Source organism: Aeromicrobium sp. Leaf289, from assembly GCF_001423335.1.
Lineage (GTDB): Bacteria > Actinomycetota > Actinomycetes > Propionibacteriales > Nocardioidaceae > Aeromicrobium.
In genome coordinates this window covers 223,465-281,135 of record NZ_LMNK01000002.1, presented here as the reverse complement: position 1 = coordinate 281,135, position 57,671 = coordinate 223,465, and the positions used below count along the sequence as shown (strand labels likewise).

Annotated in this window: 44 protein-coding genes (2 of these 44 only partly in view); 18 read left to right on the top strand and 26 right to left on the bottom strand. The window is 71.9% G+C overall.

Going from position 1 to position 57,671, the window contains the following annotated elements; all coding sequences use genetic code 11:
- Both ASF37_RS05230 and glgX (ASF37_RS05225) read right to left on the bottom strand, forming a co-directional pair.
- Nucleotides 1-261 carry the start of a maltotransferase domain-containing protein gene (locus ASF37_RS05230; protein ID WP_055961763.1) on the bottom strand. Its footprint begins 1,710 nt before the window's first position, so only the first 261 of its 1,971 coding nucleotides appear in the window; the start codon lies at nucleotides 259-261; its stop codon lies off the left edge, out of view.
- A 103-nt stretch (nucleotides 262-364) separates the two neighbouring features.
- Nucleotides 365-2,503 (bottom strand): glycogen debranching protein GlgX, encoded by a 2,139-nt coding sequence (gene glgX, locus ASF37_RS05225; protein WP_056579385.1) that lies wholly within the window; start codon nucleotides 2,501-2,503, stop codon nucleotides 365-367.
- A 59-nt stretch (nucleotides 2,504-2,562) separates the two neighbouring features.
- On the opposite strand from glgX (ASF37_RS05225), the gene glsA reads away from it, so the two are divergent.
- Nucleotides 2,563-3,495: a glutaminase A gene (glsA, locus tag ASF37_RS05220; RefSeq protein ID WP_055961757.1), complete on the top strand. Its 933-nt coding sequence runs from the start codon at nucleotides 2,563-2,565 to the stop codon at nucleotides 3,493-3,495.
- A gap of 6 nt (nucleotides 3,496-3,501) precedes the next feature.
- Here glsA and ASF37_RS05215 read toward each other — a convergent pair whose 3' ends face one another.
- The 7 genes from ASF37_RS05215 to malQ all read right to left on the bottom strand — a co-directional run bounded on the left by ASF37_RS05215 (nucleotide 3,502) and on the right by malQ (nucleotide 13,557).
- The gene (locus ASF37_RS05215) at nucleotides 3,502-4,104 is read right to left on the bottom strand and encodes a hypothetical protein (protein WP_056579382.1); all 603 of its coding nucleotides are present in this window, start codon (nucleotides 4,102-4,104) and stop codon (nucleotides 3,502-3,504) included.
- Nucleotides 4,105-4,116: 12 nt separating this feature from the next.
- Nucleotides 4,117-4,272, bottom strand: coding sequence for a hypothetical protein (locus tag ASF37_RS17085; protein ID WP_156364729.1), 156 nt, complete (start codon nucleotides 4,270-4,272; stop codon nucleotides 4,117-4,119).
- Nucleotides 4,273-4,275: 3 nt separating this feature from the next.
- Nucleotides 4,276-5,970: a malto-oligosyltrehalose trehalohydrolase gene (gene treZ / locus ASF37_RS05210; protein WP_056579380.1), complete on the bottom strand. Its 1,695-nt coding sequence runs from the start codon at nucleotides 5,968-5,970 to the stop codon at nucleotides 4,276-4,278.
- Nucleotides 5,971-5,972: 2 nt separating this feature from the next.
- A complete protein-coding gene (locus tag ASF37_RS05205; protein WP_055961746.1) occupies nucleotides 5,973-6,977 on the bottom strand; it encodes an aldo/keto reductase family protein in 1,005 nt (334 codons plus the stop codon).
- Between the two features lie 177 nt (nucleotides 6,978-7,154).
- A complete protein-coding gene (gene treY, locus ASF37_RS05200) occupies nucleotides 7,155-9,449 on the bottom strand; it encodes a malto-oligosyltrehalose synthase (RefSeq protein WP_056579378.1) in 2,295 nt (764 codons plus the stop codon).
- Nucleotides 9,446-11,557 (bottom strand): glycogen debranching protein GlgX, encoded by a 2,112-nt coding sequence (gene glgX / locus ASF37_RS05195; protein ID WP_056579376.1) that lies wholly within the window; start codon nucleotides 11,555-11,557, stop codon nucleotides 9,446-9,448. The genes treY and glgX (ASF37_RS05195) overlap by 4 nt, the downstream gene beginning before the upstream one ends.
- Nucleotides 11,558-11,595: 38 nt before the next feature.
- Nucleotides 11,596-13,557, bottom strand: a complete 1,962-nt coding sequence (gene malQ / locus ASF37_RS05190; RefSeq protein ID WP_056580424.1) for a 4-alpha-glucanotransferase — start codon at nucleotides 13,555-13,557, stop codon at nucleotides 11,596-11,598.
- A 141-nt stretch (nucleotides 13,558-13,698) separates the two neighbouring features.
- Here malQ and ASF37_RS05185 point away from each other — a divergent pair, with 141 nt between their 5' ends.
- The 4 genes from ASF37_RS05185 to ASF37_RS05170 all read left to right on the top strand — a co-directional run bounded on the left by ASF37_RS05185 (nucleotide 13,699) and on the right by ASF37_RS05170 (nucleotide 18,520).
- Nucleotides 13,699-14,409 (top strand): HAD family phosphatase, encoded by a 711-nt coding sequence (locus ASF37_RS05185; RefSeq protein WP_055961735.1) that lies wholly within the window; start codon nucleotides 13,699-13,701, stop codon nucleotides 14,407-14,409.
- Nucleotides 14,409-16,961: a glycoside hydrolase family 65 protein gene (locus ASF37_RS05180; protein ID WP_082480616.1), complete on the top strand. Its 2,553-nt coding sequence runs from the start codon at nucleotides 14,409-14,411 to the stop codon at nucleotides 16,959-16,961. Before ASF37_RS05185 ends, ASF37_RS05180 begins: the two co-directional genes overlap by 1 nt.
- Before the next feature lie 78 nt (nucleotides 16,962-17,039).
- A complete protein-coding gene (locus ASF37_RS05175) occupies nucleotides 17,040-17,468 on the top strand; it encodes a hypothetical protein (RefSeq protein WP_156368131.1) in 429 nt (142 codons plus the stop codon).
- A complete protein-coding gene (locus ASF37_RS05170) occupies nucleotides 17,465-18,520 on the top strand; it encodes an adenosine deaminase (RefSeq protein WP_055961730.1) in 1,056 nt (351 codons plus the stop codon). Before ASF37_RS05175 ends, ASF37_RS05170 begins: the two co-directional genes overlap by 4 nt.
- Before the next feature lie 2,618 nt (nucleotides 18,521-21,138).
- Here ASF37_RS05170 and ASF37_RS16765 read toward each other — a convergent pair.
- Nucleotides 21,139-22,746 carry a diacylglycerol kinase family protein gene (locus tag ASF37_RS16765; protein ID WP_082495311.1) on the bottom strand — a complete coding sequence of 536 codons (1,608 nt, stop codon included), beginning with the start codon at nucleotides 22,744-22,746 and terminating at the stop codon, nucleotides 21,139-21,141.
- A gap of 141 nt (nucleotides 22,747-22,887) precedes the next feature.
- Here ASF37_RS16765 and ASF37_RS05150 point away from each other — a divergent pair, with 141 nt between their 5' ends.
- The gene (locus tag ASF37_RS05150) at nucleotides 22,888-24,288 is read left to right on the top strand and encodes an LPXTG cell wall anchor domain-containing protein (protein ID WP_056553587.1); all 1,401 of its coding nucleotides are present in this window, start codon (nucleotides 22,888-22,890) and stop codon (nucleotides 24,286-24,288) included.
- Nucleotides 24,289-24,362: 74 nt separating this feature from the next.
- Here ASF37_RS05150 and ASF37_RS05145 read toward each other — a convergent pair whose 3' ends face one another.
- Nucleotides 24,363-25,469 carry an inositol-3-phosphate synthase gene (locus tag ASF37_RS05145; RefSeq protein WP_055961716.1) on the bottom strand — a complete coding sequence of 369 codons (1,107 nt, stop codon included), beginning with the start codon at nucleotides 25,467-25,469 and terminating at the stop codon, nucleotides 24,363-24,365.
- A gap of 58 nt (nucleotides 25,470-25,527) precedes the next feature.
- Nucleotides 25,528-26,097: a PadR family transcriptional regulator gene (locus ASF37_RS05140; protein WP_055961713.1), complete on the bottom strand. Its 570-nt coding sequence runs from the start codon at nucleotides 26,095-26,097 to the stop codon at nucleotides 25,528-25,530.
- A 273-nt stretch (nucleotides 26,098-26,370) separates the two neighbouring features.
- Here ASF37_RS05140 and ASF37_RS05135 point away from each other — a divergent pair, with 273 nt between their 5' ends.
- On the top strand, nucleotides 26,371-28,530 hold the full coding sequence (locus tag ASF37_RS05135) for a transglycosylase domain-containing protein (protein WP_056553592.1): 2,160 nt from the start codon (nucleotides 26,371-26,373) through the stop codon (nucleotides 28,528-28,530).
- A gap of 548 nt (nucleotides 28,531-29,078) precedes the next feature.
- Here ASF37_RS05135 and ASF37_RS05130 read toward each other — a convergent pair.
- Together ASF37_RS05130 and ASF37_RS05125 are read right to left on the bottom strand one after the other, a co-directional pair.
- Nucleotides 29,079-30,125 carry an alanine racemase gene (locus ASF37_RS05130; protein WP_056579368.1) on the bottom strand — a complete coding sequence of 349 codons (1,047 nt, stop codon included), beginning with the start codon at nucleotides 30,123-30,125 and terminating at the stop codon, nucleotides 29,079-29,081.
- A gap of 115 nt (nucleotides 30,126-30,240) precedes the next feature.
- A complete protein-coding gene (locus ASF37_RS05125) occupies nucleotides 30,241-31,389 on the bottom strand; it encodes a peptidoglycan bridge formation glycyltransferase FemA/FemB family protein (RefSeq protein ID WP_056579366.1) in 1,149 nt (382 codons plus the stop codon).
- A gap of 124 nt (nucleotides 31,390-31,513) precedes the next feature.
- On the opposite strand from ASF37_RS05125, the gene ASF37_RS05120 reads away from it, so the two are divergent.
- Entirely contained in the window at nucleotides 31,514-32,437 is a 924-nt protein-coding gene (locus ASF37_RS05120; RefSeq protein WP_056579364.1) for a siderophore-interacting protein, read from the top strand.
- Between the two features lie 49 nt (nucleotides 32,438-32,486).
- Here ASF37_RS05120 and murJ read toward each other — a convergent pair whose 3' ends face one another.
- Both murJ and ASF37_RS05110 read right to left on the bottom strand, forming a co-directional pair.
- Nucleotides 32,487-34,250, bottom strand: coding sequence for a murein biosynthesis integral membrane protein MurJ (murJ, locus tag ASF37_RS05115; protein ID WP_082506406.1), 1,764 nt, complete (start codon nucleotides 34,248-34,250; stop codon nucleotides 32,487-32,489).
- A complete protein-coding gene (locus ASF37_RS05110) occupies nucleotides 34,243-36,333 on the bottom strand; it encodes a DUF6049 family protein (protein ID WP_055961698.1) in 2,091 nt (696 codons plus the stop codon). The genes murJ and ASF37_RS05110 overlap by 8 nt, the downstream gene beginning before the upstream one ends.
- A gap of 110 nt (nucleotides 36,334-36,443) precedes the next feature.
- Here ASF37_RS05110 and ASF37_RS05105 point away from each other — a divergent pair, with 110 nt between their 5' ends.
- From ASF37_RS05105 to ASF37_RS05095, 3 genes are all read left to right on the top strand, one after another.
- Nucleotides 36,444-37,886, top strand: coding sequence for a CCA tRNA nucleotidyltransferase (locus ASF37_RS05105; protein ID WP_055961697.1), 1,443 nt, complete (start codon nucleotides 36,444-36,446; stop codon nucleotides 37,884-37,886).
- A gap of 824 nt (nucleotides 37,887-38,710) precedes the next feature.
- A complete protein-coding gene (locus tag ASF37_RS05100; protein WP_056553607.1) occupies nucleotides 38,711-39,655 on the top strand; it encodes a DUF808 domain-containing protein in 945 nt (314 codons plus the stop codon).
- 99 nt (nucleotides 39,656-39,754) lie between these two features.
- A complete protein-coding gene (locus ASF37_RS05095; RefSeq protein ID WP_055961691.1) occupies nucleotides 39,755-40,432 on the top strand; it encodes a hypothetical protein in 678 nt (225 codons plus the stop codon).
- 168 nt (nucleotides 40,433-40,600) lie between these two features.
- Here the strand turns inward: ASF37_RS05095 and ASF37_RS05090 are convergent, their stop codons facing one another.
- The 6 genes from ASF37_RS05090 to ASF37_RS17070 form a co-directional block, all read right to left on the bottom strand.
- Nucleotides 40,601-41,887, bottom strand: coding sequence for an ABC transporter substrate-binding protein (locus ASF37_RS05090; protein WP_055961688.1), 1,287 nt, complete (start codon nucleotides 41,885-41,887; stop codon nucleotides 40,601-40,603).
- A 76-nt stretch (nucleotides 41,888-41,963) separates the two neighbouring features.
- Nucleotides 41,964-43,112, bottom strand: a complete 1,149-nt coding sequence (locus ASF37_RS05085) for a branched-chain amino acid ABC transporter permease (protein WP_055961685.1) — start codon at nucleotides 43,110-43,112, stop codon at nucleotides 41,964-41,966.
- Nucleotides 43,109-44,005 carry a branched-chain amino acid ABC transporter permease gene (locus ASF37_RS05080; RefSeq protein WP_055961682.1) on the bottom strand — a complete coding sequence of 299 codons (897 nt, stop codon included), beginning with the start codon at nucleotides 44,003-44,005 and terminating at the stop codon, nucleotides 43,109-43,111. The genes ASF37_RS05085 and ASF37_RS05080 overlap by 4 nt, the downstream gene beginning before the upstream one ends.
- On the bottom strand, nucleotides 44,002-45,843 hold the full coding sequence (locus tag ASF37_RS05075; protein ID WP_056579362.1) for a long-chain fatty acid--CoA ligase: 1,842 nt from the start codon (nucleotides 45,841-45,843) through the stop codon (nucleotides 44,002-44,004). Before ASF37_RS05075 ends, ASF37_RS05080 begins: the two co-directional genes overlap by 4 nt.
- Nucleotides 45,840-46,724 (bottom strand): ABC transporter ATP-binding protein, encoded by an 885-nt coding sequence (locus ASF37_RS17075; RefSeq protein ID WP_056579360.1) that lies wholly within the window; start codon nucleotides 46,722-46,724, stop codon nucleotides 45,840-45,842. The genes ASF37_RS05075 and ASF37_RS17075 overlap by 4 nt, the downstream gene beginning before the upstream one ends.
- Nucleotides 46,721-47,500 (bottom strand): ABC transporter ATP-binding protein, encoded by a 780-nt coding sequence (locus tag ASF37_RS17070; RefSeq protein ID WP_055961676.1) that lies wholly within the window; start codon nucleotides 47,498-47,500, stop codon nucleotides 46,721-46,723. The genes ASF37_RS17075 and ASF37_RS17070 overlap by 4 nt, the downstream gene beginning before the upstream one ends.
- Before the next feature lie 107 nt (nucleotides 47,501-47,607).
- On the opposite strand from ASF37_RS17070, the gene ASF37_RS05060 reads away from it, so the two are divergent.
- Nucleotides 47,608-48,222, top strand: coding sequence for a TetR/AcrR family transcriptional regulator (locus tag ASF37_RS05060; protein WP_056575100.1), 615 nt, complete (start codon nucleotides 47,608-47,610; stop codon nucleotides 48,220-48,222).
- A gap of 128 nt (nucleotides 48,223-48,350) precedes the next feature.
- Here the strand turns inward: ASF37_RS05060 and ASF37_RS05055 are convergent, their stop codons facing one another.
- Complete coding sequence (locus ASF37_RS05055) at nucleotides 48,351-49,328, bottom strand: hypothetical protein (RefSeq protein WP_056579358.1); 978 nt, start codon at nucleotides 49,326-49,328, stop codon at nucleotides 48,351-48,353.
- Between the two features lie 240 nt (nucleotides 49,329-49,568).
- On the opposite strand from ASF37_RS05055, the gene serS reads away from it, so the two are divergent.
- Nucleotides 49,569-50,840: a serine--tRNA ligase gene (gene serS / locus ASF37_RS05050; RefSeq protein ID WP_056579356.1), complete on the top strand. Its 1,272-nt coding sequence runs from the start codon at nucleotides 49,569-49,571 to the stop codon at nucleotides 50,838-50,840.
- Nucleotides 50,837-51,619: an HAD family hydrolase gene (locus ASF37_RS05045; RefSeq protein WP_055961666.1), complete on the top strand. Its 783-nt coding sequence runs from the start codon at nucleotides 50,837-50,839 to the stop codon at nucleotides 51,617-51,619. Before serS ends, ASF37_RS05045 begins: the two co-directional genes overlap by 4 nt.
- Before the next feature lie 145 nt (nucleotides 51,620-51,764).
- Here ASF37_RS05045 and ASF37_RS05040 read toward each other — a convergent pair whose 3' ends face one another.
- Together ASF37_RS05040 and ASF37_RS05035 are read right to left on the bottom strand one after the other, a co-directional pair.
- Complete coding sequence (locus ASF37_RS05040) at nucleotides 51,765-52,328, bottom strand: HTH domain-containing protein (RefSeq protein WP_055961664.1); 564 nt, start codon at nucleotides 52,326-52,328, stop codon at nucleotides 51,765-51,767.
- Between the two features lie 35 nt (nucleotides 52,329-52,363).
- Nucleotides 52,364-52,930 (bottom strand): bacterial proteasome activator family protein, encoded by a 567-nt coding sequence (locus ASF37_RS05035; protein WP_055961663.1) that lies wholly within the window; start codon nucleotides 52,928-52,930, stop codon nucleotides 52,364-52,366.
- Between the two features lie 79 nt (nucleotides 52,931-53,009).
- Between ASF37_RS05035 and ASF37_RS05030 the strand changes: the two genes are divergently transcribed.
- Complete coding sequence (locus tag ASF37_RS05030) at nucleotides 53,010-54,167, top strand: acyltransferase family protein (RefSeq protein ID WP_056579354.1); 1,158 nt, start codon at nucleotides 53,010-53,012, stop codon at nucleotides 54,165-54,167.
- Between the two features lie 4 nt (nucleotides 54,168-54,171).
- Here the strand turns inward: ASF37_RS05030 and ASF37_RS05025 are convergent, their stop codons facing one another.
- Nucleotides 54,172-55,143: an NAD(P)H-quinone oxidoreductase gene (locus tag ASF37_RS05025; RefSeq protein ID WP_056553633.1), complete on the bottom strand. Its 972-nt coding sequence runs from the start codon at nucleotides 55,141-55,143 to the stop codon at nucleotides 54,172-54,174.
- Nucleotides 55,144-55,254: 111 nt separating this feature from the next.
- On the opposite strand from ASF37_RS05025, the gene ASF37_RS05020 reads away from it, so the two are divergent.
- The 3 genes from ASF37_RS05020 to ASF37_RS05010 form a co-directional block, all read left to right on the top strand.
- Entirely contained in the window at nucleotides 55,255-56,724 is a 1,470-nt protein-coding gene (locus ASF37_RS05020; protein WP_056579353.1) for a cryptochrome/photolyase family protein, read from the top strand.
- A 76-nt stretch (nucleotides 56,725-56,800) separates the two neighbouring features.
- The gene (locus ASF37_RS05015) at nucleotides 56,801-57,595 is read left to right on the top strand and encodes a carbon-nitrogen hydrolase family protein (RefSeq protein ID WP_056553639.1); all 795 of its coding nucleotides are present in this window, start codon (nucleotides 56,801-56,803) and stop codon (nucleotides 57,593-57,595) included.
- Nucleotides 57,592-57,671, top strand: the 5' portion of a protein-coding gene (locus ASF37_RS05010) for a hypothetical protein (protein WP_056579351.1). Its footprint extends 1,000 nt past the window's final position; the window shows 80 of its 1,080 coding nt (coding positions 1-80); it begins with the start codon at nucleotides 57,592-57,594; the stop codon falls past the right edge of the window. The genes ASF37_RS05015 and ASF37_RS05010 overlap by 4 nt, the downstream gene beginning before the upstream one ends.

The window sequence follows — 57,671 nt, the reverse complement described above, 5'->3', positions numbered from 1 at the left end:
GCGGAACGTCCACAGCCCCTCGGAGTCGGGGACGATCGTGGCGGCGAAGAGGTCCAGGCCGGTGCCCTGCTCCTGCATGCGCACGGTGCGCTCGGCGCGGTCGCCAGGGCCGCGCCACGCGACGGTGGCTCCCACGGCGTCGTGGCCCTCGCGCCAGACCGTGGCCTGCACGGGCACGTGCTCGCCCACCACCGCCTTGGAGGGGTAGGTGCCGTCGCCCGAGAGGGGCCGCACGTCATCGATGCCGAGCCGGTCCGTCATGCGAGTCACTCCCGTCGATCGCTGCGTTCGGTGTCCCTTCGAACGTAGCGGTGAACGTGGACGGGCGCGATTCCCGCGGGACCGGTCCCCGGTCGCGGGCCCGTCAGTCGTGCCGGGGAGCCTTGAGCAGCAGCAGGGAACGCGCCGCCAGCGTGGTGCGGCTGCCGGCCGCGAAGGCCTCGGTCGAGGCCGGGCTGCCGTCGGCCGACGTGGTGTCGAGCGTCGGCTCGAACGTGGCACCGAACTCCTGCCCCGGGAGCACGACCTCGAGCGGCTCGGCGCCGGCGTGCAGCAGCAGGAGCCACGAGTGGTCGGTGAGCAGCTCGCCCTCGCGGGTGCGGGACTGGCTGTTCGACCCGTCGATCCACATGCCGAGCGTCCGGCGCTCCGGGTCCTGCCAGTCCGGCTCGGTCATCTCCTGGCCGTCGGGCCGCAGCCAGATCAGGTCGGGCCGGCCGGTGGGCGTGGTGCGGCCGTCGAAGAACTCGGCCTGGCGCAGGGCAGGACTCTTCGCGCGCAGGTGCACGACCCGACGGGCGAACGTCAGCATCGCGTCGCTCTCGGGGGTCACGGTCCAGTCGACCCACGACGTCGGGTCGTCGAGGCAGTAGGCGTTGTTGTTGCCGCCCTGGGTGCGCCAGCGCTCGTCGCCGGCCACGAACATGGGCGTACCGGTCGAGAGCAGCAGCGTCGCCAGCAGGTTGCGGGCCTGGCGGGCACGCAGCGACGTGATCTCCGGGTCGTCGGTCGCGCCCTCCACGCCGTGGTTCCAGGAGCGGTTGTCGTCGGTGCCGTCGCGGTTGTCCTCGCCGTTGTCCTCGTTGTGCTTGTGGTCGTAGGAGACCAGGTCACGCAGCGTGAAGCCGTCGTGCGCGGTGACGAAGTTGATCGACTGCCAGGGTCGGCGCAGCGTGTGGTCGTAGAGGTCCGACGAGCCGGACAGCCGGTAGGCCAGGTCGTCGACGCCGCCGGCGGCGCCGCGCCAGAAGTCGCGGACCGTGTCGCGGTAGATGCCGTTCCACTCCGCCCACTGGGCGCCGAACGCGCCCACGCGGTAGCCCTCGCCGGTGGCGTCCCACGGCTCGGCGACCAGCTTGCAGCGCGACAGCACGGGATCGGTGGTGATCGCGGTCAGGAGCGTGCTGTCGCGGTCGAAGGCGCCGCCACCGGGACGGCCCATCGTGGAGGCGAGGTCGAAGCGGAACCCGTCGACGCCGAGCTCGGTCGTCCAGTAGCGCAGCGAGTCCGTCACGAGGCGCACGACCTCGGGGGATCCGGCGTCCAGCGTGTTGCCGCAGCCGGTGATGTCGGCCATGTTCCCGTCGTCGCCGTGCAGGTAGTACGCCGGTGCCTCCAGCCCGCGGAGGCTGAGGGTCGGTCCGTCGGGGCCGCCCTCGCAGGTGTGGTTGTAGACGACGTCGACGATGACCTCGATGCCGGCGGCGTGCAGGGCCGCGACCATCGTGCGGAACTCCTCGACCTCACGGCCGGGCTCGCTCGCGTACCCGGGATGCGGTGCGAAGTAGCCGAGGGGTGAGTACCCCCAGTAGTTGTGCCGGCCGGCGGCCACGAGCGAGGGCTCGTCGGTGAAGGCCTGCACGGGCAGCAGCTCGACGGCGGTGATCCCGAGCCGCAGGAGGTGCTCGACGACGGCCGGGTGCGCCAGGCCCAGGTAGGTGCCGCGCAGGGGCTCGGGCACGTCGGGGTGCTGCTGCGTGAACCCCTTGACGTGCAGCTCGAGCACCACGGTCTCCTCGAACGGCACCTCCGGCTTCGTGCCGGTGTCGGGCCCGCCGGGGCTCGTGACGACGGCCAGCGGCACGTGGCCCAGGGAGTCGACGGTGGACGGCTCGGGACCGTCCGGACCGTCGGGGCCGTCGGCGTAGCCGAGCGCGGCCGCCATGTCGGTGAGCGAGCCGCGGATGCGGCGGGCGTAGGGGTCGAGCAGGATCTTGTGCGGGTTGCAGCGCATCCCGGTCTTCGGCTCGTAGGGGCCGTGCACGCGGTAGCCGTAGGTCTGGCCGGGCAGCACGCCCGGCACGAGCCCGTGCCAGACGCCGAACGTCCGCTCGGTCAGCTCGATGCGCCGCTCGGTGCCGTCGTCGTCGACGAGGCACAGCTCGACCCGCTCGGCCACGCTGCTGGCGATCGCGAACCTGACGCCGCCGGCCTCGGGGTGGGCGCCCAGCGGGAACGGTCGTCCGGCGAGCACGTGCAGGCCCTGCGGAGGGTGCGTCGTCATGGCGCCCAGTGTGTCAGGCGTCTCGGGGTCGCCCGGCCGTTCCCGGGTACCCACGGGGGGTGGACATCGACGAGCGGATCCGGACCTTCGACCTCGACCAGCTGCACGCCTCCGTCGCGGAGTCGCACGACGGCGAGGTCGACCGGAGCGTGCCCGAGCACGCCGACGCCGACAGCGGCCTGTTCGGGCTGGCCGTGTGCGACCGGTCGGGCGACGTGCGCCAGGTCGGCGACACGGACGTGACCTTCCCGATCCAGTCCGCGGTCAAGCCGTTCGTCTACGCCTTGGCGCTGGTCGACGCAGGGGCGACCCACCTCGAGGAGATCGGGGTGGAGCCCACGGGCGAGGCCTTCGACGCCGTGCGCCTCGAGAGCGACACCGGTCGGCCGCCGAACCCGATGGTGAACGCGGGTGCCCTGCTGACGGCGAGCCTGGTGGCGGGTGACGGGCCGCAGGACCGCGCGGGACGGATCCTCGCGGGGCTCTCCGCACTGGCGGGCCGGCCGCTCGTGGTCGACGAGCAGGTGAGCCGCTCGGAACACCTGAGCGGCGACCGGAACCGTGCCCTCGGGTACCTCATGCACTCCGCCGGGACGCTGCACGTGGACGTCGAGGACGCGATCGAGGTCTACGCCCGCGTGTGTGCGGTGTCGGTGAGCGCCGAGACCCTCGCCGTCATGGGAGCGACGCTCGCCTTCGGCGGTCGGAACCCGGTGACGGGTGACCGGGTGCTCCCGGTGGAGGTGGTCCGCAGCACGCTGAGCGTCATGGCCACGTGCGGCATGTACGACGGGTCGGGCCGGTGGATGCACCGCGTGGGCATGCCGGCCAAGTCCGGAGTCGCGGGCGGTGTGGTGGCGGCCGCTCCGCGGCACCTCGGCATCGGTGTCTACAGCCCGCCGCTCAACGAGCGCGGCAACAGCGTGCGCGGCGTGCTGGCCTGCGAGCGGCTTGCCGACGATCTCGGTCTGCACGCCTTCACGGTGGCGTGAGCGCGGTCAGAGGAGCAGCAGCAGGACCGCGGCCAGGAACAGGACACCGGCCACGCCCAGGAGGGCCAGGAGCGCGGCGCGCCCGGCTCGGCCGTGCCCGCTGCTCCCGAGCACCTCGGCGCGCGGATCACCGAGCACGAGGCGCTGCTGCTCGGCGAGGAACGTCTGGAACACCCCACCCCACGTGATGTTCCCCCGGTGGGCGGCGTGCCGGCCCGTGTCGGGCTCGACGAGCATCGGCAGCGCGACGACGGCCCACCGTCGGCGGGGTGGTGCCGACGCCTCGTCGCGTGCCTGCTCGTCGGCGGCGCCGCACACGAGGACGGGGAGCACCGCGATCCCGTTGCCGGACCGTCGGCGGGCCCGGCCCGAGAGCGACCCGGCCCGGCCGGCCGTGGTCTCGGTCAGACGGTCGACGTGGCCGGTCGTCGCGTGGTCCACGGGGAGGAGGACCACGACGGTGTGCAGACGGGACAGGAACCAGCCGACCCTGCGGTCGCGACGGCGCAGGACGCGCGTCCCGACCGGCCAGTCGTCACCGGCGTCCAGCGCCTCGTACCCCGCGGCGAGGAGCCGGGAGGTGGCCGCGTCGGACCACGTTTGGTGCACCTCGGCGGTCCCTCAGGAGTAGGGGCCCGAGAACGGGGCGGGGGCGTCGGGGTCGTCGACGTCGCCCTCGGTTTCGTGGTCCTGCTTCTGGTGCTTCGGGTCGTCCGTGGGCTCCGCGGAGTCGCGCGGGTCCTCGCTGGGGATGTCGCTCTTGCCGTTGTCGCTCATGCCTCAGTGTGCGTCGGACGCCGTGGTTCCGCCCGTCGACGCCCAGACGACGTCGCCGTCGCGCAGCACCACGGCGCGCGCGGCGTCCAGGTCGACCTCGACGCGGAACGGGCCACGGTGCATGACGACGTGACGGTCGTCGTCGGAGACCTCGACGACGAGGTCGGCCAGGGACGGGTCGCGCAGCTCGGGGTGCTCCCGCCGCAGGGCGACGAGGGAGCGGTAGGTCTCGAGGACCGCGCGGTGGGCGGGGTCGTCGAGCTCGTCCCAGCGCAGCGTCGAGCGCTCGACGGTGGCGTGGTCCATCGGGTCGGGCACCTCGGACTCGCCCCAGCCGTGCCGGCCGAACTCGCGCCGACGTCCGGTGCGCACGGCGTCGGCGAGCTCGGGGTCGGGGAACGAGGCGAAGAACTGCCACGGGGTGCTCGCCGCCCACTCCTCGCCCATGAAGAGCATCGGGGTGAACGGGCCCAGCAGCACGAGGGCGGCGCCGCACGCCACCAGGTCGGGCGGGACGGTGGCCGAGATCCGGTCGCCCTGTGCGCGGTTGCCGATCTGGTCGTGGTCCTGCAGGTAGGTCACGAACGCCGAGCCGGGCACCGCGTCGACGTCGACGGGCCGCCCGTGGCTGCGCCCGCGGAACGACGACCAGGTGCCGTCGTGGAAGAAGGCGCCGCGCAGCACCTTCGCGAGCGCGCCGGGCGTCGCGAAGTCGGCGTAGTAGCCGTCGGTCTCGCCGGTGAGGGCCACGTGCAGCGCGTGGTGCACGTCGTCGCACCACTGCGCGTCCATGCCGAGGCCTCCGTGGGCGCGGGGCGTGACCATGCGGGGGTCGTTGAGGTCGGACTCGGCGATCAGCGACAGCGGTCGACCGAGCGCCACGGACATCCGCTCGGTCTCGGCGGACAGCTCCTCCAGGATCGGCAGCGCGCGGGTGTCCGCCAGCGCGTGCACGGCGTCGAGGCGCAGGCCGTCGACGTGGAAGTGCTCGAACCACGCCATCGCGTTGTCGAGCACGTAGCGGCGCACCTCGTCGGAGCCCTCGGCGTCGAGGTTCAGGCCGGGTCCCCAGTCGTTCTGGCCGGCGAAGTAGGGGCCGAAGCGGTCGAGGTAGGCGCCGGACGGGCCCAGGTGGTTGTAGACGACGTCGAGCACCACGCCGAGGCCGCGCGCGTGGCACGCGTCGACGAACCGCTTGAAGCCGTCGGGGCCGCCGTAGGGCTCGTGCACCGCGCCCCAGAGCACGCCGTCGTAGCCCCAGCCGTGCGGGCCGTCGAAGCTGTTGACCGGCAGCACCTCCACGAGGTCCACGCCGAGGTCGACGAGGTGGTCGAGCCGCTCGACCGCCGCGTCGAAGGTGCGCTCGGGCGTGAACGTGCCGACGTGGAGCTCGTAGACGACCGACCCCTCAAGCGCCCGGCCCGACCAGGCGCCGTCGCTCCAGTCGAAGGCGGCGTGGTCGTAGACACGTGAGGCCGCGTGCACGCCCTGGGGCTGCCACGACGACCGCGGGTCGGGCAGCGGGGTCTCGTCGTCACCGAGCAGGAACGCGTAGTCCGACCCGGGGGCCAGCTCGGTGTCGAGCCACCACCAGCCCGAGCGCAGCTCGCCGGGCTCCCACGCCTCCATCGGGTGGTCGACGCCGTCGATGCGGACCCGGACGCGCTCGCGGTCGGGCGCCCAGACGGTGACGGTCACGCTCAGACCACCCGGGTGGGCGGGGACTTCGTCTGGCCGGGGTCGGTGGTCGGGATGCCGCCGAGCGCCTCGTCGACCTTCGCGAGGACGTCGGCGTCCAGGGTGACGCCGCTGGCGGCCGCGTTGGACTCCACCTGCTCTGGGCGGGAGGCACCGACGATGGCGCCGGCGACGTTGTCGTTGGCCAGCACCCAGGCGATGGCCAGCTGGGCCATGGTGATGCCGAGGTCGTCGGCGACGGGCCGCAGCTTCTGGACGGCCGTGAGCGTCTCGTCGGTCAGGAAGCGCTTGATCATGTCGGCGCCGCCCTTCTCGTCGGTGGCGCGGCTGCCCTCGGGCAGGTCGGCGCCGGGCTCGTACTTGCCGCTGAGCACGCCCTGCGCGATGGGCGACCACACGATCTGCGAGACGCCGAGCTCACGGCTGGCGGGCACGACCTCGCCCTCGATGACGCGCCACAGCATCGAGTACTGGGGCTGGCTCGAGATCAGCTGGATGCCGAGGTCCTGCGCCAGGGCGTGCCCGGCGCGGAGCTGGTCGGCGGTCCACTCGCTGACGCCGATGTAGTGCGCCTTGCCGGCGCGCACGACGTCGGCGAAGGCCTGCATCGTCTCCTCGAGCGGCGTCTCGTGGTCGTAGCGGTGCGCCTGGTAGAGGTCGACGTAGTCGGTCTGCAGCCGCTGCAGCGAGCCGTCGATGGACTCCATGATGTGCTTGCGCGACAGGCCGGTGTCGTTCGGTCCGCCGGGGCCGGTGGGCCAGTAGACCTTCGTGAGGATCTCCAGCGATGCGCGACGCTCGCCCTTCAGCGCCTCGCCGAGCACCGACTCGGCCTTGCCGTTGGCGTAGACGTCGGCGGTGTCGAACGTCGTGATGCCGGCGTCGAGCGCCGCGCGGACGCATGCCGTCGCCGCGTCGTTCTCGACCTGGGACCCGTGGGTCAGCCAGTTGCCGTAGATGATCTCGCTGACCTTGAGGCCGCTGTTCCCGAGGTACCTGAACTCCATGCCCCGAGCCTAGTTCCGGTGCCCCACTGCGCGACTCGGACGGACGCGCCGGCCCCGTCCCGGGCGTCTCGACGACGTGAGGTCGATTCCTGGGCGCGGAATCGTCGTCACGTCGTCAGGACGCGGGGCCGGGGCCGAGGGCCCGGGTGCGGCGCTGGTGCTGCTCGCCAGTGGCCGTCAGGTCTGTCGGGTGAGCAGGGCGACGGGGTAGGTCCGCAGCAGGTCGGCCAGCGCGACGTCGCCACCCTCGAGCACGGCACCGGTGAGCGCGTCGGTCCACGTCCCCTCGGCCAGCGAGAGGGTCGTGTCGGCCCAGCCGCCGCGCGCCTCGAGGCCCACGGGCAGGCGGGTGACCACGGCGACCAGGTCGTCGCTGCGACCGAAGGCGAGTGCGTGGTCGGCGGCAGGACCCCGGGCGGCCACCGCGACGTAGCCGCGGAACAGCTCCGGCCGGTCGCGGCGGAGCGTCAGCACCCGACGCACGAGCGACGTCTTCACCGCCCCCGACGCGTCGACCTCCGGCAACCAGCCGTCGTCGAGCCGGCGGAGCACCGCGCGGAAGGCCTCGTGGTCGACCGGGCGACGGTTGTCGGGGTCGACGAGGGAGAGGTCCCAGCCCTCGGTGCCCTGGTAGACGTCAGGGACACCCGGACCCGCCAGCTGCAGCAGCTTCTGGCTCAGCGAGACCGTCCGGCCTGGGGCCTCGATGCGGTCGACGAGCGCCTGCACCTCGTCGCCGACCTCGGCCCGCACGCGGGCGGGCCAGGCACGGATCGACTCCTCGAAGGCCTCGTCCGTCTCGGTCCAGGTGGTGCGGATCTTGGACTCCCGCGCCGCCTTGAGCAGGTAGTCGGTCAGTCGCTCGTCGCTGATCGGCCAGGCCCCGAGCAGGGTCTGCCAGGCCAGCAGGTCGAGCGCCGGCTCGTCGAGCCCGCAGCGGGCCGACCAGCCCTCGATCGCCGACGTCGCCTCGTCGCCGAGCTCGGCCAGCACCAGCATCCTGGCGCGGGTGTCCTCCGAGCGCTTCGTGTCGTGGGTGGTGAGCGCTGTCATGGCGGACGGGTGGTCGGCCTCCCTGGCAGCGGCGAGCGCGTGGAAGCCCTCGACGTCGACACCCCACACGTCGGGGGAGCCGCCCACCTCGTTGAGCGCGGCGAAGCGCGTGAACCGGTAGAAGGTCGTGTCCTCGGTGCCCTTGGCCACGACCATGCCGGACGTCTGCTGGATGCGGGTGGCGAGCTCGCCCTGCGGGTCCGCGCGGACCTGCGCGTCGAGCGCGGACAGGGCCTCGTCGACGTCGGGCCGACGGCTGCGCGCCGTGTCGATCGCCTGGGCCCAGTCGTCCTCGCCCTCGGGCAGGTAGGACCGGTAGACGCCGAAGGCCACCATCGTCTCCGCGACGGCCGTGCGCGCGGCGTCCTCGGGCACGTCGCGCAGCAGGCCGGCGATGCGACGGACCTCGGCCACGAGCACCTTCTGCGTCACCATGCGCCGTGCGTCCTCCTCGACGGCGGCGTAGTCCGACGGCGCTCCGAGCCGCTCCGACAGCGCCTGCCAGGGAGCCTCGCCTGCGGGGTCGAGCAGCACGCCCTCGACCTCGCGCATGGCGTCGTACCCGGTGGTCCCGTCGGCGGGCCAGCTCGCGGGCAGGTCCTCGCCGGGGTGCAGGATCTTCTCGACGACGAGCCACGCGTCGGGCGCGGCCTCGTGCAGGCGCCGCAGGTAGCCACCGGGGTCGGACAGCCCGTCCGGGTGGTCGATGCGCAGCCCGGTGACCCGGCCGTCGGTCACCCAGCGCAGCACCTCGCGGTGTGCGTCGTCGAAGACGGTCGGGTCCTCGACCCGCACGGCGGCCAGCGTCGTGATGTCGAAGAACCGGCGGTAGTTCAGCTCGGACGCCCCGCGGCGCCATCCGACGAGCTCGTAGTGCTGCCGGTCGTGCACCTGCTGCGGCGTCAGCGACGCGAACCCCGGGTCGGCCAGCGTCGCGGCGTCGATGGGGAACCGGTGGTCGTAGTACGTGAGCTCCTCGCCGTCCACCGCCAGCTCCGCGACCTCGGCGTCGTCGCCGAGGACGGGCACCAGCACCCGGCCGCGCGACCAGTCGACGTCGAAGTGCCCGGCCCACGGCGAGCGCTCTCCCTCGGCGAGCACCGACCACCACCACGGGTTCGCCCGCGGCACCTCGACCGACATGTGGTTCGGCACCACGTCGATCACGAGCCCCATCCCGGCGTCGCGCACGGCGTCCGTGAGGGAGTCCCAGCCGTCGGGCCCACCCAGCTCGGGTCGTGCCCGCGTGGGGTCGGTGACGTCGTAGCCGTGCGTCGACCCGGGTGTCGCGTCGAGCACCGGCGACACGTACACCGCGCCGACGCCGAGGTCGCGCAGGTACGGCACGAGCGCCTCGGCCTCCGCGAACCCGAAGCCCGGCCGCAGCTGCAGCCGGTACGTCGACGTGGGCGTGCTCACGACTCGACCCGCTGCAGCACCACCAGCGAGCGGCCCTCGAGCTCGACCGTCGCGCCGCCCTCGACCAGCTCGTCGCCCGGCTCGGTGACCGTGCCGCTCGCGGTGTCGACCACGACCGCCCACGTGCTGGCGTACTCGCCGTCCGGCACGGTGAACTCGATTCCCTCGTGGTGGGCGTTGAACGCCATCAGGAAGGAGTCGTCGACGACGCGCTCGCCCCGCTCGTCGCGGTCGGCGATCGCCCGGCCGTTGAGGAACACCGCGATCGAGCGGCCGAAGCCGTCGTCCCAGTTCTGCTCGGTCATCTCCTCGCCGGCCGGCGTGAACCAGGCGATGTCGCGCAGCTCGTCGCCCTTGCGGATCGGCTTGCCCTGGAAGAACCGGCGGCGCCGGAACACCGGGTGGGCCGTGCGGAAGGCGGCGAGGGCCGACGTGAACCCGAGCAGCGAGTGCTCGTGCTCGTCGAGGTCCCAGTCGACCCACGCGACCTCATTGTCCTGGCAGTAGACGTTGTTGTTGCCGCCCTGGCTGCGGCCAAGCTCGTCGCCGTGCAGCACCATCGGCACACCCTGCGAGAGCAGCATGGTGGCCAGGAAGTTGCGACGCTGCCGGCGGCGCAGCTCGAGGATCTCCGGGTCGTCGGTCGGACCCTCCACGCCGCAGTTCCACGACCGGTTGTCGTCGGCGCCGTCGCGACCGTCCTCGCCGTTGGCCTCGTTGTGCTTCTGCTCGTACGACACCAGGTCGTTCAGCGTGTAGCCGTCGTGGGCCGTCACGAAGTTGATCGACGCGTACGGGCGCCGGCCGTTGTCCTGGTAGAGGTCGGACGAGCCGCTGATCCGCGACGCGAACTCGCCCAGCGTCGACGGCTCGCCGCGCCAGAAGTCGCGCACCGTGTCGCGGTACAGGCCGTTCCACTCCGTCCACAGCGGCGGGAAGTTGCCCACCTGGTAGCCGCCGGGGCCCACGTCCCACGGCTCGGCGATCAGCTTCACCTGGCTGACCACCGGGTCCTGCTGCACCAGCTCGAAGAAGGTGGCCAGCTTGTCGACGTCGTAGAACTCGCGCGCCAGCGTGGCCGCCAGGTCGAAGCGGAACCCGTCGACGTGCATCTCGGTGACCCAGTAGCGCAGCGAGTCCATGATGAGCTGCAGCGGCGTGGGGTGGCGCACGTTCAGCGAGTTCCCGGTGCCGGTGTAGTCCATGTAGTGCTGCTCGTCGTCCTCGACGAGGCGGTAGTAGGCCTGGTTGTCGATGCCGCGCATCGACAGCGTCGGCCCGAGGTGGTTGCCCTCCGCGGTGTGGTTGTAGACGACGTCGAGGATGACCTCGATGCCCGCGGCGTGGAGCGCGCGGACCATGCCCTTGAACTCCTGCACCTGGCGACCGGGCTGGGAGGTGTAGGCGTCGTGCGGGGCGAAGAAGCCGATCGTGTTGTAGCCCCAGTAGTTCGTCAGGTCCTTCTCGACGAGGTAGTGGTCCGTGACGAACTGGTGCACGGGGAGCAGCTCGATGGCGGTCACGCCGAGGCCGGTCAGGTGCTCGATCACGGCGGGGTGCGCGAGCGCCGCATAGGTGCCGCGCAGCTCCTCGGGGACGTCGGGGTGGGTCATCGTGAGCCCCCGGACGTGCGCCTCGTAGATGATCGACTCGTTGTAGGGCCGGCGCGGCGGGCGGTCGTCGGCCCAGTCGAAGAACGTGTCGACCACGAGCGAGAACGGCACGTGGCCGGCGGAGTCGTCGTCGTTCGGCTCGTCGGGCGAGCCCATCTCGTAGGCGAAGAGCGACGGGTCCCAGTCGGGCTGGCCCTGCACGGCCTTCGCGTACGGGTCGATGAGCAGCTTCTGCGGGTTGCAGCGCAGGCCGTTCTCGGGGTCCCACGGACCGTGCACGCGGTAGCCGTAGCGCTGGCCGGGGCCGATGCCGGGCAGGAAGCCGTGGTGGACGAAGCCGTCGACCTCCTCGAGGCGGACGCGGGTCTCGGTGCCCCACTCGTCGAAGAGGCACAGCTCCACGAGGTCGGCGACCTCCGAGAACAGGGCGAAGTTGGTGCCGGTGCCGTCGTACGTGGCACCGAGCGGGTAGGGCGATCCGGGCCAGGGGCGCACGGGGGTTCTCCTCGGATGGGGTCGTGCCGGTTGGGTGGTCAGGTGGGGCGGGCGGCGCGCAGCGGGGCGACGGCGGCCTGCACCCGGGGGTGGTCGAAGAAGGCGTCGAGGTCCACGGGAAGGCGGACCTTCCAGTTGGGGTACTCGTCCACGGTGCCCGGCAGGTTCGGCTGACGCACCTGGCCGACGGCGTCGGAGGGTGAGCTCAGCACCAGGCGCGACGCGGCCGGGGCGATGACGGCGTGCAGCGCGACGAGCAGGTCGTCGGTGTCGACGCCCTCGGCGCGCAGCAGGTCGAGCAGCGCCTCCTTGTCGGCGGCCGCGGTGGCGAGCGCGTCGTCCACCGGCTCGCCCAGCAGGTCGAGCCGGTCCTGGACGTGGATGCGTTCGTCGCGCAGCCAGCCCTCGACCGTCGGCAGGTCGTGGGTGCTGATGCTCGCCATGGTCTCGGGCTCCCAGGCGCGGGGCGGTACGTGCGGCTGCCCCGGGGCGTCCCAGTCGCGCTCGAACCACAGCACGGCCGAGCTGAGGATGCCGCGCGCGTGCATGGTCTCGGTGACCACGTCCTCGACGGTGCCGAGGTCCTCGCCGACGACGATGGCGCCGGCGCGGGTGGCCTCGAGCAGCAGGACGGCGAGCATCACGTCGGCGTCGTAGTGCACGTAGGTGCCGCGGTGCGCGGGCTCGCCCGGCGGGATCCACCACAGCCGCCACAGACCCGCCACGTGGTCCACGCGGATGCCGTCACCGTGGCGCAGCACGCTGCGGACGACGTCGCGAAAGGGTGCGTAGCCGGTCTCGAGCAGGCGGTCGGGCCGCCACGGCGGGAGGTCCCAGTCCTGGCCGAGCGGGTTGAAGGCGTCGGCCGGGCAGCCGACGCGCACGTCGGAGGCGAACACGCTCTGCAGGGCCCAGGCGTCGGCGCCACCGGGGTGCACGCCGACCGGCAGGTCGTGCACGAGTCCGACGGCCATGCCGGCGTCGTGGGCCGCGTCGCGGGCGGCGTCGAGCTGCTGACGGCACAGGTGCTGGAGCCAGGCGTGGAAGGCGACGCGGTCGGCCAGGTCGGCGCGGGCCCGGACGACGGCGTCGGAGGTCGGGTCGCGCAGCGGCTCCGGCCAGGTGCGCCAGTCGGCGCCGTGCTGCTCGGCCAGGGCCGAGAACGTGGCGAAGGCGGCCAGGTCGGGCTCGGCGTCGAGGTCGACGTCCTCGTCGGCGGGGGCGAAGGGTCGCAGCAGCTCCAGGGCCGCGCGCTTCGCCTCCCACACGGCGTCGTGGTCGAGCAGGTCGTCCGCAGGATCGGGTTCCGGTGCTAGCCGTAGCACCTGGTCGCGGACCGACGGGTCGGCCGCGGCGAAAGCGTCGACGTCGGTCACGCGCAGGTAGAGCGGGCTCGCGAACCGTCGGCTCGACGGGGAGTAGGGGGAGCGGACGAGCGGCGTCGACGGCACGAACGCCTGCACCGGGTTGACCAGCAGCACGCCGGCACCCTGCTCGGTGGCGGCGCGGCGGGCCAGGTCGGCGAGGTCGACCAGGTCGCCCATCTGCCACGACCCGGCCGAGTGCAACGCGTACAGCTGGAGCATCCAGCCCCACGTGCGCGGCACCTCCGGCAGTCGGGCCGGGGCGACGACGAGCGTCACGTCCTGGGCGTCGGTGACGAACCGGTGCCAGCCGAGCGGCAGGTCCGCGGGCAGCGTCCCCTGCACGTCGAGGTGGCCGCCGTCCTCCAGCAGCACCCGACCCGCCACGCCGACCTCGCGGGCCACGCCCTGCGTCGCGGCGATGGTCGACTCGAGCGGTCGGGTGTCGGCCGCGGCGCGCTCGAGTGCGTGGTCGACCGCCTCCGGGGTCGTGGCGTCGACGCCCAGCTGACCGAGCACGGCCACGACGATCTCGCGGTCCACCTCGACGGGGCGCCGGTCCGAGCCCTCGTACGCGACCGCGACGCCGTGGGCCGCGGCGAGGCGCGCGAGGTCGTCAGCGTCGGAGGGGGGCATGACGTCCAGCATGGTCGCGGACGGCCCGGCCCACCACTTCGGGGCACGAGGGAGGGGTCACACCCGGGGAGTACCCGCCGGCCCGACCCGCAATCGGACGCCGTTCACATCGGCGACACGAGGCGGGCCTACGCTTCTCGGGTGGACTGGAGCGACTACGACGCGGCCCTCTTCGACCTCGACGGTGTCATCACCCCGACGGCCGAGGTGCACATGCGCGCCTGGAACCAGATGTTCAACGACTTCCTGACGGCGCGGGGGGTCGAGGAGCCGTACACCGACGACGACTACTACCGGTACGTCGACGGCAAGCCGCGCTACGACGGCGTGCGCTCGTTCCTGGCCTCGCGCGACATCGAGCTGCCCGAGGGCACGCCCGACGACGCCCCCGAGGAGGAGACCGTCGGCGGGCTCGGCAACCGCAAGAACGTGGCCTTCGAGGAGGTCCTCGACCGCGACGGCGTGGTCGCGTACCCGGGCTCCGTGGCGCTCGTGGAGCAGCTGGCCGCCGCCGGCACGCAGATGGCGATCGTCTCCAGCTCACGCAACGCCCCCAAGGTGCTGCGCGCCGCCGGGCTCATCGACCACTTCCCGGTGATCGTCGACGGCGTCGTGGCGGGGGACCGCCAGCTCGCCGGCAAGCCCGCGCCCGACACCTTCCTCTTCGCCGCGCAGCAGCTCGACGTCGAGCCGTCGCGAGCCGTGGTGCTCGAGGACGCCACCTCGGGCGTCGCTGCCGGCCACGCCGGACGCTTCGGCCTGGTCGTGGGCGTCGACCGCGGCGCCGGAGCCGACGCGCTGCGCGAGCACGGAGCCGACGAGGTCGTGAGCGACCTGCGAGACCTGCTCTGATGTCGCCGCTCGACCAGCCCGCGCCCGGCACCGACGAGGACCGCGGCTTCGGCCCCTCGCACGAGGCGCCGCCGGTGCGCGACTTCCTCGACCGCTCGCGCTTCCCCGTGGACCCGTGGAAGCTCACCGAGGTCCGCTACGACAGCAGCGACCTGGGCCTCACCGAGACCGTGTTCGCCGTCGGCAACGGCTACCTCGGCCTGCGCGGCAACGTGGAGGAGGGTCGCGACTCCCACACGCACGGCACGTTCGTGAACGGCTTCCACGAGACGTGGCCGATCCAGCACGCCGAGGAGGCCTTCGGGTTCGCCCGGGTCGGCCAGACGATCGTCAACGCCCCCGACGCCAAGATCATCCGGCTCTACGTCGACGACGAGCCGCTGCTGCTCTCGGTGGCCGACCTGCTCGGCTACGAGCGCAGCCTCGACCTGCGCGAGGGCGTGCTCCGGCGGAGCCTGCTGTGGCGGACCCCGTCGGGCAAGCGGGTCCGGATCGAGTCCACCCGCATGGTCAGCCTGGCGCAGAAGCACCTCGCGATCATGACCTTCGAGGTCACGCTGCTCGACGACTCCGCGCCGGTGGCCATCTCGTCGCAGATCCTCAACCGCCAGGACGGCGAGGACGAGTACCACGTGCGCGCCAGCGCGATGGGCGAGGGCAAGGTCGGCGAGGGCAACGACCCCCGCAAGGCCGAGCGGCTCCAGCGCCGTGTGCTCGAGCCCCAGGAGCAGCTCGGCGAGCCCGACACCGGACGCGTGGCGCTGGGGTACCGGTGCGCCGAGAGCGGCATGACGCTCGCCGTGATGGCCGACCACGACCTGCAGACCGAGAACATGGTCACGAGCCGCGTGGTCACCGGCGACGACCTCGCGAAGACGACGTTCCGGATCGCCGCCGAGCCCGGCGTGCCCATCCGGCTCACCAAGACGGTGGCGTACCACACGTCGCGCGGGGTGCCCTCGCGCGAGTTGCTCGACCGCTGCCGACGCACTCTCGACCGGGTGCGCGAGCAGGGCGTGGAGCAGCAGACGAGCGACCAGCGCGACTGGCTGACCGCGTTCTGGCAGCGCGCCGACGTGGAGGTCCCGGGCCAGCCGGAGATCCAGCAGGCCATCCGCTGGAACCTGTTCTCGATCGTGCAGGCGTCGGCGCGGGCCGAGGGCCAGGGCATCCCCGCGAAGGGGGTCACCGGCTCGGGCTACGGCGGCCACTACTTCTGGGACACCGAGGTCTACGTCATGCCGTTCCTGACGTACACGACCCCGAGCGCGGCCCGCAACGCGCTGCGGTTCCGCTACTCGCTGCTCGACGCGGCCCGCCGTCGCGCCGACCAGCTCGCCCAGAAGGGCGCCCTGTTCCCGTGGCGGACCATCAACGGTGAGGAGGCGTCGGCGTACTACGCGGCCGGCACCGCGCAGTACCACATCGACGCCGACATCGCGTACGCGCTGAGCCAGTACATCGGCGCCACGGGCGACACCGAGTTCCTCGACCGCCAGGGCATCGACATCTTCGTCGAGACGGCCCGACTGTGGGCCGACCTCGGCTTCTGGCGCAGCGAGGAGGGCGGGACCTTCCACATCCACAGCGTCACCGGTCCCGACGAGTACACGACGGTCGTGAACGACAACCTGTACACGAACGTCATGGCGCGCTTCAACCTGCGCCGGGCGGCCGAGGCGGTCCGCACCCTCCAGCACGCCAACCCCGCCGCCTACGAGGCCGCGGCCGAGCGGCTCTCGCTCACCGAGGAGGAGGTCGAGGAGTGGGGACGTGCCGCGCGTGGCATGAGCATCCCGTTCGACGAGCACCTCGGCATCCACCCGCAGGACTCGCACTTCCTCGAGCGCGAGATGTGGGACCTCGACCACACGCCGCTCGACAGCCGCCCCCTGCTGCTGCACTACCACCCGCTGGTCATCTACCGGTTCCAGGTGCTCAAGCAGGCCGACGTCGTGCTGGCGCTGTTCCTGCAGGGCGAGGACTTCACGCCCGAGCAGAAGCGCGCCGACTTCGAGTACTACGACCCGATCACCACGGGCGACTCGACGTTGTCGGCCGTCGTGCAGTCGATCATCGCGGCCGAGGTCGGGTACCACGACCTGGCGTACCGCTACTTCCTGTCGGCGCTCTTCGTCGACCTGGCCGACCGGCACGGCAACACGTCCGACGGCGTCCACGTGGCGTCGACCGGTGGCGTGTGGAGCGCCGTGGCCGCCGGGTTCGGCGGGTTCCGCGACCTCGGCGCCGGCCAGTGGTGCATCGATCCGCGCCTGCCCGACGACTGGGAGTCGCTCACCTACCGGGTCACGCTGCGCGGCACCCGGGTGCGGGTGACGGTGCGCCCCGACGAGCTCGACCTCACGGTGGAGGACGGCGACGGCCACCTCGCGTTCGACGTGCGCGGCACCGAGGTCGTCGTGGGCCCGGGCGAGCCGGTCACGGTCGCCCTCGCGGGCCAGGGGCCGCGGCTCGAGGGTGAGCCGCCGAACCCGGCCGGCACGCGCCGCTCCGACGGCACCGTCATCACGGCGATCGTCCCCGGCGCCTGAGGCGGTGCCGGACGGGTCGCGCGCCGGGCGGGTGCACCGTCCGGTCGCGCCTGCGGGCACCTGCCTAGACTGACGGACGTGTTGATCGTGAGGTACGAGGTCAGTGACGGCAGGTCGGGCGAGGACGTCGTGCTCGTCGACCAGAAGTGGTCGTTCGGGCGTTTCGGTGGTGAGGAGACCCCCACCGTCGAGACCGACGACCGGCGGGTCAGCCGCGGCGCCCTGGTGATCCGCGACAGCGGCCCCGGCCCGGTCGTCTTCCGGGGGCAGCGCGGCGAGCAGGCCCGGGTGGGCCTGGTCTCCGACGACGGCAGCACCGAGTGGCTCGAGGAGGGCAAGGCCGGCAACCTCACGGCCACGGCCCGTCGGGTCACGTTCGACCTCGACGACGAGAACGTGCTCACGCTCGAGGTCGACTTCGCCGACCGCGGCAGCGTGGTCGAGCGGCAGCAGCATGCGGCCCAGCCCCACCTCTCGGTGGTGCCCGAAGCGACCGACGTCCCATGAGCGGGCGGAGCGCCGACGACGCCGGAGCCGCCCACACCGGTTCGGTCGACATCGCGTTCCTCCAGCAGCTCCCGAAGGCCGAGCTGCACGTGCACCACGTCGGGTCGGCATCGATCGAGGCGGTCTCCACGCTGGCCCAGCGCCACGAGGGCAGCACGCCCGTGCCGACCAACCCCACCGCGCTCGCCGACTACTTCCGGTTCACCGACTTCGCGCACTTCATCGAGGTCTACCTGTCGGTCGTGGACCTGCTGCGCACGCCCGACGACCTCTGGACCCTCACCCACCAGGTGGGCACCGATCTCGCGGCGCAGAACGTGCGGTACGCCGAGCTGACGCTCACGCCGTACACGTCCATCGTGCGCGGCATCCCCGCCGAGGCCTACCTCGAGGCCGTCGAGGACGCCCGCCGTCGGGTGGAGGCCGAGACCGGCCTGGTGCTGCGCTGGATCTTCGACGTCCCCGGCGAGTCCGGGGTGGAGGCGGCCGACGTGACGCTCGACGTCGCGCTGCGGCTGCGGCCCGACGCGCTGGTGGGCTTCGGCCTGGGCGGCCCCGAGGTCGGCGTCCCGCGGCCGCAGTTCGCGCGGCACTTCGACGCCGCCCGCGCCGCGGGGCTGCGCAGCGTCCCGCACGCGGGTGAGTCCACCGGCCCGCAGACGATCCGCGACGCGATCGAGCACCTCGGGGCCGAGCGCATCGGCCACGGCATCGCCGCGGCGCAGGACCCCGAGCTCATGGCGCTGCTCGCCGAGCGCGGGATCGTGCTCGAGGTGTGCCCCACGTCGAACGTGTGCACCCGTTCCGTCCCGTCGCTCGCCGAGCACCCGCTGCCCACGTTGGTGGCCGCCGGGGTCCCGGTGACGATCAACAGCGACGACCCGCCCATGTTCGGCACCACCTTGTCGCGCGAGTACGCGGTGGCCGCCGACCTGCTCGGCCTCGACCGCGCGGGCGTCGTCGACCTGGCGCGAGCGGCCGTCGACGCCTCCTTCGCCCCGGACGCGCTCAAGACCTCGCTGAACGCCGAGCTCGGACGCGTCGTCCCCTGACGAACGAGGACCGCCCGGCACCCCAGGGTGCCGGGCGGTCCTCGTTCACGGGTCAGGCGCGCTGGCGCCGGACTCCGATGCCCAGGGCGATCGCCACCGCCGCACCCAGCCAGGCCAGGTCACGTCGGCGCAGCACCCGGCGGGGCGCCGCACGGCTCGTGAGGGAAGCCGGGGCCACCAGTGCCGGAAGCGCTGCCGAAGGAGGCGGTCCGGCCATCGCGACGTGGCCCACCGCGACCGAGGTCGGCGCAGCGTCGTCGGAGCGGCTGCCCCGGCGCAGGACCGTCATGCCGGCGAGTGTGAGCATCGCGCCGGCCGCGAGCAGCCAGAGCGAGGTGCCGCCGGCGTTCGGCAGGGTGCCACCGGCGTCGGAGATCCCGGCAGTGCCGGTCTCGTCATCGCCGGAGGTACCGGTCTCCTCGGTCGGCTCGTCGGGGTCGGGGTCCCCTCCGGGGTCGACCACCACGATCTCGTCGCAGTCGGCAGCGACGCCGGCGTCGCCCGAGACGACGTACGGCACGCCGAGCGGATCGCCCTCGCCGTCCACCAGCTCGAAGCCCTCGACCGGGGTGAACTCGAGGGTCCACGGACCGGTGAGACCGTCGCCCTGCGTGAACTGCGCCACCACGCCCGCCGTGGGCACGACGGACACGCGATTGAGCCCGTCGATCGCGACCAGCGCCGAGACCGCGTCGTCCACGGCACAGGTCGGCTCGGTCGTGAAGGCCGGGGTGACACCCGTCGGCTCGGGGTCCACGACCACGATCTCGTCGCAGTCGGCGGCGACGCCGGCGTTGCCCGAGACCACGTACGGGCTCTCGAGCGGGTCGCCCTCGTCGTCGACGAGCGTGTAGCCGTCGGCCGGCGTGAACGTGAGCTCCCACGGACCCGTGATGCCGTCACCCTCGGTGAAGGTGGCGATGACGCCGACCGTCGGGGTGATGACGGCGGTGAACAGGCCGTCGAGCACGAACAGCGCGCGCGGCATGCCGCCGTCGGTCGGGCACGTGGGAGCCGTCGCGAACTGGGGAGTCGCGGCCAGCGGCTCGGGATCGGTCACGTCGGGGGTGCAGTCCTCGATGGTGAGGACGGGCAGGCCGTCGCCGACGTAGCCGATGGCCACCGAGCGGCCCTGGGCGTCGGTGAAGGACCAGGGGAAGGTCCCGGGGAAGCCGTCGTCGAGGGCGTTGACGGAGACCTCGATGGGGTTCTGGCCGGTCTGGAGCTCCTCGTCGACGCCGGGGGTGCCGACGTACTTGCAGACGTAGACCTTCTTGGGCACCTCGACCGGATCGACCGGATCGACCGGGNTGGCCGGTCTGGAGCTCCTCGTCGACGCCGGGGGTGCCGACGTACTTGCAGACGTAGACCTTCTTGGGCACCTCGACCGGATCGACCGGATCGACCGGGTCGGTGGGGTCGCCGCCGTCGGCCGCCGGGCAGTCGTCGACGTCGAGGACGGGGAGGTCGTCACCGACGTAGCCGATGGCCACGGAGCTGCCCTGGCCGTCGGTGAAGGACCAGGGGAAGGTCCCGGGGAAGCCGTCGTCGAGGGCGTTGACGGAGACCTCGATGGGGTTCTGGCCGGTCTGGAGCTCCTCGTCGNCCGTCGGTGAAGGACCAGGGGAAGGTCCCGGGGAAGCCGTCGTCGAGGGCGTTGACGGAGACCTCGATGGGGTTCTGGCCGGTCTGGAGCTCCTCGTCGACGCCGGGGGTGCCGACGTACTTGCAGACGTAGACCTTCTTGGGCACCTCGACCGGATCGACCGGATCGACCGGATCGACCGGATCGGTGGGGTCGCCGCCGTCGGCAGCGGGGCAGGCGTCGAGGCCGAGCACGGGCTCGTCGCCGCCGGCGTAGCCGATGGCAATGGAACGTCCCTGTGCGTCGGGGAAGGTCGAGGGGAAGCTGCCGGTGAAGTCCTTCAGCGTGTTGACGGAGACCTCGATGACGTTCTGGAGGGTCTCGCCGTCGCCGGGGGTGCCGACGTACTTGCAGACGTACACCTTCTTCGGCGTGTCCTTCGGCGGCGCCGGGGGGCCGGTCGGCTTGTCGGGCTTCGCGCTCGCGGCGCGGGCGACGGGTGCCGAGGCGTCGGCGGCCTTCGCTGCCGGCTCCGGGGCGGGGGCTGCCGCCTCCTCGACGGGCGGGGGCGCGGGCGCGGGGTCGGGCGCCGGAGCAGGAGCGGGGTCGGGCGCCGGCGCGGCGGCCGGGGCCTGTTCGACGCTGGTCGGTGGTGCCTCGCCCTCGGCGGCGAGGGCCGGCGCGGGCATCATGGCCGTGCCCGCGACGAGCGCGAGCACGGGGAGGAGTCTGGTGAGCATGAGAGGAGTCCGTTCGGGTGCGCGGCACGACGTGCCGGTGCAGAGGGGGGATGAGCGACCGGACGTCGTCGCTCGTGCTGCTCAACGAGCAACCCCGAGGCGGCGTCACGGTGGGTCGAACCGAATTTTCCTTGGAATTGCAGCCAATTCGGGACCTTCAGGGCAGGATTGACTCCTCTCCTACCCTCGTGGCTCCACGGTAGGCTCGCCCGCCCCGCGCCACCATCACCGGGCAGGGCCATTTCCCCCCACCCGAAAGGACCATGGTCCTTTCCGGTGGGACCGGCCGGAGGCTAGTGCTTGAGCGTCGCGGGCAGCACCGGCACCCGCACGAGGAGCACGCCGGGGCGGACCTCCGCGGTGATCTCGGTGCCTTCCTCGACGGGGTCGCCGTCGAGCTGCATGGGGGTGGGGCCCGAGGCCTTCACGTGCACGCGTCGGCCGGTGAAGCGGTCGAGGCGGTCGTTGGTGCGCTTGCGGCGGGCGATCACGCGCAGGGCGATCGAGACCCAGCCGAACAGCCGACGCGGTGCGATGACCACGACGTCGAGCTCACCGTCGTCGACCTGGGCGTCCGGCAGCAGGGGCAGACCGGCCTGCAGGAAGCCGACGTTGCCGATGACCACGGTGCGGGCGCGGAAGGTCCGGGGCTCGCCGTCGTCGACGGTGATGGTGACCTTCATGCCCGGGAAGCGCAGTGCCTTGATGCCGGACACGAAGTACGCGGCCCAGCCGACCTTCTTCTTCAGCTCGTCGTTGACGCCGGTCATGATCATGGCGTCCATGCCGAGGCCGGCCATGACCAGGAAGCTGGTGTCGACCCCGCCGTCGGTCGTGAACCGGGCCAGGTCGATCGCCTTGTCCTGGCCGCCGAAGGCGACCTCGAGCGCGTCGCGCGGGTTGAGCGGGACGCCGAGGTTGCGGGCCAGCAGGTTGCCGGTGCCGTGCGGGATGATCGCGACCGCCACGCCGGTGCGGGCCGCCTCCTCGCACACCGCGCGGACGGTCCCGTCGCCACCGGCGGCGACGATCAGGTCCACGTCGGCCTCGAGGGCGGCCTGCGCCTGCCCGTAGCCGGGATCCTCCACGGTGGTCTCGAACCACAGCGGCTCGTTCCACTCGTTCTGGTCCGCCACGAGTCGCACGCGCGTCTTGAACTCCTCGACGTCGGCGACCTTCGACGGGTTCAGCACGACGGCGGCACGCTTGCGTCCGGTCCCGGTGAGCACGGCGAGCTCCGAGGGCAGGCGGCTGGCGTCGGTGGCGACGACCAGCCAGAGGGCCACGGCCACCAGGGCGCCGAAGGCGAGACCCGCCGTGACGTCGGTGAGGTAGTGCACCCCGAGCAGCACCCGGTCGGCCGCGGTGACAAGTGCGAGCAGGGTCCAGAGGGAGAGCAGGATGCGACGCTTCCAGCCGCGGCCGGTGGCCACGATGGTCAGCATCGCCAGCACGGTGAACAGCACCCCGGCGCCGGCGGCATGGCCGCTCGGGAACGAGTACCCGCCGATCTCGTGGACCGGGTCCTCCCAGGCCGGACGGGGTCGCGCGAAGACGAGCTTGACGAGTGCGTTGCCGCCGATGGCCACCACACCGCTCAGCACGACCCAGATCCCGATGCGCCACTCGCGGCGCCCGAACGCGATCGCGGCGACGACGGCGAGCGCGATGCCCACACCGACGTTCGACAGCACGAGCGCGATCACCTCGAGCACGTCGACCAGCCACGGACGCGAGTAGCTGATGTCGAAGGCGGCCTGCGCGACCTCGCCGTCGAGGTCCTGCGAGGCGTCGGTGACCACGAGCGTGGCCAGTGCCGCGAGGAGCACCACGAGCGCGACGAGGACGGCGGCGTACACGCCACCACGCACGGACTCGGCGCGGCGCAGGTCGATCGACACGGTCGAACCTTATCGACAGCTCGGTGCTTCCTCGCGTCGAGACCGATCCAGGGTGGTGCGGGACCATGCCGAAGGACCCCGGAGCTGGACGAAGAGTTCAAAACACGTATGGGGGCGGAGCGATCGACCTAGTCTGCGCTCATGACCCACCTCCCCCGCGCATCTGCGCGTGCTGCCGCCCTCCTGGCCGGCGCCATGCTCTGCGTCGTCGTGACCCCCGGCGCAGCCCTGGCGGACGAGTCCGCCGAGCCCATCACCACGACCGAGTCGGCCCCGGCGCCCGAACCCGCCAGCGAGTCGGCCCCCGAACCCGCTACCGCCTCCGCGCCCGAGGCGGCACCCGCCTCCGCCTCGGCACCCGAGGCGGCACCCGCCTCCGCCTCGGCACCCGCGGCGGCACCTGCGCCGGCCTCGGTCGGCCGGAGCGCCGAGGGGCCCGTGACCGCCCTGGCCGCACCCGATCCCACCGACGCCTGCTTCCCCGGCGCGTGCATCAGCAACGGCACCGTCCATCTGGGCGTGAACGACGAGGGCTCGCTGATCGTGTACGACGGCGAGGCCGGGGAGCTCGTCGGCCTGCAGCAGGAGTCGACCGGCAACGACGGCCTGCGAGCCGGCGGACCGTACGAGGGATGGGGCGTGGGTGACGCCGGGACCGGTGTCAGCGGTCAGAGCCTGAAGGCCCTGGGTGGCAGCAGCAACCTCACCGTGGAGTCCTTCGACGTCACGCCGACGACCGCCACCTCCGTCGTCACCGTGGGTGACCCGCAGGCGCCCACCTTCCGGGTGACCCATGCCTTCACCCCCTCGCTGCTCGACCCGAACGTGTACGTCATCCGCGTGCGCATCGAGAACCTGACCGACGGCACGCTCGACGACGTCCGCTACCGCCGCGTCATGGACTGGGACGCCGAGCCGACGGCCTTCTCCGAGCTCGTCAGCGTGGTGGACCGTGACGTGGCGGTCGTCGGTGCCGGCACGGACTTCGTCGACGCCAACGTGCTCGGGAGCGACTTCGGCACGGAGCAGGGCGACGTCGACGACCGGGGTCCCGACGACCTGGTCGCCCACTTCGACCTGGGCTTCGGCTCGCTGGCTGCGGGCGACTTCGTCGAGTTCTTCCTCTTCTACGGCGTGGCACCGACGGAGGCCGAGGCGCTGGACTCGCTGGCCACCGTCGGCGCCGACTCCTACTCGACCGCGCGTCCGTCCAGCAGCGACGACGGCGCCCCCGGGACCTACTTCTTCGGGTACAACCCGTTCCCCGAGGGCCTCGAGGAGGCGCCTGTCGACCCGACCGACCCGACGGACCCGACCGACCCGGTCGATCCGACGGACCCGAGCGACCCGGCCGTGTCCGACGGGGGCGACACCTCGAACCGCGTCACGCCGGCCGCGGCGACCGTGCCCGTGTCGGCCGCGGCGCAGCTGCCGGCCACGGGTGCCGACTCGATGGCACCGTTCGTGGTCGCCGGCGTGGCGCTGCTCGCCGGCGGCGTCGCGATGGTCGGTCTCGGCCGTCGCCGCGTCGAGCAGGCGTGACGCACCACCCGTAGACGCGACGGGGCCCGGACACCGTCAGGTGTCCGGGCCCCGTCGTCGTCAGGGGGGAGCGCTCAGCGCTCCTCCTCCCCGCGGATGAACGCCTCGAGCTTCGAGCGGCCGAGGTCGTCGGGGCGCTGCTCCGGCGGGCTCTTCATCAGGTACGACGAAGCGCTCAGCAGGGCGCCGCCGATGCCACGGTCCTTGGCGATCTTCGCCGCACGGATGGCGTCGATGATGATGCCGGCCGAGTTGGGCGAGTCCCACACCTCGAGCTTGTACTCCAGGTTCAGGGGCACGTCGCCGAACGCACGACCCTCGAGGCGCACGTAGGCCCACTTGCGGTCGTCGAGCCACGCCACGTAGTCCGACGGGCCGATGTGCACGTTGCGGTCGTTGGCGCCCACACCGGCGAGCGAGCCGGTGAGGTTCGACGTGACGGCCTGGGTCTTCGAGACCTTCTTGGACTCCAGGCGCTCACGCTCGAGCATGTTCTTGAAGTCCATGTTGCCGCCGACGTTCAGCTGGTAGGTGCGGTCGAGCGAGACGCCGCGGTCCTCGAACAGCTTGGCCATGACACGGTGCGTGATGGTGGCACCGACCTGGCTCTTGATGTCGTCGCCGATGATCGGGACGCCGGCGTCCTCGAACTTCTTGGCCCACTCGGGGTCGGAGGCGATGAAGACGGGCAGGGCGTTGACGAACGCGACCTTGGCGTCGATGGCGCACTGCGCGTAGAACTTGTCGGCCTCCTCCGAGCCCACCGGGAGGTAGGACACGAGCACGTCGGCCTGCGTGTCCTTGAGCACCTGGACGACGTCGACGGCGGGGGCGTCGGACTCCTCGATGGTCTGCAGGTAGTACTTGCCGAGGCCGTCGAGCGTGTGGCCGCGCTGGACCGTGACGCCGGTGGGCGGCACGTCGGCGATCTTGATGGTGTTGTTCTCGCTGGCGGTGGTGGCGTCGGCCAGGTCGAAGCCGACCTTCTTGGCGTCGACGTCGAACGCGGCGACGAACTCGATGTCGTTGACGTGGTAGTCGCCGAACTGGACGTGCATGAGCCCGGGGACGGTGCCCGCCGGATCGGCGTCCTTGTAGTACTCGACGCCCTGGATGAGCGACGTGGCGCAGTTGCCGACGCCGACGATCGCGACGCGGATCTGGTTGGTGGCCGAACCCATGGGTTCTCCTTCGTGACGGGTGATGACGGGTGGATGGATGGTCGTGCGGATGAGGGGGTCAGGTGGGAGGAGGTGGCGGCTCGTCCTGCGGCTCGCGCTCGCGCTCGATGAGCTCGGTGAGCCAGCGGACCTCGCGCTCGACGGACTCCAGGCCGTGGCGCTGCAGCTCGCGGGTGTAGGCGTCGGCGCGGTCGCGGCCGCGCTGGGTGGCCTCGCGCACGTTCTCGAGCCGCTCCTGCAGTCGGCTGCGCCGGCCCTCGAGGATCCTCATGCGCGTGGCACGCTCGGTGCGGGCGAAGAAGGCGAACCGGACGCTGAAGGTCTCGTCGTCCCACGTGGCGGGCCCGGAGTCCTCCATGGCATGGGCGAAGTGCTCCTTGCCGGCGGCGGTGAGGTGGTAGACGATCCGGTTGCGGCGGCCGCGGACCTCGACGGCCGGGTCGTCGTCGGCCTCGATGAGACCGGCCCGCACCAGCGACTTCAGACAGGGGTAGAGCGTGCCGTAGGACAGCACGCGGCCCCAGCCGAGCAGGCTGATGAGCTCCTTGCGCAGCTCGTAGCCGTGCATGGGCGTGTCGTGCAGCAGACCGATGGTGGCGAGCTCGAGGGTCGCTCCGCGACGGGGCATCGCGATCCTCCTGGCCGGCTCGAGAGACGTCGTCGTGACGACTCGGTATATCGGGACGATACATCAGCGCGGCATGACATGAAAGACCGTATGTCAGGTCGGGTGGGTAGGGCGAGACCGTCTGGACGAGACACGTGCCACAGAGCAGGGGGACCGTGCATCATGGCCTTCTCAGGTTGGTCAGGCACACTGGCCTGATGCCGCGCCGTGTCCCGGGCGCACGCACAGCACCACGCCCTGCCAGGAGCAGGGCCGAGACGGAGGAAGTGGTCCGTGGCCACCAGCACGCATCGAACCAAGGCGAAGAGCACCCCGAGCAAGCCGGGCCTGTTCCGTCGCATCAGTGGCGACGGCCCGCGCTGGAAGCAGGTGCTGCGCTGGTTCGCGGTGCTCGTCGTGCTCGGGATCCTGGGCGGCGCGCTGCTGTTCTTCGTGCTCTACCGGGTCATCGAGATCCCCGACGCGAACGCCGACTTCCAGACCCAGACCACCAAGGTCTACTACTCCGACGGCAAGTCCGAGCTGGGCGACTTCGCCATGCAGGACCGTGAGAGCGTCCCGCTCGACGAGATCCCGGCCGTCATGCAGGCCGCCGTGATCGCGGCCGAGGACCGCACCTTCTACGAGAACCGCGGCCTCGACTTCAAGGGCATCGTCCGCGCCGCGCGCGACAACGCCACGAGCGGCCAGATCACCGGCGGCGGCTCCACCATCACGCAGCAGTACGTGAAGGTGCTCTACCTGAACCAGGACCGCTCCTACAAGCGCAAGGTGCGCGAGGCGATCCTGTCGATCAAGATCCACAACCAGCTGAGCAAGTCCGAGATCCTCGAGGGCTACCTCAACACCATCTACTTCGGCAACGGCGCGTACGGCGTCGAGGTCGCGGCCGAGACCTACTTCGACAAGCCGGCGTCCGAGCTGAACTACCCGCAGGCCGCGATGCTCGCGACGGTCATCAACAACCCGACCTACTACGACCCCTACACCGAGGGGGCGGAGGAGCGGATCCTGCCGCGCTACCGCTACGTGCTCGACGGGATGGCCAAGTCCGGTGCGATCACGGCCGAGGAGGCCGCGGAGTTCCAGGAGCGGCTGCCGAAGTTCGCCGAGAAGAAGAACGCCAACCGCTTCAAGGGCACCAAGGGCTACCTGCTCGCCCTCGTGCAGAAGCAGCTGCAGGACGCCGGCTTCAGCGACAACCAGATCCTGGGCGGCGGCCTGCGCGTCGTCACGACCTTCGACAAGCGTCTGCAGGCCGACGCCGTCGACGCGGTGGAGAACACCGTCCCGCAGGACCTCGACGAGCTCAACGTCGGCCTGGTGTCGGTCGAGCCGGGCACCGGTGACGTCAAGGCGATGTACGGCGGCAAGGACTACCTGGAGAGCCAGCTGAACTGGGCCACCTCCAGCGTGCAGCCGGGCTCGACGTTCAAGGTGTTCGCGCTCGTGGCGGCGCTGGAGGACGGCTACAGCCTGCGCACGACCCTCAACGGCAACTCACCGGTGCGCATCGGTGGTGCCGAGGTCGGCAACCAGGGCGACAGCGGTGGTCAGTCCTTCGGCCGGGTCACGCTCGAGTTCGCCACGCAGAAGTCCATCAACACCGCCTTCGTCGACATCACCCAGCAGATGAGCGGCGGCGCCGACGCCGACATCTCGGTCGGCGCCCGCAAGGTGCTGGAGGCCGCCAACGACGCCGGCATCCCGGCCACGGTGACCGACCAGATCGACCCGGTCGCCGTCACGTCGCTCGGCTATGCCGGCGTGCCCGCGGTCGACATGGCGAACGCCTACGCGACCCTCGCTGCCGAGGGCGAGCGCGCGGAGTGGCACGTGCTGTCGAAGGTGACCAGCGCCCAGGGCGACGAGCTCGAGCTGCCGGCGCGGGAGACCAAGCGCACGATCCCCGAGGACGTCGCCGCCGACACCCTCGCGGCACTGCAGAAGGTCACGCAGGCGGGTACCGGCACGAGCGGGCGCACGATCTGCCCGACGGCCGGCAAGACGGGCACCGCGACGGCCGGCGCCGACGACGACCAGCGCGTCTCGTCGTCGTGGTTCGTCGGGGCCACGCCCAAGCTGGCCACGGCCGTGACGCTCAGCCGCGGCGTGGGCAACGAGGACCTCGAGGGGTACCTCGTGCCCTTCTTCGGTGGCACCTACCCGGCGCAGACCTTCAAGGCGTTCATGGACCCGGCGCTCGAGGGCACCGAGTGCGGCAGCTTCCCGGCCCCGGCCAACATCCGGGCCGACAAGGGCAACACCTACGTCCCGCCCGCGCCCAGGCCGAAGAAGACCGAGAAGCCGAAGCCGAAGCCCGAGCCGACGACCCCGAAGCCGACCACGCCGGCCCCGACCGAGCCCGAGCCCTCCGAGCCCGAGCCGACGCCCACCTTGCCCGGCGGTGGCGGCGGGGGCGGCAACGACTGACTCGTCAGAGGTAGGTCTCGCACCGAATCGGGCAGTCGGAGGTAGGTCTCGCACCTCATGCCTCCGCCATCCGGTGCGAGACCTACCTCCGACGGACCCATCGGGCGAGCGGTAGGTGAGCCGCGGAGTGCCCGTCAGAGGTAGGTAGGCCGCGGAATGCTGACGCCGGAGGTAGCCGAGCCGCGGAATGAGACCCGGTATCCGCGCGCCACCTACCTCGGCCCTGCTGATTGCGCGCGCCACCTACCTCTGACGGCTCCCCACGGCGCCGAAGGAGGGCGCGAGGACGACCTAGGCTCCCGCGCGCCCCCGAAGCCGGGGTGCTCGGCGAGCCTCGGGCCCGGTCGGCCGGTCGAGGCCTCTCGGGGAGCAGGTCGACCCGGAGCCGCAGCGGCGCAGCCGCAGGGCAGGACCCGACCGGGCCGACGCAGCCGCAGGGCAGAACCCGACCGGGCCGACGCACCCTCAGGGCAGGACCCGACCGGGCCGACGCACCCGCAGGGCAGGACCCGACCACGCCGACGCAGCCGGCCGATCGGGGCGGACCGTCAGTCCAGCACGACGCGGTCGAACGTGGCCGTCGTGTACCGCACCGCGCACGACACGGCGTCGCCCACGGCGGGTGCCGCGGCCGAGGCGGGCAGCAGCACCTGCGAGGCGTGCATGTGCGGCGGCTCGGCGAACCAGCGCTGCCGGCCGTCGACGGTGAAGGGGCTCAGCGCCAGCCCGGCCGCCTCGAGGCTGCCCTTGGCGAACGTCTTGCCCCGCTGGACCACGCCCACGCCCGCGCGGGGCGCCTCGAGGCCGACGCCGTGGCTCGTGCCGCCGGAGATCACCAGCAGGTAGCCGTCGCGCGGCATGGGGCGCTGGCGGTACCCGACGCGCTCGCCGCGCGAGACGCGGTGGACGTCGAGCACCCGGGCACGCACGTCGAGCGCTCCGAGGTCGCCGAGCCACAGCGACGTGCCCACGCGGGGCCGCACCGTGAGGCCGGGGCGCCGCTCGCGCAGCTGGTCGAGCTCGCTCGGACCGAGGTGCGACACGAAGAACGTCGAGGTCTCGAGCTGCGAGGCCTCCAGAGCGGCGGCCCACGACTCGGCCTCCGCGAGGTTGCTGCCGGTCATCGGCAGGTGGGCAGCGAAGCCCTCGACCTGCAGATCGTCGAGGGCGGCGACCGCCGCGGCCAGCTCGTGCCGGTCGAGCCCGTGGCGGGCCATGGAGGTCTCGCCCTCCACGACGACCCGGGCCCCCGGGCGCACCCGTGCCAGGGCGGTCACGTCCTCGACGCGACCGACCGTGTGCACGACGCGTGGGTCGGCGAGCGCCTGCTCCACGGCCGAGCCGTCCAGGAACGGACGCCACGGGCCGAGCACCATCACGTCGCCGCCGAAGGTCGCCAGCGCCTCGGGCACCTCGGCGTACACGCCGACCGCCACGGTGTCGGCACCCAGCGCGGTGCTCTCCGCCGCCAGTCGTTCGCGACCGAACCCGTACCCGTTGCCCTTGATCACCGGGACCAGCCCGGGCAGCCGCGCGGCGGTGGCCGTCAGGTGCCGACGCCACCGCTCGGTGTCCACGTGCAGCTCGAACGTCATCCTCGTCTCCTCATGTCGACGACTGCGTCGCCGTATTCGTCGCTCGGACGAAGCGCGATCACGCGCGCAGTGGGTGCGTGCGTCGAGAGGGCGTGGACGGCGCGTGCGTCGCGCTTCATCCTCGTCTCCTCATGTAGGCCGTGAAGGCGGCGTAGAGGGGGCGGTTGAGGGGGAGGTCCCACTCGCCGAGGTACTCCACCGCCTGGCCGCCCGTGCCGACCTTGAACTGGATGAGGCCGACGTGCGGGTCCTCGGGGTCGAGGGTGTCGGTGATGCCGCGCAGGTCGTAGACGGTGGCGCCGGCGGCCAGGGAGTCGCGCATCATCTGCCACTGCACGGCGTTCGAGCCGCGCACCTCGCGCTTGGCCGACGTGGACGCGCCGTAGGAGTACCAGGCGTGCGTGCCGACGCGGACGAGCGTCGTGGCCGCCACCAGGTCGCCCTCGTGGTGCGCCAGGTACAGCCGCATCCGGTCGGGGTCCTCGGCGTTCAGCGCGTCCCACATCGTCAGGAAGTAGCCGAGGGGGCGAGGCGTGAAGTGGTCGCGCTCGGCCGTCTCGGTGTAGATGCGGTGGAACGCCTCCACGTCGTCGCGCGAGCCGAGCGTGACCTCCACGCCGGCCTTCGCCGCCTTGCGGATGTTCCGGCGCCACAGCTGGTTCATCCCCGCCAGCACCTGGTCCTCGGTGAGTGCGGTGCCGTCGACGTCGGCGAGCGGGAGCCAGAAGTTGTACTGCGGCTGGCCCGCGCTGAACCCGCCCTCCGTGGCGAGCCGTCGCCAGCCGAGGTCGCTCAGCCGGTCGGCGACGGCCAGCGCGTCGGCGTCGTTGACGTCGGCCGGGACCTCGCCGAGCGTGCCGAGGGCGGAGTCGGCCACCGCGGCCTTGACGGTGGCGGCGTGCCAGCGTCGGGTGACGACGGGCGGGCCCATCCGGATGCCGAACGCCTTCTTGGCCTTGAGGTGCGCCGCGAGCGGTGCGAGCCAGGCGCCCAGGTCGTCACCGGCCTCGAGCCACGGCAGCACGGGCCCCTCGGGCAGGTAGGCGAGGAAGCGCTTGACCTTCGGGACCTGGCGGTAGAGCACGAGCGCGGCGCCGACGACGGCACCGGACGCGTCGACCCAGCCGACGGACTCCGCACCCCACTCGGCCTTGACCTGCGCCCACGCGGGGGTCTGCAGGAAGGAGACGGAGGGGCGGCTCGCGACGAAGTCGAGGTGCTCCTCGCGGGTGATCGTGCGGACGGTCACGGATGCGGGGCTCACCCGGCCGAAACTACCAGCGTCGAGCACGGCCGCAGAATCAGTTAGGCTAGCCTAAGCAAGTCCGTCGGGCGCCCCGTGCGCGGCGCTCGCGGCCACGCACCGCTCCCCAGCTCTCGGAGGAACCATGCCCACCGCCGCACCGGCGATCTGCACCGCCACCGTCGTCCGGAAGGTGCGGCTGTCGGCGCACCTGGTCACCGTGACGCTGCGACCGGACACCTTCGTCTCGACGGGCGTCCCGGACGAGTACGTACGGCTGCTGATCGCCCCCGCGGGCGCCGAGCTCGCGATCCCGGAGTACGACGAGAACTGGGTCATGACGCTGCCCGAGGGCGGTGTCGAGCCGGCCGCGCGGGTCTACACCATCTCCGACCACCGGGTGGTCGACGGAGCACCGGAGATCGACATCGACATCGCCGTGCACGAGCGCGGCGTCGGCTCGGACTGGGCGCGCAGCTGCGTCACCGGCGACCGGGTGGGCCTCATGGAGCCGCACGGCCTGTACGCCGCCCCCGACGACACGGCCTGGCAGCTGCTCGTCGCCGACATCACCGGTCTTCCGGCGCTGGCCCGCATCCTGCGTGGGCTGCGGCCGGGGCAGCAGGTCGAGGCCGTCGTGGTGATCACCGACGACCGCGACCGCATCGCCCTGCCCAGCCCGGCCGACGTCGACGTCCGCTGGGTGGTCGTGGACCGAGAGACCGACATCTGCGGCGCCCTCGAGGCGGCCGTCACCGAGCGGGACCTGCCCCGCGGGGGCGAGGTGAGCGCCGACGTCCCGGCCAGCCGGTACGTGTGGCTCGCCGGCGAGGCCAGGGCCAGCCGCGGCGCGCGACGTCGGCTCCGGCGCGACCTCGGCTGGCCACAGGCGGACTTCTACACCTGCGGGTACTGGCAGATCGAGGCCGAGCAGTGGAACGCCCGCTACGAGCAGGTGGCCGAGGAGGTGGACGCGCAGGCCCGGCAGGCGTACGTCGAGCTGGCCGACACCGACCAGGGCGCCTACCTCGACGCCATCGAGGAGATCTACGAGAAGGCCGGCCTCTGACGGGCCACGGTCGACCGGACCGCCGCGGTCACGGGTCCGGGGGTCGCACCTAGCGACGCAGGAGCGACCCGACGAGGTGCGACAGCTCACGCATCCTCACCACGCGGGCGGCGGCGAGGTAGCCGAGGCCACCCAGCGCACCGCCCACCGCGAGCACGAGGAGTCCGCCCTCAGGGGTGTCCCGCGGCACGCCGACGGAGTCGAGCGCGGCGGTGGCGCCGAGCATGAGCGCGGCGGCGACCCCGCACGCGACCACGAGCTTGAGCAGGAAGCGGCGGGTCTCGGCATCGACCAGACCGCCACCCAGCCGACGCGACAGCAGCGTCGTCGACAGCACGGCCCCCACGGCGTAGGCGACGCCGAACGCGAGGGCGAGCCGGGGCGCGAACTCGTCGGGCTCGGCCCCCCGCGTGAAGCCGATGGCCGCGGCGACGTTGACGGCGGCGATCACGACCTGGACGAGGAACGGGGTACGCGTGTCCTCGTCGGCGTAGAAGCCGCGCAGCACCATGTAGTGGATCGTGAAGAACAGCAGCGCGAGGGCGAACGCGGCCATGGTGGCGCCGATGGCCGGTGCGCTGACCCGCAGCGTGGGCGCGAAGCCGAGCACGGCCGCGGCGGGGACGCCCAGGCACGCCAGGGCGGCGGCCAGCGGGGCGATCACGGCCAAGGTGATGCGCGCGGTGCGCTGCAGCTCGAGCACCATCCGGTCGTACCGGTGGTCCTGGGCCAGGGCGGAGATCGTGGGGATGATCGCGGTCACGAGCGAGACGGTGATGACGCCGTGCGGCATCTGGCTCACGAGGTAGCCGAGGGCGTACACGTTGGCCCCGGCGCCCTCTGCGCCCTGGCTGGCTCCGGTCAAGGTGCCCTTCGAGCCGAGGCGCTGGACGACGATGTAGGCCACCTGGTTGGCGGCGATGAAGCCGAGCGTCCACAGCCCGAGCCGCAGGGTGTGGCCCAGTCCGACGCCGCGGAAGTCGAACCGCGGCGAGAACCGGAACCCGGCGGCACGCAGCGAGGGCAGCAGTGCAAGGAACTGCGCGACGATGCCGGCCGTGGCGCCCAGGCCCAGCAGGACCGCCTCGTTCGTCGTGAAGCCGCCGCTGCCCGCGGCGTGGCCGTGGACGACCAGGAACACGCCGAGCGACAGCATGGCCACGACGTTGTTGACGATGGGCGCCCACATCATCGGCCCGAACCGGCGGCGAGCATTGAGGATCTGGCCCACCAGCACGAACGCGCCGTAGAAGAAGACCTGCGGCATGCACAGGTACATGAGCAGCTGCGCCGACTCCCGCTGCGCGGCCAGCTCGGGCTCGAACAGCTCGGCGTCGAACACGACCCGCATGATGAGCGGGACGAGCGCGACGAGGGCGAGGGTCGCGACCCCGAGCACGAGCATCCCGAGGGTGAGGATGCGGTTGGCGTAGGCGTCGCCGCCGTCGGCGTCGGCGCGCATGGCGCGCACGAGCTGGGGGACGAGCACGACGTTGAACACGCCGCCGGCCAGCAGGATGTAGAGGGCGTTCGGGACGGTGTTGGCGATCTCGAAGAGGTCGCCGTTCAGCGCCGCACCGATCGTGAAGGCCAGCAGGAAGCTGCGACCCAGGCCGGTGAAGCGCGAGACGATCGTCCCGAGCGCCATCCAGGCGCTCGCCCGCGCGACGTCCGACTGGGCGGGTGAGTCCTCGCCGGAGGGATGCTCGGGAGGCAACGGTGCCTCGGGGGCTGCGGCCTCGTGGGCCAGGGCGTCGGCCGACTCGGTCTCGCCGGCATCGCCGCCGTCGTGGGGGCGGGGAGTCTCACTCATCGGGCTCGCCCCGTTCGAGCGCGTCGCCCCGGCCGCGACCGCGCAGGAACCGGCGGCCCAGCGCGAACAGCACGAACAGGCCCGCCGCCCCCATCAGGGCCCACAGCGCCATGCCGACCCGGCTGGAGCGCACGTTGAACGAGTCGGCCTGGCCGACCGGGGTGCCGCCGCTGGTGATGAGCTGCGCGGTGAAGGTCGACGACGTCTGCTCGCCGACGTCGACGGTGACGGTGAGCGTGCGCCGCTCACCGGCCTCGACCTCGACGGGCTCGACGTCGGGCACCGTGAGCGCCGGGTTGCTCGTGCTGATCCGCACCCCGACACGGACGGGGTCGTCGGTGTCGTTGCTCACGGTGAGCGGGAAGGTGCCCTGCGAGCTCGACAGCGTGATCGCCGGCGGCCCCTCGACCTGCAGCCCGTCGAGCGCGGCACGGGTGCGCCGCAGCTGGTCGACGGCGGCCTCCGCGCCCGTGTCGCGGTCGCGGCGCCACGCCACCGAGAGCAGCTCGGCGACGGTGCGGTCGGTGCGCGCCGTGACGTCGTCGGCGTCGACCACCAGGTCGGAGACGACCGATGCAGCACGCACGAGGTCCTCGACGGCACGCAGCTGTCGCCCACGCAGCGGCGTGGCGTCGGAGGTGCGCGGGACGGACCCCGTGTACGACGCGCGGCCGGTCGAGAGCAGGTCCTCCAGGTCGCTCGGCGTGACGAAGTCGGGCGTGAAGGCACCCGAGAACGACCCGGCCTCGGCGTCGCCGGGATTCCAGGTGGGGTCGAGGAGGACGAAGGCGTCGGCCTTGGACTGCCGGTCGCCTCGACGTTCGAGCGAGGCGAACGCGGCCTCGCTCACCAGCCGCTGGCGCAGGGTCGCCACGGTCTTGGAACCGGGCACGCCGACGTCGAGCCCGGCGTTGACGAACAGCGGGACCGGGCCCTCGTCGGTCCGGCGGGTGACGATGGAGCCCAGGCGCGGCTCCCAGTCGGGCACGGCGTCGCGGGTGACCACCACCGGCCGTTCGCCGCCGTCACGCACCTCGCTGAGCAGGCGCGACGTGACACCGGTGCGGGTGGGCCAGGTGACACGTCGCCCGGTGAGCTGGAACCGGGCCAGCGTGCCGGACGTGGCGCGGTCGACGGTGGCGGCGAGCTGGGCGGCGTCGTCGGACGTGCTGATGGCCAGCACGTCGGGTCGGGCGTAGTCCAGGGACCAGGTGGTGACCCGGCGGGAGAGCTCGGTCAGGTCCGTCAGGAAAGTGCGGGCAGCCGCACGCTGGACGGCGGTGACCTGCACGCCTTCCGGCAGTCGGCGGCCCTCGGCGAGGTCGTCGAGCCCGACGAGCAGGGCCGGGTCGAGCACGATGGTGGTGCCCGGGCCCGGGGCCTGCCGAGCCCGGTCGAGCAGGTTGCGCAGCTGGCCCCCGGGCGAGACGCGCTCGGCCAGGTCGGGTGCGTCGAGGTAGGTGCCGTCGGGGCCGATCCGGTCCGGCATGACGAACGGCCACACGAGACCACCCGGCACGCGGGGCGAGGTGTCGTCGATGCGCGGCAGGAACGTGGTGGCCCGCGCGATGGCGTTGGTGTCGCGGGTGCCGTCCTCACCGGTCGCGAGCACCTGCACGCCGACCGGGTAGACGCCCTCGGCGCCGTTGATCCTCAGGTCCTCGTAGGGCACCTGGACGCGGAACGGCCGGGTCGAGCCCGGCTCGAGGGTGCCCACCTCGTCGATCGCGTCGAGCTCCACGACGCGCTGGCCGGTGTAGGTGGCCTCGCTCTCCACGGCGTCGGTGACCTGCTGCCGGGTCGTGAACGGGGCGGGCGCGATCACCAGGTAGGCCTGCGCCTTCGTCCAGCGCTCGTCACCGGAGTTCGTGACGAGTCCGCTCAGGGTCACCGTGGCGCCGTCGCGCAGCTCAGTGGGGCTCACGCCGGTGATGCGGATCGAGACGTCGGGGTCGATGGCGGCCTGGGCGGCCGGCGCGCCGACGAGGACCGCACCCCAGCCGACCACGGCCGCGAGGACGGCGGCGACCCGGCGGTGGAGGGAGCGCGGGCCCGGACGCAGACGTCGGCCCGGGTTCGTCACCCGGCCCATCGTAGTGGCCGCACCTGTGCGCCCCGGGGACGCGGCACGTCGGCAGCGCCGCGCCCACCACGCACCCCGGCACCGGTGCCCGGACACTAGACTCTCCCCCCGTGCCCGACCCTCAGCCGACGACCGACGCCACCGCCGTGCGCGCGGCCGTGGCCGCGGTGCTGGACGAGCACCCCGTGCTCGCCGACCTGGGTGCCCTGTTCGAGGCCGCCGGGCACGAGCTGGCCCTCGTCGGCGGCCCCGTCCGCGACGCCCTGCTCGGCCGCGCGGTCAACGACCTGGACCTGACCACCTCGGCGCGCCCCGACGACGTGGAGCGCATCGTGGCCGGCTGGGCCGACGCCGTGTGGGACGTCGGCCGCGAGTTCGGGACGCTCGGCCTGCGCAAGGGTGGCGACCAGATCGAGATCACGACGTACCGGGCCGACGCCTACGACGTGTCGTCGCGCAAGCCGCAGGTGGCCTTCGGGGACCGGCTCGAGGGCGACCTGTCGCGCCGCGACTTCACGGTCAACGCGCTCGCCGTGCGGCTCCCGTCGGCGGAGTTCGTCGACGAGTTCGGGGGCCTCGCCGACCTCGCGGCCGGGCTGCTGCGCACGCCCGTGACCCCGGAGCAGTCCTTCAGCGACGACCCGCTGCGGATGATGCGCGCGGCCAGGTTCGCCTCGCAGCTGGGCTTCGGGGCCGACGACGCGACGGTGTCGGCCATGACCGCGATGGCCGACCGGATCGAGATCGTGTCGGCCGAGCGGGTGCGTGACGAGCTCGTGAAGCTGGTGTGCGGAGGCGACCCGGTGGCCGGGCTCCGCCTCCTCGTCGACACCGGTCTGGCCGAGCACGTGCTGCCCGAGCTGCCGGCGTTGCGGCTGACCGCCGACGAGCACCACCGTCACAAGGACGTCTACGAGCACTCGCTCACCGTGCTGGAGCAGGCGATCGAGCTGGAGCACCGGCTCGACCACCGTCCCGACTTCGTGGTCCGGTTCGCCGCGCTCGTGCACGACATCGGCAAGCCCCGCACCCGACGCTTCGTCGACGACGGCACGGTGACGTTCCACCACCACGACGTGGTGGGCGCCAAGATGACGCGCAAGCGGATGAAGGCGCTCCGCTTCAGCAACGACCAGATCGACCAGGTCAGCCTGCTCGTGGAGCTGCACCTGCGCTTCCACGGCTACGGCTCGGGGGAGTGGACCGACGCGGCCGTCCGTCGCTACGTGCGCGACGCGGGCGACCAGCTGGAGCGGCTGCACATCCTCACCCGCGCCGACTGCACCACCCGCAACCGGCGCAAGGCGCAGCGTCTGCAGCGCACCTACGACGACCTGGAGCGCCGCATCGAGGTCCTGGCCGCCCAGGAGGAGCTCGACGCGATCCGCCCCGACCTCGACGGCAACCAGATCATGGAGATCCTCGGCATCGGTCCCGGTCGCGAGATCGGCGAGGCGTACCGATTCCTGCTCGACCTGCGGATGGACCGCGGACCGCTCGGTGAGGACCTGGCTGCCGAGGCGCTGCGCGCGTGGTGGTCGGCGCGCGGCTGAGAGGCCTGCTCGTCCCCTCCTCGCGTCTCGCCGGCGGCTGACGTCGCACGGACCTGCGGCTACGTCGACGCGGCTCGACGTGGGGGCGTTCCCCGAAAGGCCTCGAGGGGGCGGTGGCGCCCGGGGCGGCCGAGCCCTCCGGCTGCCCCCATCGGTGGATCGTCAACATCTGGCGGGGTCCTGCGGTTGCTGAGCCACCGATCCAACGGCGGGGCCGCCCTCAACGGTGGATCGTCAACCTTTGGAGTGGTGCTGTGGTTGCTGAGCCACCGATGCCCCCCGAGCGGTGACTTCTCCACCCTTTGCCCCACCGAGCGGTGACTTCTCCACCTTCTCGGTGCTGAGAAGGTGGAGAACGCACCGCCCGGGTGGACAGGCGCACTGATTCGGTGGAGAACGCACCGCCCGGGTGGGCAGGCATACCGATTTGGTGGAGAACCCACCGCTCGTGGTGGAGGAAGCCCTCCTCACATCCCGCAGGCCCGGTCGCGACGCTGGGCCCCGCCTGGTCGAGGCCTTTCGGAGGCCGACCCGGCCAGGAGCCGCGGCAGCGCAGCCCCACCCCGGCGAGGAGCCGCGCCGGCGGCAGCCCCACCGAACCGAGGAGCCGCGCCGGCGCAGCCCCACCCCGGCGAGGAGCCGCGCCGGCGCAGCCCCACCCCGGCGAGGAGCCGCGCCGGCGCAGCCCCACCCCACCGAGGAGCCACACCGCCGCCCCACCCCCGCGGCAGCGGACCCCCACCCGGACGCGGAACCACCGCAGCACGGCCCGTACCCCCGCCGACCACCTACCCTTTCCCCATGACTGCAGTGAGAGCTCTCTGATGGCCGGCGGACTCGTCGCGCTCCTCGACGACGTGGCGGCCCTGGCGCGGCTGGCTGCCGCGTCCATCGACGACGTCGGTGCTGCGGCGGGACGCGCCAGCGCGAAGGCGGCCGGCGTGGTCGTCGACGACACCGCCGTCACCCCGCGCTACGTGCACGGGCTCGACCCGAAGCGCGAGCTGGCGGTCATCGGCCGCATCGCGAAGGGGTCGCTGCGCAACAAGCTGCTCGTCATCCTCCCCGCCGCCCTGCTGCTCAGCCAGTTCGCGCCGTGGCTGCTCACGCCGATCCTCATGCTGGGCGGCACGTACCTGTGCTTCGAGGGCGCCGAGAAGCTCTGGGAGAAGGTCTCGGGCCACCACCCGCCCGAGGAGCCGTCGTCGTCGCAGGGCGAGGACCAGGAGGCCACGGTGGTCTCCAACGCCGTGCGCACCGACTTCATCCTGTCGGCGGAGATCATGGTGATCGCGCTCAACGAGGTCGCCGAGGAGGCGTTCGTCTCCCGCGCCGTCATCCTGGTCGTGGTGGCCATCGGCATCACGGCGCTCGTCTACGGCGTGGTCGCGCTCATCGTGAAGATGGACGACGTCGGCCTCGCCCTCACCGAGCGCACGTCGAGCGTGGCGCAGAAGGTCGGCCGCGGTCTGGTCAAGGCCATGCCCAAGGTCCTCGCCACGCTCGCCACGGTGGGCGTCGTCGCCATGCTCTGGGTCGGCGGGCACATCCTGCTCGTCGGCACCGACGACCTCGGTTGGCACGCCCTCTACGACCTCGTGCACCACGCCGAGGAGGCCGTGCACGACGCCGTCTCCGGCGGCCTCGGTTCCGTGCTGGCGTGGCTCACCAACACCTTCTTCTCCGCAGTCATCGGGCTCGTCGTCGGTGCCGTGGTCGTGGCGGTGCTGCACCTCGTCGCGCGTCGGCGCGGCGCGGCCGCCCACTGACACGAGCGTCACGTCCCGGCCCGACGGCCGTGGTCACGTGCGGCGTTCCCGACCGCTAGGGTCCTGAGTGGGAAGAACACTCAACAATCGGGAGACACCATGACCATCCGTCGCGCGGGCATCGCCGCCGTCGCCACCATCGCGCTGCTGGGCCTGAGCGCCTGCGGCTCCGACGAGCCCGAGAGCGAGCCGACGTCGGCCGCCTCCGAACCGAGCGAGGAGGCCACGGAGGACGCCCCGGCGGCCACCGAGGGCTCACCGGCCTGGGCCAAGCCGTTCACGACCCCGGGCGAGAAGATCGCCACCGTCGAGGCGGGCGACGTGACCGTCGACGTCTACCAGGTGGGCACCGCCAAGGCCACCAAGACCGGCAACTTCGTCGACCCGGAGAAGAACGAGCCGATCATCGACGAGGGCGACGAGATCGTCTTCGTCAACTACGTGGTGACGAACAACGGCGATCCGATCGACCTGGGCTCCTCGCTGGTCGACGTCGAGTCGCGCTACGTCGACTGGCCGTACCTGCAGGGCATGGACGGCATCACCGACAGCGCGCTCTACGAGGAGCAGGACGTGCAGACGCTGGGCGTCTCCGAGATCGCCGATCCCGCCGTGTACACGCTCGGCAAGGGCGAGACCTTCGCCTACGGCGAGAACTTCCGGTACGAGAAGGGAACCGAGCTCGAGGTCGAGGTGCGCTACACGCCCGTCGACGCCCAGGGCGAGCTGCTGCACGACGACCGCGTCGAGGGTGAGGGCAAGGGCACCATCTCCTGATCCCTCCACCCACCATCGGAATCCCCCGCTCACCTCGGAGGGCCTCCGAGGGTGAGTGGGAGAGAACCGTGGTGAGCTCGCGATTCCCATCAGGTGATGGGAATCGCGAGGCCGCTGGGAACGACGAAGGGGCCCGGACCGCCATGGTCCGGGCCCCTTCGCGTCAGGTCACTGCAGGCTGAAGCACGGCTTGGAGAAGTCGTACGCCTCCGCCGTGGGGCCCGTGGTGAGGTCCTGCTCGAGCGACACTCCCGTGGGGGCGTCCTTGTCGACCTTGCTGATGACGCTCGATCGGAACGCCGACTCCGCGGGCTCGCCCGTGTTCTTGCCGGCCTCGTTGGGCAGCATGCCCTCGTAGTCGACCTCCTCGAGCGACTTCGCGGCCTCGACGAGGCTCTCGCGGGTGATGCCGCCGTCCTCGTCGGCCTGCTTCAGGGCTGCGAGGAGCGGGTAGCTCCAGGCCCAGCCTGCCGTGTAGCCGTCGCTCGGCGTCACGTCGCCCAGGGCCTCGCGCATGGCCTCGTGGCCCGGGGTGTCGGTGCCGAACGGACCCCACGGGCCCGCCTGGAAGTACAGCGCCTCGATGGCCGGAGCGGCTGCGGACTGCAGCAGCGCCGGGTTCCAGGTGGGGCTGGAGCCGACGACGGTCCCGTCGAAGCCCTCGGCCGCAGCGCCGCCGACGATCGCGGCCATCTCGGCCGGACCGGTCGAGATCACCAGGAGGTCGGGATCCTCACGGAGCACCGACGCGACCGTCTCGGCCTGCTGGTCCTGGCCGGGCGGTGCCTTGATCTCGACGTACTCGAGGTCGTTGGCCTCGGCCGCGGCCTTGACGCCGGCCGCGGCGTCTCCGCCGTAGTCGTTGTCGTAGCCGACGGCGGCGATCTTGCCCGCGACGTCGCGGTTCTCGACGGCCCAGTCGACGCCGTTCATGGCCTCGAAGCAGTAGTTGGCGCCGCTCTCCAGGATCTGGTCCTCGAACTCCCAGGCCGAGTTCCACGAGGCCGGCACGCCGATCACGTCGTCGGCCTTCATGTCCTCCAGGATCGCGAGGGTCTGCGACGAGCCGAGCGTCTGGCCCAGCGCCAGGATGTCCTTGCGGATCTCCTGGTACTTGCGGTTGTGGATCTCGGGGTTGTACTCGGCGTCCTGGACGTACTTCGTCACGTCCACGTCGTAGCCACCGACGCCGCCGTCCTCGTTGACCTTCTGCCAGAACGCCTTCTGCGCGTCCGTGATGGGCACGGCGAGCGGGGCGAACGGGCCCTTGGTGAGGTCGGAGATCACGCCCAGGTAGATGCAGCCGTTGTCGTCGTTCACGGCCTGCGGGCAGGCCTCGTCGGTGATGCCGTCGGCGGCGGAGTCGCTGCCGCCGGAGCTGCGGCAACCGGTGAGCACGAGTGCCGCCACCGCGGCACCGACGCCGGCGCGCAGCAGGTGTCGAGAGATTCTCATGACGTTCCTTTCGAGGGTGGCGAGGCGCGTCGTGCGTCCTCGTTCGGGGGATTCCCGCAGGTGCGGGGGACCGACGTCAGTAGGAGAAGGGCCACCCCTTCCAGTAGTTCCGCACCCGCATCCAGATGCCGAAGAGGCCGCGGGGCTCGAACACGAGGAAGAAGACGATGAGGGCGCCGTAGATGATCGCCTCGAGCTGGAAGACGGTCAGCAGGCCGCCGCCGACGGCGCTCGTGCTGATCAGCGGCACGTAGTGGGCGATCTCGGTGGAGATCCGCGGCAGCAGCGCGATGAACATCGCGCCCATGATCGAGCCGCTGATCGTCGCCACGCCGCCGATGAGGATCATCGCGAGGTACTGGATGCTCAGCAGCAGGCTGAAGGCGCCGGGCTCGAAGACGCCGACCACGGCGAAGTAGAGGGCGCCCGTGACGCCGGCGAAGAACGAGCTCATCGCGAACGCCATGACCTTGTACTTCGTGAGCGCCACCCCGATGACGGCCGCGGCGACGTCGCGGTCGCGGATGGCACCGAACGCGCGACCCACGCCCGAGCGGGCGATGTTGCGGCCGATGATCGCGAACACGATGAGGAACACGAGCCCGAGGAAGAACTGCTTCTGCTCGCGCGACATCTCCATGCCGAGCAGCGGCCCGGCCTGGGCGAAGTCGATGCCGAACAGCTCCAGCTCGGCGCCACGTCGGCCCACGCCGGCGCCGCCGGTGATGTCGCGGGCGTTGCGGAACACGTGGTCGCCGATGAAGACGATCCCGAGGGTCACGATGGCCAGGTAGAGGCCGCGCAGCCGCACCGCGATGGGCCCGACGACCAGGCCGGCCACGGCGGCGACGACGCCGGCGGCCGGCAGCCAGATCCACATCGGCAGCCCGTAGCCGAGCACCGGTCCGTCGGGGTTCCCGCCCAGCACGGCACCCGTGTAGGCGCCGAGGCCGATGAAGAACGCGTGCCCGAGCGAGACCTGTCCGGCGTACCCGGTGACGAGGTTCAGCCCGATGGCGCCGACCGCGGAGATCATGCCGAGCGCCAGCACCTGCAGCAGGTCGTCGGCGACCAGGAACGGCAGCAGGAACGAGAGCACCAGGATGACGACGAGCGAGCGTCGCTTGCCGGGCGTGTTGACGAGCGCGATGTCCTGCGCGTAGTCGGTGCGCGCGAGCGGACGGCTGCGCAGGCCGCCGCGTCGGAACGGGGAGGTGATGCTCATACCCGCTCCACCTCCTTGGTGCCGTAGAGCCCGTACGGTCTGACCAGCAGCACCACGAACATGAGGGCGTAGGGGACGACGAGGGCGAAGTTGGTGCCCAGCCACGGTGCGTACTCGGGCTGGTAGGTGGCGGTGATCGCCTCGACGATCCCGACCGCGAGCCCACCGATCACGGCCCCCTGCACGCTGTCGAGGCCGCCGATGATGATCGCCGGCAGCGCCTTGAGCGCGATCGTCCAGCTGGTCTGCTCGATGCCCGCCGCGCCCGCGGCGACGAAGGTCCCGGCGATGGCGGCGAGGCCACCGGCGATGCCCCAGGCGATCGCGAAGATCGTGCCCACGCGGATGCCCTGCGCGAGGGCCGTCTCCTGGTCGATCGCCGTGGCCCGCATGGCCAGCCCGGTGCGGGTGGCGCGGAAGAAGACGACGAGGCCCACGACGCACAGCGCCGTGACCGCGATCAGCCCGATCCGCTGGTAGGAGATCGACAGCCCGAGCAGCTCCAGCCGCTCGCTGCCGCTGGGGTAGGTGACGATCTTGGGCTGCGCGCCGATGTAGCGGTTGGCCACGATGCGCAGCACGATGTCGATGCCGATCGTGATGATCGCCAGCGTGAAGACCGGCTTGCCCACCATGGGGCGCAGGGCCACGCGCTCGACCAGCATGCCGACGAGCGCGCCGCAGACGATGCCGAGGAGCATGCCGATCCAGAACGGCAGGCCGAACTCGACCGTGAAGTGGTAGGTGAACAGACCACCGATGATCATCAGCGCCGGCTGGGCGAAGCTGATGACCTTCGTGGCCTTGTAGATCATGACGTAGCCCAGCGCCAGGAGGGCGTAGATCGCACCTTGGCCCACACCGTTCAGCACGGCCTGCAGGAACTCGGTCATGCGCGGCTCCGGTCGGTTGCGTACAGCTGGTCGATGAGGTCCTCGAACTGGGCGGTCACGGCCGAGCGGCGCACCTTCTGCGTGGCCGTCAGCTCGCCGTCGTCGTGGTCGAGCTCCTTCGGCAGCAGCGCGAAGGCCTTGATCGTCTCGACGCTGGCGAACTTGGTGTTGGTCTCGTCGACGACCTTCTGCACGAGGGCCCGGACCTCCGGCTTCTGGCTGAGGTCGCGGTACGTGGTGAACGGCATCTTCTGGCGCTGCGCCCAGTCGCCCACGGTGTCGAGCTCGATGCCGATGAGGGCGGTCAGGTACTTGCGCCGGTCGCCGATGACGATGGCCTCCTTGACGTACGGCGACGCCTTGAGGCTGTTCTCGATCTCGCTCGGGGCGATGTTCTTGCCGCCCGCGGTGATGATGATGTCCTTCAGCCGGTCGGTGATGCGCACGTACGTGCCGTCGACCCACTCGCCGACGTCGCCCGTGTGCAGCCAGCCGTCGGCGTCGACCGTGGAGGCCGTGGCCTCGGGGTTGTTCCAGTAGCCGGCGAAGGTGCCCTCGTGCCGGGTGAGGATCTCGCCGGTCTCGTCGTCGATGCGCAGCTCGATGCCGTCCTGGGGCTCGCCGACGGTGCCGAGCAGGACCCGGCCGCGGCGGTTGGCGGTGGCGATCGCACTGTTCTCGGTCATGCCGTACACCTCGTGCATCGGCAGGCCGAGGCCCATGAAGAACTCGAGCACCTCAGGGGCGATGGGCGCGGCGCCGGACGCGGCGTACCGCACCTTCGACAGCCCGAGCCGCTCGCGCAGCGCGCGGTAGAGGAAGACCCAGCCGACGGCGTAGGCCGCGCGGGTGGCCAGGGTGTGCCGGCCGCGATTGGCCACGAGGGTGCGACCGATCCAGCGCGAGACCCTCATCCAGAGCGCGAAGTTGGCGCGCTTGAGCCGCGATGCGCCCGACATCCGGATCTGCACGCCGGCCACCAGCTTCTCCCAGATGCGGGGGACGCCGAACAGCAAGGTCGGCTGGATCTCGCGCAGGGCCACCTGCACCGTGTCGATCGACTCGGCGAAGTTCATCTGCACGCCCGACGCGGCGCTCGTCCACACCGTGAACAAGCGCTCCGCCACGTGGCACAGGGGCAGGTACGAGACGGCGAGGTCCTTCTCGTTCGCGGCGGGGTCGATGAGCGCGTCGGTGCGCAGCCGCTCCACGACCCAGGCGATGTTGCCGGTCGAGAGCATGGCGCCCTTCGGCGGACCCGTGGTGCCCGACGTGTAGACGAGGGTGGCGAGGTCGTCGGGCTGTGCGGCGTCGACGAGCGACTCGACCGCGCCCGGGTGCTCCTGCGCGTGCGCACGCCCCGCGGCCATGAAGTCGTCCCACGAGACGAGTCGTCGGTCGTCGTAGCGGCCCCGGATGCCGCGCGGGTCGAGGTAGACGATCGTCCGCAGCTCGGGCAGGTCCTCGATCACCTCGAGCGCCTTGTCGAGCTGCTCCTGGTCCTCGGCGATGAGCAGCGACGAGCCGGAGTCGCGCAGCACGTGCAGCACCTCGGGCGCCGGGTTCGTCGTGTACAGGCCCACCGTGGCCGCGCGGACCGCGGTGATGCCGACGTCGCAGAACAACCACTCGGGCCGGTTCTCGCTGTGCACGGCCACGCGGTCGCCGACCTGCACGCCGGCGGCGAGAAGGGCGTGTCCCACGAGAACCGACTGCTCCCAGTAGTCGGCCCAGGTGATCTCCTCCCAGAGACCGAGGTTCTTCTCTCGCATCGCGACGGCGTCGGGGCTGGTGACGGAGCGTTCGCGCACGGCCTGCGCCAGCGTCGGGCGGCTCATCGCTGCTCTCCTGTGCTCGGGTCGGTGCTGGCCTCGGACGGGGCGTCGTCGGACAGGGGGGTGTCGTCGCCGACGCCCAGGTAGGCGGCGATCACGCCTGGGTGGTCCTGCACCTCGGCGGGCGTGCCCGTGGTGATCGGCTTGCCGAAGTCCATGGCCATCACCCGGTCGGCCAGGTCCATGACCAGGCCCATGTCGTGCTCGACGAGGATCATGGCGATGCCCAGCTCGCTGCCGACGTCGAGGATGAACCGGGCCATGTCCTCGGTCTCCTCGCCGTTCATGCCGGCGACCGGCTCGTCCAGCAGCAGGAGCTTGGGGTCCATGGCCAGGGCGCGGCCGAGCTCGATGCGCTTCTGCACGCCGTACGGCAGCATCCCGACGGGCAGCTGGCGGTAGGCCTCGATCTCGAGGAAGTCGATGATCTCCTCGACCTCGCGGCGGTTGCGCACCTCGGCCTTGCGGGCGCGGCCGAGCCAGGCGAGCGCCGACGGCCAGCCGTAGCCGAGCGCGTGGTGGCGCCCGAGCATGAGGTTGTCGACGACGTCGAGGTTGGCGAACAGCTCGATGTTCTGGAACGTGCGCGCCATGCCCATCGCGGCGATCGCGTGCGGCTTGGAGCCGAGGATCTCCTGCCCGAGGAAGGTGACCGATCCCTTCTGGGGCCGGTACACGCCCGAGAGCACGTTGAAGATCGACGTCTTGCCGGCACCGTTGGGGCCGATCACGGCGAACAGCTCGCCGTGGTGCACGTCGAGGTCGACGCCCTGCAGCGCCTTGACCCCGGCGAACGCCAGCTCGACGCCGCGCAGGCTGACGACCGGCTCGGCCGTGGCGCCGGCGTCGGGGCGGGGCGTGGGTTCGGTGAGCGAGTGGGTCACGAGAGCCACCTCTTGCGTCGCTTGTAGTGCTTGACCTCGCGGTAGGAGGTCGCGAGCTCTCCACGCCCCAGGTAGAAGTCGCGGATGTCGTCGTCGGCGAGCAGCTCGGCGGCCGGCTTGTCCATGACGACCTTGCCGTGCTCGAGCACGTACCCGTGGCTCGCGATCGACAGCGCCATGGTGGCGTTCTGCTCCACGAGCAGCACGGTCGTGCCGCGTCGGTTGATCTCGACCACGATGTCCTTGATCTGCTGGACGATGCGCGGCGCGAGGCCCAGGCTCGGCTCGTCGAGGAGCAGGTAGTCGGGCTTGGCCACGAGTGCACGGCCCATGGCCAGCATCTGCTGCTCGCCACCGGACAGGTAGCCGGCGATGTTGCGTCGGCGCTCGCGCAGCACCGGGAACAGCTCGTAGACCTCCTCGACGGCGTCGTTCAGGCTGCCCTTGCGGGTGTGACCGCCGACCTTGAGGTTCTCCTCGACGCTGAACTCCGAGAAGACCCGGCGTCCCTCGAGGACCTGCCCGAGGCCCGCCGCCACGATCTTCGGCGCGGTGAGCGTGTGCAGGGGGACGTCGTCGAGCGTGACCTGGCCCTTGGTGATGGCGCCGTCGTGCACGTCGAGCAGCCCGGACAGTGCGCGCAGGAGCGTCGTCTTGCCGGCGCCGTTGGCTCCGAGCAGGGCGACGATGCTGCCGCGAGGCACCTGCAGGCTCACGCCACGCAGCACGAGGACGACGTCGTTGTAGACGACTTCCAGGTTCTTGACCGCCAGCACAGGGTCCCTCTCGTCGGCTGCGGGGTTGCGGCGAACCTAGGCCATGACGTGGGTCACAAGCAATATGCACCTGGTGTGAATGTTCACTCGGGGTGCATGATGGTTGCGTGAGTCGACCAGAGGCGTCGCCGCTCCCGGAGCGGGAGCAGCGGGACGGACGGGTGGCGCGCGGCAACCGGACCCGTCGGGCCATCGTCGAGGCGCACGCGGAGCTGATCCGGGGAGGCGACCTGCTGCCCACCGCGGCCCAGGTGGCGGAGCGCGCCGGCGTCTCGGTGCGCACGTTGTGGGGTTCCTTCGGCGACATGGAGGGGCTGCTTCAGGCGACGACCGGCTACTGGTTCGAGCAGGACTCGGCCCTGCGCGGCGAGGTCGACCCGTCGGCCCCGTTGCCCGAGCGCATCGAGCGCTTCTGCGCCGAGCGGGCACGTCGGCTCGAGAACATCTCGCCCGCAGCCCGCGCAGCGCAGCTGAAGGAGCCGTTCTCGCCGACGTTGCGCTCGAGCCGGCTCGGTCACGTGGAACGGGTGGTGCACGACATCGAGCAGGCCTTCGCCGGTGAGCTCGACGCGGCGGCGGACCGCGCGGCGCTCCTCGACGCCCTGGTCGGGTCGACGTCGTGGAACGCCTGGTCCCTCCTGCGCGACGACCTCGACCGCTCCGTCGCCGCCGCCCACGCCGCCATGCTCCACACCGTCCGCGCCCTCCTCTCCGCCCCCTGACGCCCCCCGCCTCGACTCGTCAGAGGTAGGTGACGCACCTGTCCGACTCGTCAGAGGTAGGTGACGCACCTGTCCGACTGGTCAGAGGTAGGTGACGCACCTGATGGGTCCGCTGAAAGGTGCGAGACCTACCGCCGCGGAGCGACCGGCGTCCACACGGTGAAGTCGGGTGCGGCGGCCATCGCCTCGCGGGGCGTGCGGTTCAACGCCTGGAACGCGACCCCGAACCTGGGCGACGGTCCCGAGTACCCGCCCGCGACGAGGGCCTCGTGCACCCGACGTACCACCGTGCGGGGCGTCACCTTCAGCTCGCGGGTGATCTGGCGATACTCGATGTCCGCCGAGCGATACAGCTGGTACCGATCGATGTCGGCGACGTACTGACCGCGGTTGGTCTGGTGCTGACTTCCCTCGTACTCGGAGGCGACGCGGAACAACCGCCACCACCAGTCCGGAGTGTGCAGGGTGCCGGCGACGTCGACCGGCACGTTCACCTCGGGCCGCGGCAGCCCGGCCGCTTGGAAGTAGAGCCGGACATGGCTCTCGGGGACCGATCGGGAGCGTCCGTCGAGGAGTCGAGCGACCCACCGCGCCTGTTCCGCTCCGTCGCGCCAGGGCTCGTCGTGGCAGAGGCGCGCGAGGACCTCGGGGTTCAGGAGACCTTGCTTGATCAGCCAGTCCCCGGCGGCCACCGCATCGAGGACCGTGAACCAACGGCACACCTCGACGAACACGGCTTCGGGACTGACGGCGACGTCGTCGTGCGCAGGCATGACGTCGCTGCGGTGCAGGAAGACCTCGGGGCAGTCGCGATGCAGGTCGCGACCCACGACCATCTGCAGCGGTCGGTGTGGGCCGAGGTCGAGTCCCAGCTGCTGCAGCCGGGTGGCGCCGGTGAAGCGCGCGTCGGCGGGCGCGTACTTGCGAGCCGCCACCCACCAGCGTTCCTCGGTCATCTCGAGGTCGGCAGGTGCCCAGACCGCCGGAAGGAGTCGACGGTAGGCCTTGCCCGCGAGGCGTCGGTGCGAGACGCCGAGCGCGAGCGCCTCGCGTACGTGGAACGGCTCGTGTGCGAGCGGGGCGGGGATCTGTGCGCGCGGGGGCATGTCCCCATCCCAGCGCTCGACCGGCGGGCACGGAATGCCTCGCCGGAACCCTGTGGACGAGTACCGGACTCCGGCGAGAGCGGGTGGGGAAGATGCATGCGCTGGAGGTAGGTCTCGAACCTCTCAGTGAGCCCATCACGTGCGAGGCCTACCTCCGGTGGCGTCGTCAGGTGCGTCACCTACCTCTGACCAGTCATCGCCGGGGGGAGGGGGCGGGAGGGGCCCGGATAGGCTGACGGGGTGATCGACGCCAGGCTGTTGCGAGACGACCCCGAGGCCATCCGAGAGGCGCAGCGACGCCGTGGGGAGGACCCGTCGGTCGTCGACGCGCTGGTCGAGGCCGACGAGCGCCGACGCTCCACGATCGCCGCGTTCGAGGCGTTGCGCAGCGAGCAGAAGTCGATGGGCAAGCAGGTCGCGCAGGCCCAGGGCGACGAGAAGCAGCAGCTGCTCACGCGCACCAAGGAGCTGAGCGCCCAGGTCAAGGCCGCCGACGCCGAGCAGACCGCGGCCGGCGAGGCCTTCACCGCACTGCTCAAGGCCCTGCCCAACCCCGCGCCCGACGCCCCGCCCGGCGGCGAGGACGACTTCGTGCTCCTCGAGGAGGTCGGCACGCCCCGCGACTTCGCGGCCGAGGGCTTCGAGCCGAAGGACCACCTCGAGCTCGGCCAGCTGCTCGGCGCCATCGACGTCGAGCGCGGCGCGAAGGTCAGCGGCTCACGCTTCTACTTCCTCACCGGCGTCGGCGCGCAGCTGGAGCTGGCGCTCACCCAGCTGGCCATGCAGAAGGCCGCCGCGTGGGGCTTCACGCCGATGATCCCGCCGGCGCTCGTCAAGCCGCGCGCCATGGAGGGCACGGGCTTCCTCGGCCAGGCCGCGGCCGACGTCTACCACCTCGAGAAGGACGACCTGTACCTCGTGGGCACGTCGGAGGTGCCGCTCGCGGCGTACCACTCCGACGAGATCCTCGACGGCCCGAAGAAGTACGTCGCGTTCAGCCCGTGCTTCCGTCGCGAGGCCGGCTCGCACGGCAAGGACACCCGCGGCATCGTGCGCGTGCACTGGTTCGACAAGGTCGAGATGTTCGTCTGCACGTCGCTGGAGGAGTCCTACGCCCAGCACGAGCAGATCCTCGGCTTCGAGAAGGAGTGGCTCGACCTGCTCGAGCTTCCGTACCGAGTCATCGACGTCGCCGCGGGCGACCTCGGCCTCTCCGCGGTGCGCAAGTTCGACTGCGAGGCGTGGATCCCCACCCAGGGCAAGTACCGCGAGGTCAGCTCCGCGTCGAACTGCACCCAGTTCCAGGCCCGCCGCCTCGACATCCGCAACCGGCTCGACGACGGCGGCACCGAACCCACCGCCACGCTGAACGGCACGCTGTGCGCCATGCCGCGCATCATCGTCGCCCTGCTCGAGAACGGCCAGCAGGCCGACGGGTCGGTCCGCTTGCCCGCAGCCCTGCACCCGTTCCTCGGCGAGGTACTGGAGCCGGTCGCGAAGGCGGGCGCATGACCTGGCGGCCGAAGCTCGTCGCGCTCGACGTCGACGGCACCCTGGTCGACTGGGAGAACCGGATGACCGACGTGGTCCGCGACGCCGTGCACGCCCTGAAGGACACCGGCGTGCACGTGGTCATCTCCACCGGTCGTGCCATCCCCGGGGTGATCGACGCCGCCGAGAACCTACGGCTCGACGACGGCATCGCGGTGGCCAGCAACGGCGCCGTGGTGCACACCTACAGCCCGGTCGACGTGATCCACACGGTCACGTTCGATGCCAGCGAGGCGGTCCGCCGGGTGCTCGAGCACGTGCCCGACGCGCTCGTGGCGGTCGAGGAGGTCGGCACCGGCTACCGGATCAGCGCGCCCTTCCCGGAGTGGGAGATCAGCGGCGACGTGAAGATCCAGGACGTCGACGAGCTGGTGGCCGAGCCGGTCACGCGGGTCATCATCCGCGCACCGGAGCACGACGTCGAGGAGTTCGGCGCGCTCGTGCACGGGCTGGGCCTCAACGAGGTCAACTACAACATCGGCTACACGGCCTGGCTCGACATCGCCCCCGAGGGCGTCTCGAAGGCCTCCGGCCTGGAGGTCGTGTGCGCGCGGCTGGGGGTCGACCAGGCCGACGTGCTGGCCGTGGGCGACGGCATGAACGACTACGACATGCTCCGCTGGGCGGGTCGCGGTGTGGCCATGGGCCAGGGATCGGACGAGCTCAAGGCCGTGGCCGACGACGTCACGGGCAGCGTGGTCGACGACGGTCTCGCCGACGAGCTGCGTCGCTGGCTCTGACCGGCGGTGCGGCGGGCGGCAGGTCTCGCACCTCACCGGCGTCGGATTCGGTGCGTCACCTACCTCTGACGGCCGGATCAGGTGCGTCACCTACCTCTGACGGCCGGATCAGGTGCGTCACCTACCTCTGAGGAGGAGAGGCGGGTCAGGCGAGCTGGCTGGACTCCAGGGAGTCGAAGGCGTCGAGGACCTCGTCGACCGACGGGATGCGTCGGGGCAGGTCGGCCACGGCGGCCAGCGCCGACGCCTGCTCGGCGGCTTCGGCCCGGGCGCGCCGCAGATGGCGCTTGATGGTCGACGTGGAGCAGCCGAGCCGCTCGGCGAGCTGCTGGCAGGTGTCCTTCGGGTGCGCGGTGCGCGCCGCCAGGACGGCCTCGTGGCTCACGGGACCGGCGCCGAGCCGGGCCGGCCCGTACGATCCGGACTGGTTGGCGTCGACGACGATGCCGAGGCTGTCGCGGATGCTCGCGCGGTCGGCTTCGGTCGTGCAGGCCACGAAGCCCGAGACGTCGACCTCGACGACCGCCCGGTAGAGGCAGTCGACGAGCATGGGGCATCCCGCGCAGCGGCGGTGGGCCTGCGCCAGGATCTCCCCCAGGCCGACGCGCGATGCGGCGTCGAGCTCGTGGGCTCCTGCGTACAGGCGTTCGTCGCGGAACACCGGCTCACGCGTGCACGGAGGTGCAGCGATGTCGGTCACGATGGTCATGGGTCCCTCTCCCGGTCGCATCCTTTCGCGTCACACTAGAGGTACATCCCGCCCGCAGGACCGTTTTGCGCCGACTCAGTACTTTGGTCACTTTCTGGACCGTTTGACGGCGGCAGGGCGAGCCTCATGTTCTGGAACTGCGCCTGTGCCTGCACCTGCTGGGCGTACAGCGCGGCCTGGATGCCGTGGAACAGACCCTCGAGCCAGCCCACGAGCTGGGCCTGGGCGATGCGCAGCTCGGCGTCGGACGGCGACTCGTCCTCGAACGGCAGGCTCAGGCGCTGCAGCTCGGCCACCAGCTCGGGGGCGAGACCGTCCTCGAGCTCCTTGACGGACTGGCGGTGGATCTCGCGCAGCCGGGTGCGGCTGGCGTCGTCGAGCGGCGCGGCCTTCACCTCGTCCAGGAGCTGGCGGATCATGCCGCCGATGCGCATGACCTTGGCCGGCTGCTCCACGAGGTCACCCAGCGGTGTCCCGCGCTGGGCCGTCTCCGGGGTCGCGGCGCCGGGGGCCTCGACGGGGGTGCCGTCGGGGCCGATGACCTGCGGCGACGGCGTCGACAGCTGCGTCGACCGGTGGGGCTCGGACTCAGGTTGGCTCATGCGTCCAGCCTATGAGAGACCGCCCACACCGGCCCGTCACGGTTTGAAACCGGCTCGCGGGCCTGGTTCAGTCGTGCGGATGAGCACCACGAGCGAGGTCAGGAACGGGTCGACGTCGGCCCCCGCGCGACGCCGCGACCCGCGGCTCGACGTGCTCAAGGGCGTGCTCATCGGCGGGGTGGTCCTGGGCCACTTCCTCGAGACGTCCGGCGGACAGGCACCCGACGGCCTGTACTCGGGCTGGTCGAGCGAGCCGCAGCGCGCCGTCCTCACCGCCCTCTACATCGTCCACATGCCCTTGTTCGTGCTGCTGGCGGGCGTCACCGCCAGCACCCGACGTCGCGCCCACCGCATCGCGCAGATGGTGGGGTTGTACCTCGTGCTCCAGGTCGCGCTCCTGACCCTGCGGGGCGCGGACGTCACCCCCGAGACGCTCGTGCACCCGGTGTACGGCATGTGGTTCCTGCTGGCGATGGCGTGGTGGCTGGCCGTCCTGCCGGTCGTGAGGCGTCTCGGCCGGGCGGCCCTGCCGGTCGCCACGCTCGTCTCCCTCGTGGCGGTCACGGCACCCGTGGCCGACACCGACGTGGTGGCCTGGGCGCGCGCGGCCTGCTACCTGCCGTTCTTCGTCGCCGGCCACCTCCACGGCCCGGCGCTGCTCCGCCGGACCGCCGACGTGGGCAGCGCGCTCGTCGGACCCGCCGTGCTGGTGCTCGGCGGAGTCACGAGCGCCGTGCTGGTCTGGGGCGTCGACCCTCGCTGGTACCGCGGGGCCGACACGGCCGGCTCCATGCACGACTCGCCGGCCGTCGCCCTCGCCGTGCGTGTCGTCTGCTTCGCGGCCGCGGTCGTGTGCTCCCTCGCCCTGCTGGCGCTCGTCCCACGGCGTCAGCGGGTGGCCGAGGTGCTCGGACGTCGCAGCCTCGCGATCTACGCGCTGCACGTGCCGTTCGTGTTCGCGGCGCAGTGGTGGTTCGAGGGCCGCGGCATCGACGCATGGCCGGCGTCGGCGATCGCGGTGCTCATGACGGTCGCGTCGCTCGCGCTGCTCGCGCACCCGGCGTTCGACACCGTGCTGCGTCGGGTGGGCGAGCGCATGGCCGACGTCATCGTCTCGACGGTGCGGTCGTCGGCCGGGGCGTCCCGCACCACGGTGCTGCAGGGTCCGGCCGACGACGCCGACCTGCGCCACCACCCGCACCGCCAGCCCTCGGGCCCGCAGCAGCTGATCCTCTGACGGCTCAGAGGGTCAGCAGCACCTTGCCGGTGTGGCTGGAGTCCTCGAGCACCTGGTGGGCGTCGCGCACCTGGTCGAGGGGCATCCGGGCGTGGACGATCGGGCGCACCGTGCCGTCGGCCACCAGCGGCCACACCTGGGCCACCATCGCCGACACGATCGCCGCCTTCTCCTGCGTGGGACGGGCGCGCAGCGACGTGGCCATGACCGCGGCACGCTTCATGAGCAGCCGGTTGAGGTTCAGCTCGCCCTTCACGCCGCCCTGCAGGCCGATGACGACGAGCCGGCCGGCGGTGTTGAGGGCGCGCACGTTCTGGTCGAGGTACTTGGCGCCGACGATGTCGAGGATGACGTCGGCCTTGAGCCCGGCCTCGTCGAGCGCGTCGACGAAGTCGGTCTCGCGGTAGTTGATGGCGAGGTCGGCGCCCAGCTCGCGGCAGAACGCGGCCTTCTCGGCGCTGCCGACGGTGACGACGACACGGGCCCCGAAGGCCTTGGCCAGCTGGATGGCCATGGTGCCGATGCCGCTGGCGCCGCCGTGCACGAGGAGCGTCTCGCCGTGCTGGAGCTTGGCCATCATGAACACGTTGGACCACACGGTGGCCGCGACCTCCATGAGCCCGGCGGCGTCGACCAGGTCGACCCCGCGCGGTGCGACGGCCACCTGGCCGGCCGGCACGGCCACGTACTCGGCGTAGCCGCCGCCGGAGAGCAGCGCCACCACGTGCTCGCCCTTGCTGAACTCGGTGACACCCTCGCCGAGGGCCACGACGTCGCCGGAGCACTCGAGGCCCAGGACCGGGGTGGCGCCCTCCGGCGGGTCGTAGAACCCCTGGCGCTGCATGAGGTCGGCACGGTTGACGCCCGCGGCGGTGACCCGCACGAGCACCTCGCCAGGCCCCGGCTCGGGGGCTTCGACGTCGACGACCTGCAAGGCCTCGACTCCACCGGGTTCGGGCACGACGACAGCACGCATGGGCCGAGGCTATCGGCGGTCGCCGGCAGCTGCCTCCGCGCCTCGACGGCGGGCGACGTGCGAGGCGCGCTGGGCGAGCGCACACGCCGGTGCCGCCCTAGCGTTGAGGCCGTGGACGATCGACGTCGGGCGGTGCGCCTCGTGCTGCCGCACCAGCTGTTCGTCGAGCACCTCGACGTGACTGCGGGCACGTCGTTCGTGCTGGTGGAGCACGACCTGCTGTTCCGCCAGTACGCGTTCCACGCACAGAAGCTGGTGCTGCACCGGGCGTCGATGGAGCGGTTCGCACAGCGGCTGGAGTCCGCCGGACACGACGTCGTGCGGGTGCGGACCGACGGCCGCACCACCAGTCGGGCCGCCCTGGCGCGCGTGCTCGAGGGTGCCGCCGCGGTCAGCGTGTTCGACGTGGTCGACGACTGGCTCGAGCAGGACCTCGACGCGACCGCCGCCGACGTCGGGCTGGAGCTGGAGTGGCTGGAGTCGCCCAACTTCCTGACCACGCGCGAGCAGGTGCGCGAGCAGCTGGGCGGGAAGCGGCCGCGCATGCAGCACTTCTACGCCTGGCAGCGCACGCGCCTCGACGTGCTGGTCGACGGCGACCAGCCGGTCGGCGGGAAGTGGTCGTTCGACGAGGAGAACCGCAAGAAGCTGCCGAGGTCGGTCGACGTGCCGGACGTGACCCGGCCCGAGCGCGTGGCCGAGGTCGACGACGCGATCGCGTGGGTGCGGAGCGCCTTCCCTGACGCGCCGGGTCGGCTCGAGAGCTTCGCCTGGCCCACCGACCACGCCGAGGCCGAGGCGATGCTCGAGGAGTTCGTGACGGAGCGTCTCGACACCTTCGGCCCGTACGAGGACGCGATCACGACCCGCTCGGCGACGGTGTTCCACTCGGTGCTGACCCCGGCGCTCAACATCGGCCTGCTGTCGCCCGCGCAGGTGCTGGGCCGGGTGCTCGACCACGCCGACGAGCACGACGTGCCGCTGGCGTCGCTGGAGGGCTTCGTGCGCCAGCTCATCGGCTGGCGGGAGTACATGCGCGGCGTGTACGTGACCCACGGCCGACGCATGCGCACCGCCAACCACCTCGCGCACACCCGCTCGCTCGCCCCGGGCTGGTGGGACGCGACCACGGGGCTCGACCCGGTGGACCTGGTCGTGCGGAGGGTGCTCGACGACGGCTGGTGCCACCACATCGAGCGGCTCATGGTGGTGGGCAACGCCATGAGCCTGCTGCGGATCGACCCCGACGAGGTCTACGAGTGGTTCATGGCCCTGTTCGTCGACGCCTACGACTGGGTGATGGTGCCCAACGTGTACGCGATGAGCCAGTTCGCGGCCGGGCCGGCGATCACGACCAAGCCGTACGTGTCGGGCTCGGCCTACCTGCGGCGGATGTCCGACGTGCCGAAGGGCGACTGGTGCGAGGCGTGGGACGGCCTGTACTGGACGTTCGTGCGCGACCACCTCGACGTCTTCGCCACGAACCCGCGCTCGCGCATGATGGCCCGCTCCTACGAGGCGATGGACCCGGCGACGAAGGCGGGCCACACGCGCGCGGCCGCGCCCTGGCTCCAGGACTGAGCGCGCAGAGGGCTGGAACGGCGGGGCTCGGCCGGTCTCATCGGCCTCTCAGACCGGTCCTGACACACTGGGTTGCATGCGTGTGGCCGCGGTGCAGCTGGCGTCGACGATCGACTCCGCCGAGAATCGGAGCCTCGTCGACGCACGCCTGACCGCTCTCGAGCCCGCGGTCGACCTGGTGGTGCTGCCCGAGGCGACGATGCACGACTTCGGTTCGCCCGACCACGACCTGGCCGCCGCGGCCGAGCCGCTCGACGGTCCGTTCGTCGACCTGGTCGCGGGCCACGCCCGACGGCTGGGTGCCACCGTGGTGGCGGGCCTGTTCGAGCGCACCGACGACCTGCCCTACAACACGCTCGTGGTGCTGGGCCCCGACGGGGACCTGACGGCCACGTACCGCAAGATCCACCTCTACGACTCGTTCGGCTACGCCGAGTCCGACCGGCTGCGCGGCGGCGCCGTGGAGCCCGTGACGGTCGACGTCCCCACGGCCGACGGCTCGTCGGCCCGGGTCGGCCTCATGACCTGCTACGACCTGCGGTTCCCCGAGCTGGGACGGGCCCTCGTCGACGCCGGGGCCGAGGCGTTCGTGGTCCCTGCGGCCTGGGTGGCCGGCGAGCACAAGCTGCACCACTGGCGCACGCTCCTGGCGGCCCGCGCGGTCGAGGACGTGGTCGGCGTGGTGGCGGCCGCCCAGGGTGGCGAGCGCTACACGGGGCACTCCCTCGTGCTCGACGCCTGGGGCACTACCCTCGCCGAGGGGGATGCAGGAAAGGACGATCTGGTGACGGCTGACCTCGACCTCGCCGACGTCGCCCGCGCACGTGAGGTGAACCCCTCGCTGGCCAATCGCAGGATGGGCCGCGCATGACCCCGACGCGTCAGGCCGCCCAGCGCGGGTCGGCACAGCCGGGACGGCGTCGGCTCGACACGTCGGTCCCGGCCGA

Bases quoted from the DNA above. Each gene is read 5' to 3' on its own strand.
- glgX (WP_056579385.1), bottom strand. From the start codon at position 2,503: ATGACGACGCACCCTCCGCAGGGCCTGCACGTGCTCGCCGGACGACCG.
- ASF37_RS17085 (WP_156364729.1), bottom strand. From the start codon at position 4,272: ATGAGCGACAACGGCAAGAGCGACATCCCCAGCGAGGACCCGCGCGAC.
- ASF37_RS05205 (WP_055961746.1), bottom strand. From the start codon at position 6,977: ATGGAGTTCAGGTACCTCGGGAACAGCGGCCTCAAGGTCAGCGAGATC.
- malQ (WP_056580424.1), bottom strand. From the start codon at position 13,557: ATGCCCCCCTCCGACGCTGACGACCTCGCGCGCCTCGCCGCGGCCCAC.
- ASF37_RS05180 (WP_082480616.1), top strand. From the start codon at position 14,409: ATGTCGCCGCTCGACCAGCCCGCGCCCGGCACCGACGAGGACCGCGGC.
- ASF37_RS05170 (WP_055961730.1), top strand. From the start codon at position 17,465: ATGAGCGGGCGGAGCGCCGACGACGCCGGAGCCGCCCACACCGGTTCG.
- ASF37_RS05150 (WP_056553587.1), top strand. From the start codon at position 22,888: ATGACCCACCTCCCCCGCGCATCTGCGCGTGCTGCCGCCCTCCTGGCC.
- ASF37_RS05145 (WP_055961716.1), bottom strand. From the start codon at position 25,469: ATGGGTTCGGCCACCAACCAGATCCGCGTCGCGATCGTCGGCGTCGGC.
- ASF37_RS05140 (WP_055961713.1), bottom strand. From the start codon at position 26,097: ATGCCCCGTCGCGGAGCGACCCTCGAGCTCGCCACCATCGGTCTGCTG.
- ASF37_RS05130 (WP_056579368.1), bottom strand. From the start codon at position 30,125: ATGACGTTCGAGCTGCACGTGGACACCGAGCGGTGGCGTCGGCACCTG.
- ASF37_RS05120 (WP_056579364.1), top strand. From the start codon at position 31,514: ATGCCCACCGCCGCACCGGCGATCTGCACCGCCACCGTCGTCCGGAAG.
- murJ (WP_082506406.1), bottom strand. From the start codon at position 34,250: ATGAGTGAGACTCCCCGCCCCCACGACGGCGGCGATGCCGGCGAGACC.
- ASF37_RS05100 (WP_056553607.1), top strand. From the start codon at position 38,711: ATGGCCGGCGGACTCGTCGCGCTCCTCGACGACGTGGCGGCCCTGGCG.
- ASF37_RS05095 (WP_055961691.1), top strand. From the start codon at position 39,755: ATGACCATCCGTCGCGCGGGCATCGCCGCCGTCGCCACCATCGCGCTG.
- ASF37_RS05090 (WP_055961688.1), bottom strand. From the start codon at position 41,887: ATGAGAATCTCTCGACACCTGCTGCGCGCCGGCGTCGGTGCCGCGGTG.
- ASF37_RS05085 (WP_055961685.1), bottom strand. From the start codon at position 43,112: ATGAGCATCACCTCCCCGTTCCGACGCGGCGGCCTGCGCAGCCGTCCG.
- ASF37_RS05080 (WP_055961682.1), bottom strand. From the start codon at position 44,005: ATGACCGAGTTCCTGCAGGCCGTGCTGAACGGTGTGGGCCAAGGTGCG.
- ASF37_RS05075 (WP_056579362.1), bottom strand. From the start codon at position 45,843: ATGAGCCGCCCGACGCTGGCGCAGGCCGTGCGCGAACGCTCCGTCACC.
- ASF37_RS05055 (WP_056579358.1), bottom strand. From the start codon at position 49,328: ATGCCCCCGCGCGCACAGATCCCCGCCCCGCTCGCACACGAGCCGTTC.
- ASF37_RS05045 (WP_055961666.1), top strand. From the start codon at position 50,837: ATGACCTGGCGGCCGAAGCTCGTCGCGCTCGACGTCGACGGCACCCTG.
- ASF37_RS05040 (WP_055961664.1), bottom strand. From the start codon at position 52,328: ATGACCATCGTGACCGACATCGCTGCACCTCCGTGCACGCGTGAGCCG.
- ASF37_RS05035 (WP_055961663.1), bottom strand. From the start codon at position 52,930: ATGAGCCAACCTGAGTCCGAGCCCCACCGGTCGACGCAGCTGTCGACG.
- ASF37_RS05030 (WP_056579354.1), top strand. From the start codon at position 53,010: ATGAGCACCACGAGCGAGGTCAGGAACGGGTCGACGTCGGCCCCCGCG.
- ASF37_RS05025 (WP_056553633.1), bottom strand. From the start codon at position 55,143: ATGCGTGCTGTCGTCGTGCCCGAACCCGGTGGAGTCGAGGCCTTGCAG.
- ASF37_RS05015 (WP_056553639.1), top strand. From the start codon at position 56,801: ATGCGTGTGGCCGCGGTGCAGCTGGCGTCGACGATCGACTCCGCCGAG.